Here is a 56,381-nt window from a genome sequence, read left to right on the forward strand (position 1 = left end):
TGTACAAGTGGTACATGAGCATTCTGAAGCCGGTACTCATCGTGCCATGTCTCTACCGAAGCGCAGCAGACTTTGAACAGGCTCTCAGGCGCAAACCCGCAGCCAGATTAACAATCCCAGCAAGGACCATAGATGAGCGCGCAACAAACCATCCAGCAAACCGTGACCGACAACCCGGTGGTGCTGTTCATGAAGGGCTCGGCCCAATTCCCGCAATGCGGTTTTTCCTCCCGCGCGGTGCAGATTCTCAAGGCCTGTGGCCTGGAACAGTTCGTCACCGTGGACGTGCTGCAGGACGCAGACATCCGCCAGGGCATCAAGGACTTCTCCAACTGGCCGACCATTCCGCAGCTGTATGTGAAGGGCGAATTCGTCGGCGGCTCCGACATCATGTACGAGATGTTCCAGAACGGCGAACTGCAGGAATTGCTGAAAGACCTGTGATTCAGTGTCCCGCCAAGGTCCCGGCTCCGGCCGGGACCTTTATTTTTGCCACGGCATTTCGCGTTTCGAAAACATTAAGCATGTCATACAATCAGGGTGATATCCGCGCGCCCTAGCCAACTCATGCCGACACATCAGGACCACTCCCCCGTCTCCGTACCCGCCAACGCCATGCCGATAGAGGAAATCTGGCGCGCCTTGGTCAACGATCAGCTCATCCCCTGGTTCCAACCCATAGTCGATATCGCCAGCCGCAAGGTGATCGCGGCCGAAGCGCTGGCGCGCTGGCAGCACCCGGCGCTGGGCGTGCTGTCGCCGGTCAGCTTTGTGCCGGCGATGGAAGAGCGCGGCATGATACGCGAGCTGACCGAACTGATACTGGAGAAATCGCTGTACGCCTGCAGCGACTGGCAGGAGCGCGGCCACGACATCCCGGTCAGCATCAACCTGACCTCGATGTCGCTGGAAGATGACAGCCTGTGCGATCAACTGCTGCAGAAAGTGCGCATCCTGGGACTGGAGCCGGCCAAACTGACGCTGGAATTTTCCGAATCCACGCTGCGTCAGCACTGGCTCAAGGCCGACGCCAAGCTGGCCCAACTACGCGCGGCCGGTTTCGGCACCGGCATAGACGAATTCGGCATCGGCGTCACCCTGACCGACAAGCTGCTGAGCAGCCATTTCAGCATGCTGAAGGTGGACCGCGCCTTCGTGCAGGGCGTCAACACCAACCAGCACCTACAGGCCATATTGCGCGAGGACTTCGGCCTGGCCAAGGCCGCCGGCCTCACCACCGTGGCCATAGGCGTGGAGGACAGCGCCGACCTGGCCACGCTGACCGAGCTGGGCTGCGACGCGGTACAGGGCTACATCTGCAGCGCGCCCTGCGCCGCCGCGGAATTCTTGCAGTGGATTTCGGAATGGGAAAAGGGGTAAAATACCGCCCCATACCAAATACCCCGCACTGGCAGCCCGATAGCAATGAAGGCTGCCGGTTTCATAATTAATACCAAGAGCTGCTTTCGGCGCGCCCGCGCCGAAAGCAGCTCTTTGCCAAGGTATGGGAACGTCTCATGAACATCACCGTCGTCCAGCACCCGCTGGTGCAACACAAACTCGGCCTGCTGCGCGAAGCCGATACCAGCACCATGAAATTCCGCCAACTGACCCAGGAACTGGCGCGCCTGCTCGCCTATGAAGCCACCCGCGACTTCGAACTGGAAAGCGTCACCATAGATGGCTGGTGCGGCAAGATCGACGTCCAGCAGATCAAGGGCAAGAAAGTCACCGTGGTCCCCATCCTGCGCGCCGGCATCGGCATGCTGGACGGCGTGCTCGACCTGGTGCCCTCGGCCAAGATCAGCGTGGTCGGCCTGGCCCGCAACGAAGAAACGCTGGAACCGGTGTCCTACTTCGAGAAATTCGTCGGCAATCTGGACGAGCGCATCGCCATCATCATCGACCCGATGCTGGCCACCGGCGGCTCCCTGGTCGCCACCATAGACCTGCTCAAGCGCAATGGCTGCAAGCAGATCAAGGCGGTGGTGATGGTGGCCGCGCCCGAAGGCGTGAAGATCGTCAACGACGCCCACCCGGACGTGCAGATCTACGCCGCCTCGCTCGACAGCCACCTGAACGAGCACGGCTACATCATCCCCGGCCTCGGCGACGCCGGCGACAAGATCTTCGGCACCAAGCAAGCCTGATCATGAGCCCATCCAGCGCCGCTGCTCCCATTACCGGAAGCGGCGCTTTTTTGCGCCCGCGCGCAAGCCGCCGCACCCCAAAAAAACCAATAGAAACGACCAGAGGAAATCTCGCATGTTCCAACAACTGAAACTGGCCGTGTCCGGCGCCCAGATCCTGTTCGTCGCCTTCGGCGCGCTGGTGCTGGTGCCGCTGCTGACCGGCCTCAATCCGGCGATGGCGCTGCTGGGCGCCGGCGTCGGCACCCTGCTGTTCCAGCTATGCACCCGTCGCCAGGTACCCATCTTCCTGGGCTCCTCCTTCGCCTTCATCGGCCCCATCATCTATTCGATGCACACCTGGGGCCAGGGCGCGACGCTGTTCGGCCTGTTCTGCGCCGGCTTCATGTACTTCCTGTTCGCCGCCGTGGTCCGCTGGCGCGGCATGAACTTCGTCAACCGGCTGCTGCCGCCGGTGGTGATAGGCCCGGTGATCATGATCATCGGCCTGTCGGTGGCCACCGCCGCATCCGGCATGGCGATGGGCCTGGCCGGCGGCAAGCAGGCGACGCCTTATGGCGTGTCGATGCTGCTGGCGGCGATCTCGCTGAGCACCACCATCGTGGTCTCCATCTTCGCGCGCGGCCTGTTCAAACTGGTGCCCATTCTGGCCGGCGTCATCGTCGGCTATATCGCCGCCGCGCTGTTCGGCGTGGTGGACTTCGCCAAGCTGGCCGCCGCGCCGTGGTTCGCGATGCCGGCCTTCCACAGCCCGGAAGTCAACTGGGCGGCCGCGCTGTTCATGCTGCCGGTGGCCATTGCGCCGGCCATCGAGCACATCGGCGGCGTGATGGCGATAGGCGGCGTCACCGGCAAGGACTACACCAAGTCGCCGGGCTTGCACCGCACCCTGGCCGGCGACGGCCTGGGCGTCTGCGTGGCCGGCCTGATCGGCGGCCCGCCGGTGACCACTTACGCCGAAGTGACCGGCGCGGTAATGATCACCCGCAACTTCAACCCGGTCACCATGACCTGGGCCGCGCTGTTCGCGATCGCCATGGCCTTCTTCGGCAAGTTCAACGCGCTGCTGCAATCCATCCCGCTGCCGGTGATGGGCGGCATCATGGTGCTCTTGTTCGGCACTATCGCCTCCATCGGCCTGAAAACCCTGATCGAGGCCAAGGTGGACCTGATGGAACCGCGCAATCTGGTGATCATCTCGGTGGTGCTCACCGCCGGCATCGGCGGACTCAGCCTGAAGCTGGGCGATTTCGAACTGGCCGGCGTCGGCCTGTGCTCGCTGCTGGCCATCGTGCTGAACCTGCTGCTGCCCAAGCGCGCCGCCAGCCATGACGGCATCGTCGAGGGCCAGGACGTGTAAGAGCCTGTTTACGATCTGCTGCGCTTCCGCGATACGGCGTTGGAAATGACCTCAGAATGCTCATGTACCGTATGTACATTCCGCTTCTTCGGTCATTTCCGCCTTGTCTCGCTCTTGCTCGCGAGATCGTAAACAGGCTCTAAGAACCCGCTCGCAATTGAGCCCATCCAGCCGGCGCCCTCGCGGACGCCGGCTTTTTCACGGCCTCAGCTCACCCGCCTCCACCGCCCGTTCCAGCCGTTGGATGAACCACTGCAAAGCCTTGCCCGGCTGCACCTGCTTCCAGGCGAAACACATCTGGTGGTCCGGGCTATCCTCCGCCACCTCCTTGGCCACCAGTTCGCCGCTGGCCAGATAAGGGCCCACCATGGAACGCGGCAGATAGCCGCTACCCAGGCCGGCCAGGATCACGTCCAGCTTGGCGCGGCTGCTGTGCACGGTCAGCACCTCCTGTCCATCCAGCAAACCTCCGGTGCGCGGCTGCAAGCGCCGCGAGGTGTCGCCTATCGCCACCGCGCGGTGCTGACGCAGCACATGCGGCGGCAAGGGCTTGTCCTCCGCCGTCAGCGGATGGCCGGCGGCCACCACCAGCACGAAATCATAGCTGCCTATGGTGCGGGTGAAATAATCGCCGGGCGGCGGCATATTGGGCGCGCCTATCACCAGGTCGGCGCGGTCGTCGTACAAGGCGTCCCAAGTGCCGCCGAAAATCTCGCTGCGGAAAATCAGCCGCGTCGCCGAGGCCAGTTGATCGAATTCCGAGATCAAGGGAATCACCTGGGCGAAGTCCACCAGATCGCCGATCACGATGCGCAACTGGTGCTCCCAGCCCTGAGCCTGCTTGCTGACGCGCAGTTCCAGCTGGCGCGCCGCGTCCAGCAAATGACGGCCGTCTCGCAACAGGCGCTCGCCGGCCGGCGTCAGCCGGGCGCGGTGGCCGCTGCGATCGTAGATCTGCACGCCCAGGCTCTGCTCCAGTTTCTGCACGGTATAGGTAACCGCTGACGGCACCCGGAACAAGGCGTCCGCAGCGGCGGCGAAGCTGCCGTGGTTGTCGATGGCGTCCAGCACCAGCAAAGCGTCGAGTGATAGTTTCATATTCAAATTTACTGATGGTTCAGTGCAAATCATTCCGCTATCTGCGGCGACAAAACATCCTTAAGATTCAGTCACTAAGTCGCACAGCCCGCCAAACAAGGCGATGCGACCACTTAGCGGCGAAGCGAGACGATTCTAGCATTTTGAACATCTTCTCCGCCGCCAAGCCACTCAATCACACAAGGATTTTGACCATGTTGAAGCACACCCTTATTGCCGCCCTGTCTTTGATCGTGTTGTCCGGCGCTGCCACCGCCGGCGGTGAAGGCGCCAGCAACGCCCGTGAAATGCGCGAGCGCATGCAGGCCCAGATCGCCGCCAAGCAGGCGCAAGCCCCGGCCCAGGCTCCGCAAGCCAAATAAGCGAACCTACACTTTACAAGGAATTCCCCATGCTGAAACAAACCGTAATCGCCGCCCTGTCCCTGATCGTGTTGTCCGGCGCCGCCACCGCCGGCGGCGAGGGCGCCAGCAATGCCCGTGAAATGCGCGAGCGCATGCAGGCCCAGATCGCCGCCAAGCAGGCCCCGGCGCAAACCGCCCAAGCCGGCAAATAAGCACATTGTAAACGCGATCAAAACTCATTAGCGCACCCGCACAATCGTTTACCGCACGGCGCCCAGGCCCGCCATAGAATATCGACTCAAGCCCAAGCCGCCGCAAGCCGGCCCATGCGGGCAAGATCGTCGCGAAAGGAAACCATCATGAAAAAAGTCATACTGAGCACGCTGTCCCTGCTGCTATTGTCCGGCGCCGCCATGGCCGGCGGCGAAGGCGCCAGCAATGCCCGCGAAATGCGCGCGCGCATGGATGCCCAGATCGCAGCCCAGCAGGCCGCTGTCCAGCAGGACAGCAAGCAACAAGCCAGCACCCAGCAGGACAACGCCGGCAGCAAGAGCTGATGCCGATATCGCGCCCTTCCGCCGCTATCGCGGCGAAGGGCCGCGCCGCCAAGCCTGGGCGGCACATATTCCTTAGCAAATTGCCACCTGCTTTCAGCAGACAAGCCGTCGGCATTCACTAGAATTCAAGAGCAAAACCAGCCGTCATCGCGGCGGGCTTTGCCAGGCCCGCAGCCGACCCCGTCGACGCTCAGCGCCGCACCGGTCGACCGGTCAATCTGTCATGAAAGGAAACATCATGCTGAAGAAAACCGTACTGACCACTCTGTCCCTGATCCTGCTGTCCAGCGCCGCGTTGGCGGGCGAAGGACTCTCCAATATGTGGGAAATGCGCGCGCGCATGGATGCGCAACTGCAAGGACAGCAACAACAGGCGCCACAGGCGCAAGACGCCTCCGGCAAATAAACCCAGCAATGCCAGGCCAGCGCCTGCTTACGCAGGCGCTTTGTCATTCCGGCCGGCGCAGTCGCGCCATGATCAAGGTGTCCTCATAGCGACCGGCGCGCAGTTGCTCCATCCGCCGCCGTCCTTCCAGCTCGAAACCGAACTTGCGGTACAGCGCGATCGCCGGCTCGTTGTCATGCACCACCGCCAACTCCACCCGCAGCAGCCCCAGCCAGTTGTCGGCCAGTTCCAGCAAGGCCCGCAGCAAGGCCGATCCCACGCCGCGACCATGCCAGTCCGGGTGCACCACGATGAACAGGCTGGCCGCGTGCCGGATGCGCGGACGCTCGTTACCTATCAGGCCGGCATTGCCTATCACCCGCCCTTCGGCGTTACAGGCCACCAGGGAATGCACATGTGGCGGCGTTTGCGCCAGTTTCCGCCGCCAGTCCTCGACCGATTGATAGGGCAGTTGCAATGTATTGGCCACCACCGGCTCCAATACCATCATCGCCGCCAAGGCGGACGCATCTTCTGGCTCCACTTTCCGGATACGCAGTTCCTGCACAATTCATCTCCTGTCGATTATCGCGATTCAATCCATTCCTCATCATCAGCGGAATCGGGCGAGCCCGGCAAGAGGAAATGACAAAGTGATTTCAGCGCGGCGCAAGTCCCGGCCAAAACAGGTATCCTGATACGTTGCGACAAGCCCTCTCAACACCTCTAAGGAGCGCATTTATGCTGATGCACAAGGAGCTGGCCAGCTTGCTGGTGGTGGATGTTCAGGAAAAGCTGGCGCCGGCAGTGGTGGACGCCGCCGGCATGGCGGCGCGCTGTCGCTGGCTGATAGGCGTGGCCGGCGACAACGACGTGCCAGTGGTGTTTTCCGAGCAATACCCGCGTGGCCTAGGACACACGCTGCCGGAGCTGCTGGCCCAAGCGCCGGCGCCGACCGTGGTGGAGAAAACCCATTTTTCCTGCGTCGCCGCCAACTGCCTGCCGGAAGCCGTCTTATCCCGGCCGCAGGTGATCGTCTGCGGCATGGAAGCCCATGTCTGCGTATTGCAGACCGTGCTGGAATTGCTGGAGCTGGATAAACAGGTATTCGTGGTGGCGGACGCAGTGTCCAGCCGCAAGGCTTCCGACATCGAGTTGGGCCTGCAGCGGATGCGCGACGCCGGCGCCGTCATCGTCAGCAAGGAAATGGTCTTGTTCGAGTGCCTGCGCCAGGCCGGCGGCGACCATTTCAAACGGATGAGCCAGCGTTACCTGATGGGCGAACAGCCCTGAAAACTGGTTCAAAGCCTGTTGCGCGCCGCCTCGAAATGCTCATGCACCACGCGTGCATTCCGCTTTCTCAGCCGCAACGCCTTGTCTCGATCTAACGCGCGAGACTTCGCCCTGGCGCAGAAAGCGAAACGGGGTCGCCGGCTTCGCCGATCGACCCCGATCCAAGGCGGCTGTGCCGCTCTCTTATCCCCTTTGGAGACTGGCGCGAGATGCCGGGCGCGGCCCGATCATCACCAGATCGTCTTTAATCTAGCAATTGCCGTGCCAAGTTAACAGTTCAACGCCAAGCTGTTGATTGCTTAACAAATTCGCAACACAATGCCAGGACAAGCATGCTTTAATGGGCGCTATCGCGGCAAGAACTGCACCAATACAAGGCAAGCCGCACCAAAAATGTGCATTCGCCGCGCGCCCGACGAACTTTATCCGCCCGGCGCGCGCCTAACATCAAGGCGCGCCAGAACCAGCCCGCCCCGTGCCCCAGCCCAACGGACCGCAGCCATCGGCCCGCCACGAAAAAGACAATAGGAAACCACATCATGCAAGCAAGCGCTTTCAAGGACATCCTCACCACCCTGCCCGCCGTCGACGACATCCACGCCATCGTGCTGCTGGACGCCAAGGGCGAGCCGGTCGGCCGGCTGGACAATCAGCCCGGCAGCGCCGGCTCGGTCCGCGTCTATCACGCGCTGATCAAGCGCCACGGTCACATCGACCGCAAGGCCGCGCGCGAAGGTCTGGAACTGTACGCCGAACACACGCCGGACGCGCGCGCCAATCCGGGCAAGCACCCCAATATCGACCGCCTGCTGTCCATCGCCGAGGCCGATGCGCCCGGCCTGCGCGCGCGCCTGGTGCTGAGCCAGGACGATTGACGCCGCGCGCCAAGGCGCGCACAAACAAAAAGCCCGCTCGAATGAGCGGGCTTTTTGTTAAAGCGTTCCTGAAAGCAGGAATTAAGCTTCGGCAACCACCACGATCTTGATCGGGGTCACGACGTCGTGATGCAGAGCGATCTCGATGTCGTACTCGCCGATGGCCTTGAACGGGCCGTTCGGCAGGCGAACTTCGGTGCGCTTAACCGCAACGCCGAAGGCGGTCACGGCTTCAGCCACGTCGGCGTTGGTCACGGAACCGAACAGACGGCCGTCAACGCCGGCTTTCTGAGCGATGGTGACAACGGCTTCGTTCAGCTTCTCGGCACGGACCTTGGCATCGGCCAGGATCTCGGCTTGCTTGGCTTCCAGTTCGGCGCGACGAGCTTCGAACTGTTTCAGGTTGGCTTCGGTAGCGCGCTTGGCTTTGCCTTGCGGGATCAGGAAGTTACGGCCGTAACCATCCTTGACTTTAACCACATCACCCAGTTGACCCAGGTTGGCAACTTTTTCGAGCAGAATGATTTGCATCTTTTAAGTTCCTTTTCCCGGCTTAGTGCTGGTCGGTGTACGGCAGGAAGGCCAGGAAGCGAGCACGCTTGATAGCGGTGGTCAGCTGACGCTGGTAGCGGGCCTTGGTGCCGGTGATGCGAGCCGGAATGATTTTGCCGTTTTCGGCGATGAAGTCTTTCAGGAGATCAACGGATTTGTAGTCGATTTCCTTGATGCCTTCTGCCGTGAAGCGGCAGAACTTCTTGCGCTTGAAGAGTTGACGAGCCATTTTGACTAACCTTTTACAAATTCAACATATTCGATATTGAGTACCAACCGCGGATTCCTGAGGCTGCGCTGGGACAGAAAGCCGGTGAGATTCACCGTGTTTCCCGCCAGTTTCCCGGAAAACTTCCGGGCTTCTTCGCCTATCAGCACGGCCTGTATTTCGCAGGCCACATCCCGATCAAAACCGTGAGCTGTCTGTCTGGACTGATGCTTGAGCCACATTTCCAGCACAGGCAAGCCGGCGGGGGTGTATCTCAGCGCATCCTCGCGGTCGACCGTGGCGGTCAGTACCAGACGGTTCTGCAAGACCTCGCTCCTCGCCGATTAGGCGGAAGCTTCAGCCTCGGCTGCCGGCTGCTGGGCGTCCAGCAGGTTCTTGGCCTTTTCGTCCTTCATCATCGGGGACGCTTCGGTAACCGCGCGCTCCAGCTTGATGGTCAGGTGACGCAGAACAGCGTCGTTGAACTTGAAGGCGTGTTCGATTTCGGCCAGGGTCTCGGACTGGCACTCTACGTTCATCAGAACGTAGTGAGCCTTGTGCAGCTTCTGGATCGGGTAAGCCAGTTGACGGCGGCCCCAGTCTTCCAGACGGTGGATCTTGCCCTCAGCGGCCAGAACCATGCCCTTGTAGCGCTCGATCATGGCCGGAACCTGTTCGCTCTGGTCCGGGTGGACGATGAACACGATTTCGTAATGACGCATGTTAACTCCTTGTGGCTATTGAAGCCTTTTGCCATGCAGTTGCAAAAGGCAAGGGGTTGAAACCGCAGCATTCTACGCGTTTAAACGACGACAAGCAAATAAAATCAGGATCTTCCGCGCCGCGTGGTCGTGACTCTGTGGCGCAGGCAACGACTTGGCGTCAGCCCACGTCTCGCCAAACAGGGCATCAGACCCTGTTCTAAACCTGGCGCGCAAGAGCGGGATAGGTGAAAACGGCTAAACATAGGAATGCACTCGTGTGCATATGAGCGGTTCTGAAGATGTTTTCAAGGCCGCATCGTCTACGCGCAGCGGACTCTGAACAGGTTCTCAGAGCTTTTTGTCGCGCGTGATATCCACCACCACGCCATTGCGCAACGTCACCGTGGTGGTGTACGGAATGGTGTCGTTGGCGATCCAGGACAGCGCGCGGGTATTGGACTCGGTCACCCCCGTCGCGCTCTTGGTCTTGGTGGTCGGCCCGTCGCTGCTGTAATCCGGCGCGCCGGCCTGGGACACCAGCTCGGCCTCGGGCATGCCGTTGTGCAACTTGATATACACCTCGAACGGGATGGGCGCGGCCGTGGCCAGCGCCGAAGCGGCCAGCAGCAGGCCGGCGAGCAAGCGTTTCATATTGGCATCCTTCACCGCGCGCCGATCAGCGCACTTTTTTGACCACGTCTATCAGTTCAGTGACCATGCCGGTGGCGTCGCCCTGCTGCAGCGCCCGCGTCACACAGCCCTTCATATGGTTTTCCAGCAATTGCATGGACACCGCGTCCAGCGCCGACTTCACCGCCGCCACTTGGGTCAGGATGTCCACGCAGTAGCGGTCTGCTTCCACCATGCCGCTGATGCCACGCACCTGGCCCTCGATGCGCGCCAGCCGTTTGATCAGCGCCGCCTTGCCCGGCTGCACCACGGTTTTGTCGGAAAGCTGCGCCAGCTCTTCGCAGCAGCCGTCCGGCGTTTTTTCTCGCGTCATGTCGATCCCGAATCTCCAAACCCTAATCCAAACCATCCCAAGCCTTGTTCCGCCCGCCGGCGGCGGACGGAAGCACGGCTCATTGTGACGCAGTTGCGCGCGGACGCCTAGGGCTGCACCCGCAGCATGCCCATCATCCCGGCATCCTCATGCTCCAGAATGTGGCAGTGGAACATGCGCAGGCCCGGCATGTCCTGGCGGAAACGCAGCCGCAAGGTCTCGCCGGCGGATACATTGGCCACATCGCGCCAGGCCAGGAAGGCTTCCTCGCGCCAGACACCGTTGTTGCGGCGCGCCAGCACCTGGAACTGGGTGCCGTGGATGTGGAAGGGATGATCCATATCCGCCTGGTTATCGATGTCCCACTCTTCCACCTGGCCAACCTTGCCGTGGAAATCCACCCGCTCCATGTCGAAGGTCTTGCCATTGATCAGGAACATCGCCTGCGGATTGGCCATGTCCTCGGACAACACCACCCTGCGCCGCAGCGCCGGCGCGCCCAGGGGTTGGATTTCGCGCAGCCGCGCCGGCAGCTGCGCCGTGGCTTTGGCGACGGCGCCCCGGCGCAGCTCCAGCAGCGTCAGGTTCACGTCCTGCTCGGCCGACATCATCTTGCCGCGCCGATACGGCAGGGCCAGCAGGCCGGTGCCGTGACCTGGCGCGAAGCGTCCGGTCACCACCAGTTCGGCGCGCGCTCCGGGCGGCAGCAGCACGCTGTCCACGCGGTGCGGCCGCTGCAGCAGGCCGCCGTCGCTACCCACCAGTTCCAGTTCGTGGCCGGGCAGGGCCAGCTTGAGCACGCGCGCGCTGCTGGCGTTCCAGACCCGCCAACGCTGGCGCTCGCCGACGCCCAGCGTCAGATGCGGCCGCCAGGCGCCGTTGACCAGCAGGAACTGGCCTTCGCGGCCGTCCATGCGATCGGCGTCGCTATTGGCCGCGATCTTGCCGTCGGCGTCCAGCTTCAGGTCCGACAACACCAGTCTTTGCTCCGGCAAGTGGGCCAGCGGGTCCTTGCGGCTCTTGACCACGAACACGCCGGCCAGGCCCATATACACTTGCTCGGCGGTATGGCCGTGCGGATGCGGGTGATACCAGTAACTGCCGGCACAGCCCTGCGGCAAGGTAAAACGGTATTCTCGGCTCTGCCCCGGTAGCACCGGATCTTGCGGATTGCCGTCCTGTTCCGCCGGAATCGGCAAACCGTGCCAATGAATGGTGGTGGGCTGAGACAGGCGGTTTTCGAAGTGCAAGCGCACCTCGTCGCCTTCGAACACCTCTATCGTCGGCCCCGGCACCTGGCCGTTATAACTCCAGAACACGGTGGCGGGCTTGCCCGGCAACAAGGGCAAGGCCTGCGCGCCGGCGCTGAGCGCCGCGCTGAACACACCGGGCAAGGCGCTCTGATTACGCAGCAGCGGCAGGGCCGGCAAAGCCAGGCCCGCCGGCAAGCCCAAAGCGGCCGCGGCCGGCATCGTCTCGGCGTCCATCGCGCCATGCCCCATCGCCGCATGATCCACCGCCGCGGGCGTTGCCGCCCAGGCCTGCCGCAACAACGGAACCAGAGCCAACGCCGCGCCGGCGCCGATGAATCCACGTCTATCCATCACTGCACTCCCCTCTCGCAAATAGGATACCCAGGTAAGGTATCAACAAGACTGCGGCGGCGCCAGATCAGTTCCATATTCTGTCTACTTTTTTAGGCTCGCATCTGATCACAGTCAAACCCCGCGCCCAAGAAAAAGCCCCCGAGGACGGGGGCTTGGCGGTGCGGGCGGCCAGGGATCAATCGGCCTTGGCCTGGGCCAGCGTGCGTTGGCGGCGGCTTTCCGACAGCACCATGCCGGCGGACACCGACACGTTCAGGCTTTCCACGGTGCCGAACATCGGAATGGACACCAGCACGTCGCAATGCTCGCGGGTCAGCCGACGCATGCCCTCCCCTTCCGAGCCCATCACCCAGGCCAGCGCGCCGGCGGCATCGCAGTGGTAGAGGTCGGTATCCGCTTCCATGGTGGTGCCGGCGATCCAGATGCCGGCGTCCTTCAGGTCGCGCAGCGTGCGCGCCAGATTGGTCACCGTGATATAGGGCATCACCTCGGCGGCGCCGCACGCCACCTTGGACACAGTGGCATTGAGGCCGGCGGAGCGGTCCTTGGGCGCGATCACCGCGTGCGCGCCCATCGCGTCAGCCACCCGCAGGCAGGCGCCCAGATTGTGCGGATCGGTGACGCCGTCCAGGATCAGCAGCAGGGGCGGCTCGCTCAGATTGTCCAGCACATCGTCCAGGTGCACGAAGTTGCGGCTGGCGTCTATCGTCGCCGCCACGCCCTGGTGGCGGGCGTTGCCGCTCATGCTGTCCAGGCGCTCCTTGTCGACGATGTGCAGCTTGATGCCTTCCTCGGCGGCCTTGTCCAGCACCGCCTTGGCGCGGGCGTCGTGGCGGCCGCCGGCCAACCAGATCTCCAGCAGGCTCTTGGGGTTCTGCCACAGGCGGGCATTGATGGCGTGAAAGCCGTGGATCAGGCGTTTGTTGCTCATGGCGATTCTCGAATGACAATCCCGCCATTTTAGAGCGCGCCGCCGCCGAGGGCAAAACCGGCGTGCGCTCAGCTGCCCAGCACCTCCACCCCGGACGCCAGCGCCAGTTGCCGCTGCTCGCCGGCGGCGGCGATGGCGGCGAGCAAGGCCGGCAGTTCCGCCGCCGGCACCGGGCGGCCGAAATGATAGCCCTGCAGCACCGCGCAGCCCTTGCTGGTGAGGAACTGCGCCTGACGCTCGTGCTCCACCCCCTCGGCCACCACCTGGAATTGCAGCTTGCGCGCCAGCGCCAGGATGGCCTCGGCGATGGCGGCGTTGTCGCCATCGTCCGGCAGGCCCTCGACGAAGGATTGATCGATCTTCAAGGTATCCAGCGGAAAACGCTTCAGGTGGGACAGCGAGGAATAACCGGTGCCGAAGTCGTCGATGGACAGGCCCACGCCCAATGCCTTCAACTCGCCCAGTTGGCGCACCGCCTCGCCGGGATTCAGCATGATCATGCTTTCGGTGATCTCCAGCTCCAGCCGCGCCGCGGACAGCCCCGCCGCGCGCAGCGCCTCCGCCACCTTGAACGGCAGCAACTGCTGCTCGAACTGGCGCGCCGACAGATTCACCGCCAGCCGCGGCACCGCCACGCCCTGACGGTCCCAGACCGCCAGCTGGCGGCAAGCCTCTTGCAGCACCCAGTCGCCGATGGGCTTGATCAGGCCGGTTTCCTCCGCCAACGGAATGAAACGGGCCGGCGGCACCAGGCCCAGCTGCGGATGACGCCAGCGGATCAGCGCCTCCGCCCCCAACACCCGGCGGCTGAGCGCTTCCACCTGCGGCTGGTAATGCAGCTCCAGTTCGCCGCGCTCCAGCGCCAGGCGCAGGCCATTTTCCAGCAGCAGACGCTCGAAGGTCTGGGTGTTCATTTCCGCGGCGAAGAACTGATAAGTGTTCTTGCCCGCTTCCTTGGCGCGGTACATCGCCACGTCCGCGTTCTTGAGCAGGGTCTGGGCATCGGTGCCGTCGTTGGGAAAGACGCTGATGCCTATGCTGCCGGTGACGTAGACTTCGTGGTTCTCCAGCCGCAGCGGCTGGCCCAGCGCCGCCAGCGTGTCCTCGGCGGCGGCCACCAGCGCGGCGGCGTCCTTGAAGCCGGTCATCAGCAGGGTGAATTCGTCGCCGCCCAACCGCGCCAGCAGGCCGCGCGCGCCGACGGCGCGTTGCAGGCGCAACGCGGTCTCGCGCAGCAGCTCGTCGCCGGCCTGGTGGCCGAAGGAGTCGTTGATCAGCTTGAAGCGGTCCAGATCGATGAACATCAGCGCCAGCGAGCCGTTGACGCAATCCAGGCTGATGATGGCCTCGTCCAGCCGCGCGGTCAGGCTGCTGCGGTTGGGCAGCTGCGTCAGCGGGTCGTGATTGGCCAGGAACTGCAAGCGCTCCTCGGCTTGCTTGCGCAGGGTGATGTCGGAAAACACCGCCACATAATTGCTGAGCTCGCCGCCGGCGTCGCGCACCGCCGAGATCGACAGCTCGGCCGGATACCATTCGCCGTTCTTGCGCCGGTCCAGCATCTCGCCCTGCCAATGTCCGCCGTCGGCCAACGCTTCCAGCATCGCCTGCCGGCCCAGTTGTTTCTGATCGCCGAAGATCCGCGACACCTTGCCCAGCGCCTCGGCCTCGACATAGCCGGTGATGCGGCTGAAAGCATGATTGACCGCGATGATGCGAGCCTCGGCGTCCATCAGCAGAATGCCTTCCGCCGAGTTCTCGAACACCTTGGCCGCCAGCCGCAGATTGGCGTCCGCCGCCAGGCGCTCGGAAATATCCATCACCACGCCGATGATGGCCTTCTTGCCTTCGTAGTCGAACAGCCGGCTGTGAATCTCCACATCCACCACCACGCCATCCTTGCGCACCGCGCGGGTGCCGTACTGCAGCACCGCGATGTTCTCACGGAAACGCTTGACGATCTGCTGACGGATGCGCACCGCTTCGCCCGGCACCAGCAACAGCTCCATCGCCATGCCTTCCAGCTCCTTGGGCTGATAGCCGACAATGGCCGCCAGCTTGGGATTGGCGTAGACCAGTTTCTCGTCCTGTAAAATGTAGATGCCCACCAGCGACTGCTCCACCAAGGCGCGATAGCGCTCTTCCGCCTCGCGCTTGGCCTTCTGCTCCTGGCGGGTCTGGGTGATGTCGGTATCCACGCTGCCAACCCCGGCCGGGCGGCCATTGGCGTCGAACAAGGGGAACTTGGTGACCAGCAGGTGACTGAGCACGCCGTTGAACAGAAAGCTCTCCTCGAACTGACGCGGCTCCAGGCAGGACAGCACCACCCCGTCTTGCTCGCGGATCTGGGCGGCGTCAATGCCGTCGAACAGCTCCTCCACCGTCAGCCCCTGCATGCCCTGCGGCGAGCGTCCCACCCGCCGCGCATAGGCGGCGTTGGCCAGCAGGAAACGGCCATCCAGCCCTTTCAACGACATCATATTGGGACTGTTGTTGACCAGGGACTCCACCCGCGCGCGGAACTCGCGCAAGGCGTTCTCGTTCTGGCGGTGACCGTCGGCCAGCACCGACACCAACAGGGTGGCGCAGCTCAGGGCCAGGGTCAGCGCCACTTCGCTGGCACCGTTGAGCACGCTGGCGTGCATGGTCCATTGCGGCGCCAGCACATACAGCGACAACAACGCCACCACCCAGGCGCCGACCAACGCCGCGCCGCGAAAGCCGACACGGAAGGCCGCCCACAGCATCAGCGGGAAGAACACCAGCTGGCAAGGCAGCGAATAAGCGACGCTGCTGCCCAGCAAGCTGAACCAGAGCACACAGGCCAAGGCCATGATCAGGCCGGTTTCCAGCGCCTGCCGCCGCGTGGGCGCGGCGCCGGCCGCGTACAAGGCCGGCGGCACGCACAAGGACAGCGCCAGACCGGACACGCCCCAGGCCTGGGCCGCCCACGACCACAAGCCCTCCATGCCGAACCAGCGCCAGCCATCGCCGGCGGCCAGGCCGGCCAGCAGCACCGAGGGATAGCAGGCCAGGCGCAGCAATACCCGCAGCAGGTCCGCCGGCTGGCGCACCGCCAGCCCCTTCTCGCCGCGCAGACCGGCCGCGTACAGGCCGGGCGCCAACGCGTACAGGCTGATCAACAACAAAGCCGCCCATTGCGGTGACGACCACAATGTCAGCAGGGCAGCGGCCGGCAAGGGCCACCACCAGGCTTGACGCCAGCCGCGGCTCAAAAAGCGGTAGCTCCACACGCCGTGAGCCAGAAAAGCCGCCAGCGAAAAACCCAATACCGGCTCGCGCGGCCAGAACGCCGTGCACGCCAGAAACCCCAGAAACACCGCCGCGTCCCGGCAGGCCGATCCGACTGTCACTCCACCCCGCCCCCATCCGCGCGGGCATCCCGCCGCGCGCCGAAATTATTTTCGCATCAAGGTATTATCAACATTCATGCCAAATGAAAAACAAAAGCACCCGGCTGACATACAATATATGCAATCGTCCGCGCAAACCAGACAATGGCGATGAAAAATATTCACCCCGCAAGCTCTTTTCCGCCGACCGCCGCCGCGCGCGCAAGCCCAAGCAACGGACCATCACGGACGGCTGCTATAATCGCGACACCGCCAAGCCCGTAACCGCCAAAACAGTGAAGCTGCATGTTGGATAACCTCCCGCGGATTCCCCCCGCCAGCCAGAAAACCCGTCACGGACGCCTGCCCGCCGGCCTGGACGCCAGCGTCGTCGCCCGCCTCGCCGCCGAGCGGCGCCCCCTGCTCATCCTCACCGCCGACGCGCAATCGGCGCAGCGCCTGCAAGCCGAAGCGCCGTTCTTCGCGCCGGCATTGCGCGTGGCCCTGCTGCCGGACTGGGAAACCCTGCCCTACGACCATTTCTCGCCGCACGGCGAACTGGTCAGCGAACGGCTGGCCACGCTATGGCAAATCCATCAGCGCGAATGCGATGTGATCATCGCCCCGGTCGGCACCGCGATGACGCGGCTGGCGCCGATCAGCTACCTGCTTGGACGCACCTTCTTCCTGCAAGCCAAGCAAAGGCTGGACGTGGAACAGCTGCGCGCCAATATGGTCACCGCCGGCTATCATCACGTCACTCAGGTGATGGCCCCGGGCGAGTTCTCCATCCGCGGCGGCCTGATCGATCTGTTCCCGATGGGCTCGGCGCTGCCCTACCGCATCGATCTGTTCGACGACGAGATCGACAGCCTGCGCACCTTCGATCCGGACAATCAGCGCACCCTGTACCCGGTGCCGGAAATCCGCCTGCTGCCGGCGCGGGAATACCCGGCCGACGACAGCGGCGTCACCGCCTTCCGCCAGCGCTACCGCGAGCGCATCGAAGGCGACCCCAGCAAGAGCCGAATCTATAAAGACGTGTCCCAGGGCCTGTGGCCGGCCGGCATCGAATACTTCCTGCCGCTGTTCTTCGACGACACCGCCACCCTGTTCGACTACCTGGGCGACGACGCGCTGATCGTGCAGCACCACGATGTGCAGCAAGCCGCCACCGTCTTCTGGCAAGACGTGGAAGGCCGCTACGACATGGCGCGCGGCGACACCGAGCGCCCGGTGCTGCCGCCGGCCGACATCTTCCTGCGCCCGGACGAACTGATGGCGCGGCTCAAGCCCTATGCCCGCATCGAGCTGGCCGGCGACGGCGAACTGGCCGCCGGCTGCGCGCCGCTGCCGCCGCTGGCGGTGGAGCGCCGCGCCGACAACCCGCTGCATCTGCTGGACGCCTTCATCCGCGGTGGCCAGCAGCGCATCCTGATCACGGTGGAAAGCCTGGGCCGCCGCGAAACCGTGCATCAATTCCTGCAAGAGCACTGCATCAAGCCGCGCCCGGTGGACAACTGGGCGGAATTCCTCGCCGGCGGCATGCCGCTGGCGCTGGCCGTGGCCCCGCTCTATACCGGCTTCGTGCTGTCCGACGCCGGCATCGCCGTGGTCACTGAATCCGAGCTCTACCAGCACGTGGCGCGCAGCCATACCCGCCGCAAGAGCGCGCGCGCCGGTTCCGACTCCATGCTGCGCGACCTGGCCGAAGTCAAGGCCGGCGATCCGGTGGTGCACGAACAGCACGGCATCGGCCGCTACGTCGGCCTGGTGTCCATGGACCTGGGCGAAGGCGAAACCGAGCTGATGCAGCTGGAGTACGCCGACAGCGCCACCCTCTACGTGCCGGTCAGCCAGCTGCACCTGATCTCCCGCTACGCCGGCGGCGCGGCGGACCAGATCCACCTGCACAAGCTGGGCAACCCGGCCTGGGAGAAAGCCAAGAAGCGCGCGGCGGAAAAAGCCCGTGACACCGCCGCCGAGCTGCTCAACCTCTACGCTCAGCGCGCCGCGCGCGAAGGCCACAGCTTCAGCTTGTCCCACCACGACTACGACGCCTTCGCCGCCGGCTTCGGCTTCGAGGAAACCCCGGATCAGGCCAGCGCCATCGAAGCCGTGGTGCAGGACATGTGCTCCGGCAAACCGATGGACCGGCTGGTCTGCGGCGACGTCGGCTTCGGCAAGACCGAAGTCGCGCTGCGCGCCGCCTTCGTCGCCGTCCTCGGCGGCAAGCAGGTGGCGGTGCTGGTGCCCACCACCCTGCTGGCGGAACAACACTTCCAGAACTTCTCCGACCGCTTCGCCGACTGGCCGGTGAAGATCGCCGAGCTGTCCCGCTTCCGCAGCGCCAAGGAAAGCAAGGCCGCGCTGGCCGGCCTGGCCGACGGCGGCGTCGACATCGTCATCGGCACCCATAAACTGGTACAGCCGGACATCCAGTTCAAGAACCTGGGCCTGGTCATCATCGACGAGGAACATCGTTTCGGCGTGCGCCAGAAAGAACAGCTCAAGCGGCTGCGCGCCAATGTCGACGTGCTGACGCTGACCGCGACGCCGATTCCGCGCACGCTGTCGATGGCGCTGGAAGGGCTGCGCGACTTCTCCGTCATCGCCACCGCGCCCAGCCGCCGGCTGGCGGTGAAAACCTTCGTCAGCCCGCTGGCCAATGGCGTGATCCGCGAAGCGGTGCTGCGCGAACTCAAGCGCGGCGGCCAGGTGTTCTTCCTGCACAATGAGGTGGACACCATAGAGAATATGCGGGAGAAGCTGGCGGAACTGGTGCCGGAAGCCCGCATCGGCGTGGCCCACGGCCAGTTGCGCGAGCGCGAGCTGGAACAAGTGATGCGCGACTTCCTGCAACAGCGCTTCAATGTGCTGCTGTGCTCCACCATCATAGAAACCGGTATCGACATCCCCAACGCCAACACCATCCTGATCAACCGCGCCGACAAGTTCGGCCTGGCCCAGCTGCACCAGTTGCGCGGCCGCGTCGGCCGCAGCCATCACCAGGCCTACGCCTATCTGCTGACGCCGGACGGCATGACCAAGGATGCGATGAAGCGGCTGGAGGCCATCCAGATGTCCGAGGAACTGGGCGCCGGCTTCTATCTGGCGATGCACGACCTGGAAATCCGCGGCGCCGGAGAAGTGCTGGGCGAAGGCCAGTCCGGCGAGATGCAGGAAGTCGGCTTCGCGCTGTTCACCGAAATGCTCAAACAAGCGGTGCGCGACCTCAAGAAAGGCCGCACGCCGGACCTGGACGCGCCGCTGGGCGTCACCACCGAAATCAATATGCATAGCCCGGCGCTGCTGCCGGACGGCTACTGCCCCGATGTGCACGAACGGCTGGTGCTGTACAAGCGGCTGGCCACCTGCGAGAGCGAACAGGAAATCGACGATATCTACGAAGAACTGATAGACCGCTTCGGCCTGCCGCCGCAAACCGTCAAGACCCTGATAGACAGCCACCGCCTGCGCCTGCTGGCCAAGCCGCTGGGCGTGCAAAAGCTGGACGCCAGCGAAGTGGCCATCCAGGTTCATTTCATCAAGAACCCGCCGATAGACCCGATGAAGATCATCCAGCTGCTGCAGACCAAGCGCAATTACAAGCTGGCCGGCCAGGACAAGCTGCGGGTGGAGGCGAATATCGACGATGTGGCGCTGCGCGTGGTAAGGGTGAAAGAACTGCTGAAGGAATTGAGCGCCTAAACCCTGATATGGAGCCCGCCACCAGACACGCCAAAGGCATAAACGGCTGACACGCCCAAGCCAGCGGCATTCAGCCCAGAGGAAAGAAGAAAGCGCTTACTTGAGCAAGATCAAGACAAACGAGGACAGCGTTTCTGAGGCAAAACGTCTTGATCCTTGTTTTTTATGGAAAAATTACTGTCATTGGATTGAAACCGAAAACCCTGTGGATAACTTTGTTGATAAAACTGTGCAAATATGCTCTCAAGCCAGCATCCAGGCTGCTTCGACCTGCATGCCACCCTGGATAAGAAAACAATCAAGTTATTGATTTTATTGCGTTTTTAACAGATATCAAACGCTACGCAACGCGCGCGGCAACTTGCTTTATCTGAAAATTTTTTCCGCCCTCCGCTGTGGATCACTTGACAACCATGTTTTTTACCGCACCCCAGAACGACGTCATCAGCGTCTCCTCCCTCAACCGCATGGCGCGCGACCTGCTGGAAAGCGGTCTGCCGCCGATGTGGATAGGCGGCGAGATTTCCAACCTCACGCTGGCCGCTTCCGGCCACGCCTATTTCTCGCTGAAAGACGGCGGCGCGCAGGTGCGCTGCGTGATGTTCCGCGGCAAGGTGGCGCAGCTGCCGTTCCGCCCGGCCGAAGGCATGCAAGTGGAACTCAAGGGCACCGTCACCCTGTACGAGGCGCGCGGCGACTTCCAGATCAACGTCGACCAGATGCGCTCCGCCGGCCTGGGCCGGCTGTACGAGGCCTTTGAAAAGCTCAAGGCCAAGCTGCAGGCGGAAGGCCTGTTCAACCCGGCGCGCAAACGCCCGCTGCCGGCCCACCCGGCCGCCATCGGCATCGTCACCTCGCCCGCAGCCGCCGCGCTGCGCGACGTGGTCAGCACGCTGCGCCGCCGCATGCCCGCCATCCCACTGATTCTCTACCCGGCCCAGGTCCAGGGCGAGGGCTCCGCCCAGCAAGTGGCCGACGCCATCCGCCGCGCCGGCGAACGGCGCGAAGTGGACGTGCTCATCGTCTGCCGCGGCGGTGGCAGCATAGAAGACCTGTGGTCGTTCAACGAGGAAATCGTCGCCCGCGCGGTGGCCGCCAGCCCCATCCCCACCGTCAGCGGCGTCGGCCATGAAACCGACTTCACCATCTGCGACTTCGTCGCCGACAAGCGCGCGCCCACGCCCACCGCCGCCGCGGAGCTGGTCTCGCCCAGCCGCGAGCACCTGAACGCCCAGCTCGAAACCGCCAAGCGCGGCCTGGAGCGCGCGCTCGGCCGTCTGCTCACCGACAAATCCCAGCAACTGGACTATCTGGCGCGCCGGCTGGCCCACCCCGGAGAAAAACTGCAGCGTCAGCGCGAGGCGCTGCAGCGCCAGCAAGAACGGTTGCAACGCCGGCTGGGCGGATTGTTCGAACAACGGCGCTGGGCGCTGCAACTAGCGGACAGCAAGCTGCAACGCCACCGGCCGGATCTGGCGCACACAGCTCAAACGCTGGAGCGGCTGCAAGGCCGGCTGCAACGCGCGCGCCAGGACTTGCTCAGCCGCCAGGCCCAGAAGCTTGACACCCTGGCCGCCACCCTGCTGGCGCTCAATCCGGAAGCGGTGCTCGCCCGCGGCTACGCCATCGTGCAGAAACAGGATGGCACCGCGGTCAAATCCCCGGCCGAGCTGCGCAACCACGAGCGGGTTTCCCTGCGTCTGGCGGAAGGCAGCACCGAGGCCGTGATCGACCATCCGCAAGGCGCGCAACCCAGCTTGTTCTGAGAACCTGTTTACGATCTCGCGAGCTAAGACGAGACAAGGCGTTGTGGCTGAGGAAGCGGAATGCGCACACGATCCATGAGCATTCCGCGGCCATAGTCACCGCGTCACGCCTCACCACGCGCAGCAGGCTTTGAACAGACGCAGAGCGCCAGCGCCCACTCAGAAATAGCCAAGAGGCCGTTCAGCCAACGCTCGCATGCTTGGCTCCCACAGTTCGGGCGCGCATAGCGCCATTCCCACGGCATCGGCGCGCGGCTGCAACGCCGCCGGCAAGGGCAAGAAGCCCAGCCGCTGGTAAAACCGCAAGTCGATATCCGCGAACAACAAGAACACCTCCGCCCGGCAGTGCCGTCGATAAGCTTGCAGCAGGCCGTTCAACACCAGGCTGGCATGACCCCGGCCACGCGCTTCAGGCGCGGTGGCCAGCGAGCCCAGGCCCAGCGTCAGCCTCCCCGCCAGCGACGGCAGGCGATAGGCAATCGCAGCGCACAACAAGCCACCGTCTGCTGCCGTCAGCACATGCCAGCGACCGCGCCGGTACTTGCGCGAATCCCGGCATAGCCGCAGGTACTCAGCCACGCCGCAGCCGTCCCCCCAGGCATCCCTGCCCATCAGGTAAACCGCATCCATCTCCGCCGCCGCCGCCTCCCTCAAGCTCAAGCCATCGCGGCACCAGGCCGGCAATGCCGGCGCCGGACACAGCCAGTCAAGCGCCATCTCCTCCCCCAACTCAAAGAAGCCATGCAATGACGTCACGCTGGCACAAGCATAAGGTTTACGCAAATGAACTGATGCTGTGCTAGCATCCCGGCGCGGCAAAATCCTCATCCATCAGCCATGCCGCGGCCAGGGAAGCCTCATGTCGCCAGTACACAAGTGGGAAATCACCGTCGCCGCCGGCGGCTACTACCCCGATCTCGCCCACAACTTCTTCGGCAACGACATCGACCTGGGCTATGAAAACGACCACATCGGCATGCAGTTCTACGCCTATTCCCGCCATATCGACGAACTGGACGATCCCGAGCACGTTTCCCAACGTCTCTACAGCCTGCAACTGCTGCTCAACGGCGCCTTGCGCGCCGCCACCGGCAATATAAACAGCATGCCGATCCAGTTTCTGGGCTTCAGCGCCCACGAGGACGGCGGCTTTCACTCCATCAGCGCCCAACAGATAGAAGAACACCCGTTCAGCCGCAACCCGAGGATAGACCAGATCCACACCCGCTACGAAAACCCGCGCCAGCGCTACCCGTCCCACCTGCTCTACCTGTGCAAGCACGATCCCGATCTGCGCGACCTGCTCTTCCTGCTGGGCCTGATTTCCACCTGCACCACGCTGGAAAAAGTGCTGACCTGGAGCACCTTGTACAAGATACTGGACAGCGTCAAACACCATGCCAAGGCCATGGGCGCCGCCATCGACGCCTTCGCCGACCCGGAGCAGCTCAGCCTGTTCACCGCCGCCTGCAACAACACCAGCATTCTCGGCATCTATGCGCGCCACGGCGCGTCGGAAAACCCGCCGCCCAAGCGCGTGATGACCGACATCGCCGAAGCCAGCGCGCTGATCGCCGGCATGACCGCGCGCTTTTGCCGCAGCTATATCGCGGCGAAACACCCTTGAACCGGTTCACCATCGTTCAGCAGTGCCTTGCAGCGTTGCACGGAACACCTCGGCTCCGACACGCCCAAGGGCCAGATATTGGCTAGCCAGACACTTCGCTAGAGAGCCTTGTCCATCTCCCGGCAGTCCATTTCCACGCCATCGGCCAGCGGCTGCCGCGCCGCCCCTCCCAGCCTATACCCCATGGCCTGGTAAAAACCCAATGCGTTCAGCGATGCCTTGAGCGTGACGCGGGCACAGCCGGCCTGCCGCATCGCCTCTTCCGCCGCGCCCAACAGGCGCTGGCCCAAACTCAGGCCGGTGCAGGCCGGATCCACGTACAGCGCCTGCATCAGGCCCTGTTCCGGCGCGCAGATGGCGAAACCGCCTAAGCGGCCCTCGGCCGCAGCCAGCAGCACCCGCCGTTCCGGAGCGGCAATCGTCTGCCGCATCCACGCGGCGCGCGCGGGACTGGGCGGCGGCGACCAGGCTGCGCGCACTGGCGATGGGTAGAATGATGGCGCTATCGCCTGCACCGCGCGGAAATGCAGCTGGATCAAACCTTCGGCATCCTGCGCCAGCGCGGGACGGATTTGAAACAGTGACGGAGATTCGGAGAGAAGCAAGGACATGGCGATGCCGGCAGTGAATGAGCAATGAAGCCACCCTAAGCCAAGCCGCCACATCCGGCAACGCCATTCGCATTGTTCCGCCCTTGCCGCCGGATGCTTGGACATGCACTAAGCACACAATGCTTTCGAACAACTGCTGACGGCACCGGGTCAGCCTGAACCCTAAGAGCCTGTTCAAGGTCTCGCGGGCAAGAACGAGACAAGGCCTTGCGGCTGAGAAAGCGGAATGTACACGTGGCACATCAGCATTTCGAAAATGTTTTCACCGCCTGCCTCAACCGGGTTTTGCATTGAAGCGCGAAGCGCTCACTTGGCTTGCAACAGGTCCGCCAGGTGCACGTCCACTCCGGCGGCCACGCCCACCGCGTTGACGTGATCGAAATAATCGTACCAGCCGCTGGCGCGGATGCCGGCCAGCATCGCCCCACAGGCCTCTTGGTCAGGCAGGCTCCAAACGCCGAGGAAGCGATAGGGCGCCGCCTGATCGGCGTCGGCGGCGATCTGGCTCAAGGTCAGCAGTTGAATGCCCAGGCCGGGCAGCGCCTCGATATTGCTTTTGACCTGATCCAGGAAGTCGGTGCGGTGCAAAAAACTCAGGGCCAGCCAGGCCGGCTTTGGGTTGTACAGTTCCACCAGGTAGTGCGCCATTAGAGAATCTCCGTGAGTGTGAACGGCCTAAGAACCTGTTTACGATCTGCTGCGCGTCGGCGATACGGCGTTGAAAACAAGCTCAAAATGCTCATGTACCACCTGTACATTCCGCTTTCTCCGCTGTTTTCGCCTTAGCTCGCGAGATCGTAAACACGTTCTAAGCCGCGGCCCACTGATTAAGCCGCGCGCCGCTTCGCCTGTCATTGCATCTTATTGCCAGCTGAAAAACTTTGATGTTATAAAAAGCATTCGCCCGCTCCCATTGAAATTTACAGGAGCGGCGTTCAGCCACCGCGGCCACGGCCGCGCCAGCTAATTCCCCCAACAAGAGCATTCCGCGCGCCCCTCCCTGCCTGGCAGCAGCCGGGCGCCAGCGGCATTGCCACCGCAGGACAAAGATCCATCATGCAGTGTAGACACGCCCTATTGCTGTCGCTGGCCGCCTTGAGCGCAAGCCTGGCGGCGGCGCCCCTGCCTTCTTACGACTTCGCCGTCAAAGACCCGTGGGAAACGCGCTCCAAGCCGTCGATGAAGGCGAAGGACAAAACCGATAAAGCGCTCAAGTACAAGGGCGCGGTGCAATTGAAGAACCTGGACGCCGGGCCCGACTTTTCGGTCAAGGCCGAGATACGCTCCCCCAGCCTGCTGGAACGGACGCAAAAAGAGCGGATGCAGCACTGCATCGGCGCGAACCCGCCGCCGGGCTGCCCGGGTTTCAAGCCGCTGCCGCACTGCTTCGGCCAAAACAACTGCGCCCAGCATGCGCCGCCGCCAGCCTATCCGCTCAGCGGCCCCACGCGGCAGCAAGCCGGCGATTACTCACTGCACGGCAGTTGGCTGCCGCGTTAAGAACCTGTTTACGATCTGCTGCGCGTCGTGAAACGCGACACGATGAGCACGGCTTCAGAATGCTCATGTACCGTATGTACACTCCACTTCTTCAGCCGCAACGCCTTGTCTCGCCTTAGATCGCAAGATCGTAAACACGTTCTAGGACCCAAAAAAAAGCCCGCTCCTTGAGAGCGGGTTTTTCATCACAGCCTGCGTCCATCAAACTCAGCGAGCGTTCTGCGCCAGCCGCGCCACTTCCTCGGCGCTGCGCTTGTTGTAGCCCAACAGATAATAAGCCACCACCAGGAAGGCCAGCCAACCCGGGCCGATGATCAAGGCGATGCGGGTATCCGGGAAGTAAGCCATCAAGCCCACCACCAACACCAGGAAACCCATGGCGATATAGGAGCCATACGGCCAGAACGGCATCTTGTAGGCCAGCGTCGCCAGTTGTTCGCGGCTCAGGGTGCGGCGGAAGCGCAGTTGGGCCAGCAGGATGATGACCCAGGTCCAGATCGCGCCGAAGGTGGAAATGGCGGTCAACCAGGTGAAGACTTCCTTGGGCGCCAGGTAGTTGAGCAGCACGCCCATCAGCAACGCGAACACCGACATCAGCAGCGCGAACACCGGCACGCCCTGGCGCGACACCTTGGCGAAAATGGGCAGCGCCTGCTGTTGCTGGGCCAGGTTGTACAACATGCGGCCGGTGCTGAAGATGCCGCTATTGCAGGAAGACAGCGCGGCGGTGAGCACCACGAAGTTGATGATGCCGGCGGCGGCGGGAATGCCCAGCTGCTCGAAGGTGAGCACGAAGGGGCTGCCGCGGGTGCCCAGCTCATTCCACGGGTAAATCGCCAGGATCACGAACAGCGCGCCGATGTAGAAGATCAGGATGCGCCAGAACACCGAATCCACCGCGCGGGCCAGCGCTTTCTTCGGGTTCTTGGCTTCGCCGGCGGTCAGGCCCAGCATTTCCACGCCCAGATAGGCGAACATCACCATTTGCAGCGACATCAGCACGCCGCTGAAGCCGTTGGGCATGAAGCCGCCGTGGCTCCACAAATTGGAAATGCCGGTGGCCACGCCGCCGTGGCCCAGGCCGAACACGATCATGCCCAGGCCGCCGATGATCATCAGCACGATGGTGACGATCTTGATCAGCGCGAACCAGAACTCGAATTCTCCATAGGCCTTGACCGCGATGAAGTTGACGCCGCCCATGGCCACCAGCGCGGCCAGCGCCCAGTACCAGGCCGGCACGTCCGGGAACCAGATGCCCATGTAGACGCCGACGGCGGTGATTTCCGCCATGCAGGTGACCAGCCACAGGAACCAGTAATTCCAGCCGGTCAGGTAGCCGGCCAAGGGGCCTAGGTAATCCAGCGCGTAGCGGCTGAAGGAACCGGCCACCGGGTTGTGAATCGCCATTTCGCCCAGCGCGCGCATGATCAGGAAGATGGCGAAACCGCCCAGCGCATAGGCCAGCATGATGGCGGGACCAGCCATCTTGATGGCGGTGGCCGATCCCAGAAACAGGCCGACGCCGATGGTGGCGCCCAGGGCCATGAGGTTGATATGCCGCTCTTCCAAGCCCCGATGCAGGGTGTCTTGAGCAGGTTGCATAGTTGCTCCTTTAACTGTCTTTGTATTGCGTAAGGGTGATGGCAGGAGCGCCGCGTGGCCGCGCCGCTGCCGATGCTATGGCTTGAGATTGTCGTTATGGCCCATAACACAGGGGCTCGAGATTACCTCAAGACCTTTGTCATGTCATGTTTCAGAATAAGCATGCGCACAAAAAGCATAAATGCGGCGTTTGATGGCGCATCGCGGCGCGCAAGCCGGCGTCAGCCGTCCTTGTCGCCCGCGCGGCGGTCCCAACTGCTATCAATAAAGCATTGAATCCATTGCCAGAACCTGGAGCGCGAAGCCATGCGGTACAACAGCATAGGCATGAAACTCAAACTGGTTTTCATGCTCATCATGTCGGTCTTGCTGGCGATATTCGGCGCGCTGGATTACTGGCGCACCCAGCAGGAATTGCGTCACGCGCTGGACGGCGAGGTGGCCGCGGTCGGCAAGCGGCTGGCCGCCAATCTGGCCGGACCGATGTGGAACTTCGACAATACCCAGGGCCGGCGGGTGGTGGAGGCGGAAATGAGCATGGCCGCGCTCAGCGGGGTGTTCGTGCGCGACGCCAACGGCGCGGCATTCGCCGGCTACCGCCGCGATGCCGGGGGCGCATTGCTGAGCGGCGGCGCGCCGCCGCCGGAGGCCGACCTGACGCAGGGCTTTCCAATCGTCTTCCACGACGGCGCCGGCACGCGCCAGGTCGGCAAACTGACCCTGCAGGTTTCCACCGACGGCATCCGCCAGCAGCTGCGCGCGGTGCTGTGGCGGGTAGCGGCGGAAATCCTGCTGCTGGACCTGGCCACGCTGCTGCTCTTGTCGCTGCTGCTGCGGCGCTTGCTGCAGCAGCCGATACGCGAAGTGAGCCAGGCGCTGCACGCGATCGCCGACGGCGACCTGACCGCGCCGCCGCGCCACCACAGCCGGGACGAGCTGGGCGACCTGGCGGAATCGACGCGGCGGTTGGTGAGCAAGCTGGCCGGCATTCTCGCCCATATCGACGCCTTTTCCGCCGACCTGGCCAATGCCGCGCGTCAGATCAGCCAGGCGGTGGACACGCTGAGCCAGCAGGCATCGGAGCAGGCCAACAATATCGACAAGAGCAGCGCCAGCCTGGAGCAGATTTCTTCCTTTGTGTGGAAGAATCGGGATTACGCCAAAAACACGGACCAGATGGCCAGCGACAGCAGCAAGCACGCGGCGGCCGGCGGCCAGGCGGTGGACGAAACCATCAGCGCGATGTGGGATATCGCCAACAAGGTTTTGATCATCGACGATATCGCTTATCAAACCAATCTGTTAGCGTTGAACGCCGCGATCGAGGCGGCGCGCGCCGGCGAGCACGGCCGCGGCTTCGCGGTGGTGGCCGGCGAGGTGCGCAAGCTGGCCGCGCGCAGCCAGCAGGCGGCCAAGGAGATCAGCCAGCTGACGCAGAGCAGCGTGCAGCGCGCCGAGCATGCCGGCGAACTGTTCCAGCAGATGTTGCCAGCGATCCAGAACACCGCCAGCTTGGTGCAGGAAATCAATAAATCGTCCAACCAGCAGGCATTGCAGGTGGAGCAGATCAACCAGGGCGTCAGCCAGATCAGCCGTTCGATGCAGGCCAATGCCTCGGCGTCGGAACAGCTGACCGCCACCGCGCGCGGCATGAGCGAGCAGGCGGCGGAGCTGGCGCAAACCATAGGCTATTTCAGGTATTGATGCGGTTTAGCGTTTTGATCCGTTTATGTCCGGTACTGGTGGCCGCCTTGTGCGGCCAGGCGCGCGCGCAGCCGGTTGTCACGCTGGCCTCGCTGGAGTGGCCGCCTTACGCCGGCGCCCAACTACCGGAGCGGGGCTTGAGCACGGCGACGCTGGCGCGGATTTTCCAGGCCGCCGGCTTTACGCTGGAAGTGAAGTTCTACCCCTGGGCGCGCGCGGTGGCGGCCGCGCGGCACAAGCCCGCGGTGATGGGGTATTTCCCGGAATACGACGCGGCGGAAGTGCGCCGCCACTTCATCTGCTCCGACCCCATAGGCCATGGCCCGCTGGGCCTGGCGCAACGCAAGGCCCAGCGCCTGCGCTGGCGCGAAGTGTCGGACCTGGCCGCCTACCGCGTCGGCGTGGTGCAGGATTACGTCAACAACTACCAACTGGACCGCAATATCGCCGAGGACAGACAGCGCTTCGACCCGGCACCGGACGACGGCAGGAATCTGCTGAAGCTGGCCAGCGGCAGCATAGACCTGGCGGTGATAGACCAGAACGTTTTCCACTATCTGCTGCGCCACGACTCGCTGGTGCGACACATCGGCCAAAGGCTGGAGATGAATCCGCGGCTGCTGGAAACCAAGACGCTGCATGTCTGCTTCAAACCGGGGCGGGACGGCGAACGCCTGGCCGCCATCGTCAACCGCGGCCTGAAAATCCTGCGCCAAGACGCCCGTTGAGCCAAGCGCCGCGCGAGCGCGCCGCTTGGCCGGGCACCAGGCTCACACCGCCTTGAGCTTGCCCTTGGCCGGACGCGTTTCCGGCTTGGCTTCCGCCTCTGCCTCGCGCTCCCAGCTTTCCTTGTAAGCGCGACCGTAATAGCTGTCCAGCAGCAGTTGCTTCAGTTCGCTGATCAGCGGATAGCGCGGGTTGGCGCCGGTGCACTGATCGTCGAAGGCGGCTTCCGCCAGCAGGTCCACCTTGGCCAGGAAATCGGCCTCGGCCACGCCGGCTGCCTGGATCGAGGCCGGAATGCCCAGCGTGCGCTTGAGTTCGTCCACCCATTCGATCAGCTTCTCCACCCGCTCATGATCGCGGCTGGCCTCCAGGCCCAGGTAGCGGGCGATCTCGGCATAGCGCGCCACGCTCTTGGGGCGGTCGTACTGGCTGAAGGCGGTCTGCTTGGTGGGCACGTCGGCGGCGTTGTAGCGGATCACATTGCTGATCAGCAACGCATTGGCCAGGCCGTGGGCCAGGTCGAATTCCGCGCCTATCTTGTGCGCCATCGAGTGGCAGACGCCGAGGAAGGCGTTGGCGAAGGCGATGCCGGCGATGGTGGCGGCGTTGTGCACCTGTTCGCGCGCCTTCGGATCGCCGGCGCCGTTGCGGTAAGCGGACGGCAGGTAGTCCTTGAGCAGCTTCAAGGCCTGCAAGGCTTGCGGATCCGAATACTCGTTGGCCATCACCGAAACATAGGCCTCCAGCGCGTGGGTCACCGCGTCGATGCCGCCGAAGGCGGTCAGCGACTTGGGCATATTCATCACCAGATTGGCGTCGACGATGGCCATGTTCGGCGTCAGCTCGTAGTCGGCGATCGGGTACTTGACCCCGGTGTTCTCGTCGGTGACCACGGCGAACGGCGTCACTTCCGAGCCGGTGCCGGAGGTGGTGGGCACCGCCACCATCAACGCCTTCTGCCCCAGTTTCGGGAACTGGTAGATGCGTTTGCGGATATCCATGAAGCGCAACGCCAAGTCTTCGAAATGCACTTCCGGGTGTTCATACATCACCCAGATGATCTTGGCCGCGTCCATAGGCGAACCGCCGCCCAGGGCCATGATCACGTCCGGCTTGAAGGCGTGCGCCAGGTCCGCGCCCTTGCGCACCACCGCCAGCGTCGGATCGGCCGGCACCTCGAAGAACACCTCTACTTCCAGACCCATTTTCTTCAGCAGGCGGATGGGCTCGTCGACAAAGCCGTTGTCGAACAGATACTGGCCGGTGACGATCAGGCAGCGGCGTTTGCCGGCCAGGTCTTCCAGCGCCACCGGCAGGCAGCCGCGGCGGAAATAAATCGACTTGGGCAGCTTATGCCACAGCATGTTCTCGGCCCTCTTGGCCACGGTCTTCTTGTTGATCAGGTGCTTGGGCCCGACGTTCTCCGAGATCGAGTTGCCGCCCCAGGAGCCGCAGCCCAGGGTCAGCGACGGCGCCAGGCTGAAGTTGTAAAGGTCGCCGATGCCGCCTTGCGACGACGGCGTGTTGATCAGGATGCGCGCGGTCTTCATCTTGTCGCCGAAGTAGCGGATGCGCTCGCCTTGCAAGTCCTGGTCGGTATACAGCGCCGAGGTGTGGCCGATGCCGCCCATCGCCACCAGCGCCGCGGCCTTGTCGCAGGCGTCGACGAAATCGCCGGCGCGGTACATCGCCAGCGTCGGCGACAGTTTTTCATGGGCGAAGGCCTCGGCGGCGGACACATCGCTTACCTCGCCGATCAGCACCTTGGTCGCCGGAGGCACCTCGATGCCGGCCATCGCGGCAATCCTGGCCGCGCTCTGGCCGACGATGGCGGCGTTGAGACTGCCGTCCTGCAGAATCACCTTGCGCACCGCCTCGGCTTCGCGCTTGGACAGGATGTAGCCGCCGTGCTTGGCGAAGCGCTGCCGCACCGCGTCGTAGATGGCGTCGACGATGATGACGGACTGCTCCGACGCGCACACCACGCCATTGTCGAAAGTCTTGGACATCAGGATGGAGGCGACCGCGCGCTTGATGTCGGCGGTTTCGTCTATCACCGCCGGGGTGTTGCCGGCGCCGACGCCGATGGCGGGCTTGCCGGAGGAATAAGCGGCGCGCACCATGCCCGGGCCGCCGGTGGCCAGGATCAGATTGAGGTCGGGGTGATGCATCAGCTGATTGGACAAGGCCACCGAGGGCTCGTCTATCCAGCCGATGATGTCCGGCGGCGCGCCGGCGGCCACCGCCGCCTGCAATACCAGCCGCGCCGCTTCGCAAGTGGAGCGCTTGGCGCGCGGGTGCGGCGAGAAAATGATGCCGTTGCGCGTTTTCAAGGAGATCAGCGCCTTGAAGATGGCGGTGGAGGTGGGATTGGTGGTCGGCACGATGCCGCAGATCAGGCCCACCGGCTCGGCGATGGTGATGATGCCGAAGGTGTCGTCCTCGGCCAGCACGCCGCAGGTCTTGTCATCCTTGTACTTGTTGTAGATATACTCGGAAGCGAAGTGGTTCTTGATCACCTTGTCTTCCAGCACGCCCATGCCGGTCTCCGCCACCGCCATCTTGGCCAGCGGAATCCGCGCGTCCGCGGCGGCCAGCGCCGCCGAGCGGAAGATGTGATCCACCTGCTCCTGGCTGAAGCCGGCAAACGCGGCCTGCGCCTTTTTCACCCGCGCCACCAGCGCGTCCAGTTCCAGTTCATTGCTAACGGTCATTTCAAGTCTCCCAAACAGTTAAACCTGTCGCGGCGAGAGAATGACTAATTGGCGACAATTCATTTTCATTTATGAAAATAAAATCGTGACAATACCATTGTCCATTTACCACGCATTCTCATCGCGCTAAAACTTATTTGTAGCAAGCGCGTTACAACAAGGCGCTTTCAATGCAGAAAACCTTGTCGCCGGCAAAGACGAAACCATAGCGGCGGCATCAATAAACCCATGCTAAGCGAAAAAACAATATTCGGTTTTGCGCATTGCCAAACAAATACGGATTAAGCGGAGAAAAAATGTCGTAGTCGGAATAATGACGGGAAATAAGCCGCCGCCGGCTGTAACGGCGGCGCTACCGCGCAAGCAAAATGGCCGCCTTGCGGCGGCCATCGGCGTGAGCGGCGGCGAAGCCGCTACTTCATGAAGCTGTATTTGAAGTACTGCCCGGCGCGGCTCATGCCGCGAATCTTGGCCGGATCGGTTTCCCCGTTCAAATTGGTGATCACCAGCTTGCCGCGTCCCTGCTTCAGATCGTTGCCCACGTCGTAGAAGGCGCCCACCACGGCGAGCCGCCCGGCCTCCACTTCGCCGGAAAAGGTCATGATCGCCGCTTCCACCTGATTATTGATATTGAGCAGCGCGCCATTGGTCGCGTCGATGTCCTTGGGAATATTGATCGCGGCCAGCGCCTGCTGCTGGGCTTCGGACTGCTGGCTGTAATCCGAGGCGGCCAGCTTGACCGCTTCGCAATCGGCCTGGCTGACAAACACCAACAGCGGGGTATGCAGCTGACGCACGCCGTATTCGACGGCGCCGCCGGCGCCGGCCAGTTGGCTGCCATAGCTGGGCACCAGCAGCACCTGCTTGCCCTCGCCCACTCGTTCGGCCTTGGCCGGCGTTCTGGACGCGGAGCAGGACACCAGGGTGGCGCGCGCGTCCTGCCCGCCCGGCAGGCCATGGCCCGCCTTGGCCACCGAGGCCAGCAAGGGCTGCAACTGGCGCAAGGTGGCCGCCTGCATATCGCCCGCGGCTGCGGCCGCCGGTTTAGGCTTGCGTTTGACCAGCCGCTTGCGCGGCGCATGGCGCAGGGAGTCCGGCCCGTGAACTTCCGGGCTGGGCTGGCTCAAGTCCTTGTGGACCGGCGGCGGCGACATCTTGACGGCCGGCTCCAGCTTTTCCGGCGCCTTGGCCTCGGCCGGCTTGCTCGCCATCGGCTTGGCGACTGCTTTGGCCTCGGCTTTGACTTCAGGCTTGGCGGCGGCCTTGACCTCCGGCTTGGCCCCTGGCTTGGCTTCCGGCTTGGCGGTTTTGGCCTCGGGCGGATGCTCCGCCGCCTTGGCCGCCTTGACCTCGGGCTGATGCTCCGCCTTGGCGGCGGGTTTCGCTTCCGGCTTGGCCACCGGCGCCGCGGGCTTGGCCGGCTCGTCCTTGTGCGCGTCGGCGGCGGCTTGCGGCTTCAGCTTCAAGGGCAGTTTGATCACGGTCTTGGGCTGCGAGCCATCGGCCGACGGCGCTTCCTCGGCCCAGGCCTGGGCCATCAACATCGCCAGGCAGAGCGCTAACCGGCCCTTGCGTCCAAGCATCCCCATGCACAACTCCTTATTGTCATCTTGACCAACATTATATTTATGCAATATCGGCCAAGTTTGACAAAACTGAAAGCCGGCGTCGATTTCTGCATGAATAACGGCTCAAACCCGACATGGGTCGCGTGGCCGGCGCCGCCGTCAACTACTCTGTATCCAGTATTCGACGATGCGGCCGTCCGCCACCCGATAGCAGGCGCTGCCGATTTGCCGCACCGTCTCGCCGCTACCCGCCAGGTCGCGCCCGGTCTGGGTCCAGCGCGCATACGCCTTGTCGCCGTCCACCAGCAATTCATCCACCCGCAATTCGAACGCGCCGTAGTCGCGCAGGAACTCGCGTATATGCGCGGCGTAGTCGGCCGGGCTGCGCTCCAGCGCATATGGCGCCTCCGCCACTAATTGATGCGCTAGCACCCGCGACGCGAAATAGCGCTCCGCCGCGTCCGGATCGCGCCCGGAGCGCACTTCGTTCAAAAATCCCGTTACCACTGCTCTCGTATCCTGCATCGTCATTCCTCCTCTATTGGCCATTGCCATCAATGAAAAACGCGGCGGCCCCGCGCGCCGTCCACCGAATTGACGCACGGCCGCCCCCCTCGCGCCGCCGTGCACTTCACCCGCTCCAGCGCCTCGACCTCATCGCGGAGCGCATGCCGCGCATGCGCGCACATTCCTTCCCACCACAAGCGACCCAGCCGCCCCCAGAACCGACTCCATGCCTGCTTGGCTCCCGACACCATGATGCGCTCCAATTGTTCTGCTATTGATTACGCAGCCATGCTAATCTACATGCACAAACAATAAAATCCGCCAAAAACCCACACACTGTTCTGAAATGAAAACAAATCATCCTCCCTCGCCAGACGCTTTGCTGGCCTTCGACGCGCTGGCCCGTCATGGCGGCTTCACCGCGGCGGCCGATGCGCTCGGCTGCGCCAAAAGCCGCATCAGCCAGTTGGTGAAGCAATTGGAACAGGAGCTGGGCACGGTGCTGGTCTTGCGCAATACCCGGCGCGTGGCATTGACCGAGGCCGGCCAGCGCCTGGCCGTGCATGCGCGCCAGCTGCGCGAAATGCTGGACCGGGTGCGCGGCGATGTCGGCAATGTGCAGGACTGCGTGGAAGGGCCGCTGGTGATCAGCTCGGCCTCCGCCTTCGCCCAATTCCTGCTGGTGCCCATTCTGTCCGAGCTCTCCAATCAGTACCCGGGGCTGGAAATGCAGTTGCAAGTGGAAAACCGCCTGCAGGACCCGGTGGCCGAGGGCCTGGATTTCTGCGTGCGCACGCGCAATGTCTACGATGAGGGCTTGGTGGCCAAGCCATTGGGCTTCATGCGCGAAACCGTCTACGCCTCCCCCGGCTACCTGGCGCAGGCGCCGCGGCTGGAGCACCCGGAGGACCTGTGCCTGCACCGCGTGCTGTATGACTCCAGCAAGGCGCCCAGCGAGGCGGTGGAATGGTCGCTGGAGAAAGACGGCGTTTACCTGCGCATGCCGGTGCGGCCGGTGCTCAGTTGCAATCAGTACGCGCCGCTGCTGTCCGGCGCGGTGGCCGGCTGCGGGCTGGCGCTGCTGCCGCATTATGTGGCCAGCCATTTTCTCGCCAGCGGCCAGTTGGTGCCGGTGCTGCCGGGCTGGAGCCACGACTGTTGGCCGGCCTTCCTGGTCTACCCCTATCGCCACCCGCTGCCGCGCAAGAACGAGGTGTTCATCCAGCACGTGGTGCCGCGGCTGCGCGCGCTGCTGGCAGCGGAACCGCAAACAGCTTGATCCAAGCCAAGACGCGCGGCGCCTCCCCTGGGCTATGCTGGCGCGCGACCCGGCGCTCGGCGAAAAGCGCGGGCAAACGATTGGAAAGGGATTTATGCAATACAGCGATATTCTCATCGTCGGCGGCGGCATGGTGGGCTCGGCGCTGGCCGCCGCCTTGTCCGGCCATGGCCTGAGCATCGCGGTGCTGGAACAAGCGCCGCCCGCCCCGTTCGACGCGGCCCAACCGCCGGATCTGCGCGTATCGGCGATCAGCCCGGCCTCGGCGCGCTTTCTGCAGCGCATCGGCGCCTGGCCCCGGGTACTGGAGATGCGCGCGGCGCCCTATCTGCGCATGCAGGTATGGGAGGACGAGGAGGCCGCCGGCACCCTGTTCAGCGCCGCCGAGGCCGGCGAGGCGGCGCTGGGCCACATCGTGGAAAACCGCATCGTGCAGCTGGCCGCCACCGAAGCGCTGCGCCAATGCGCCGACGTCGACTATCTGGCGCCTGCGCGCATAGCCGAACTGGCTTATCAGCCATTTGCATCGCGGGTGACGCTGGAGGATGGACGCCAATTGAGCGCCCGGCTGCTGATCGCCGCCGACGGCGCGCGTTCCGCGGTGCGCGACGCCGCCGGCATCGGGGTCACTAGTTGGGACTACCCGATGCACGCGCTGGTGGCCAGCTGCGAACTGGATCAGGAGCAGCAGGACATCACCTGGCAACGCTTCACCCCGAACGGCCCGCAGGCCTTCCTGCCGCTGACCGGGTCCTACGGTTCCCTGGTCTGGTATCACCGCCCGCCGGAAGTGCAGCGCTTGCTGGCACTGGACGAGGCCGAGCTGGCCGCCGCCTTTCACGCCGCCTTCCCGCGCAAGCTGGGCAATATCCGCCGCATCCTGGCCAAGGGCAGCTTCGCGCTGACCCGCCGCCACGCGCAGCGTTACATCAAGGACGGCGTGGTCCTGGTCGGCGACGCCGCCCATACCATACACCCGCTGGCCGGCCAGGGCGTCAACCTGGGCTTCCAGGACGCCGCCAAGCTGGCCGAGGTGATACTGGAGGCAGCCGCCCATGGCCGCGACTTCGCCAGCGCCGATGCGCTGCAACGCTACCAGCGCGCGCGCAAGCCGGCCAATCTGGCGATGCAAACCGCGATGGACGCGTTCTGCTACGGCTTCGCCAACGATATCGCGCCGCTGCGGCTGGCGCGCCGCCTGGGCATGCGCCTGGCCGACCGCGCCGGGCCGTTGAAACGCGAGGCGATACGCTATGCGCTGGGCTTGAAAGGCGGCTGACGCCTGACCATTTTTCCTTGACCGGCCGCGGCGCCATGGCGCTTGGACGGCTATGCTGAAGCAGCCGCGCCCTCATGGGCACGCTCTCATCTGTGCTGATACCGCCTTCACGGCGAGCCGGCCACCGCTCAAGGAGCCTCTCCGATGAAACGCCTGACATTGCTGGCAACCCTGGTTTGCACGCTCGGCGCCGTTACCATGCCGGCCTGGTGCGCCGCTCCGACGCACGGCCCGCTATTCAGCCAAGGCGGTGGCGGTGGCGGACATGATGGCGGCGGCGGTGGCGGACATGATGGCGGCGGCGGCGGTTCCGGAGGCGGTTCCGGAGGCGGTGGTAGCGGCCATGATGGAGGAGGTGGAGGCCACGGCGGTGGCGGATCAGCAGGCGGTCCCGGCGGGGCCGGCAGTCATGACGGCGGCCCCCAAGGCGGCAGCGGCCCAGGCAAGACCAACGACGGCCCGCAACACGGCGCGGCGCCGGGCAATGCGCCATCCGGCCAGCCCAGCGGCGCGCCCCCGGGAGACCGTCACGCGCCGCCCGGCGCCGACGATGCGGCCACGCGGGGACAGGCTCCAGCCCAGGCCGGCAACAGCCAATAGGCAAAGCAAACAGGCCGCATCCAAGGATGCGGCCTGTTTGCTGTCAACGCGCTGGCGAACAGATGCTCACACCGCTTCCACATTGTTGTGGACCTCGCCGTCGCGCAACACCACCTGCGCCCATACCGCCGCGTCCATATAGTACTGGTTCACCAGTTCCACCTCGAAATCCAGTACCTTGGCCAGTGCCTCGATCTGCTCGGTGTCGCCCTGCTCACAGGCCAAGGCCATCGCCAGGAAGGGGGCGAACATGCCGCGGCGCTCCACCACCGCCTCGCGCACCGGCGAGGCCAGTTCCAGCGGGTCCAGCACATCGGGAAACGGCACGCCCAGCAACACATCCAGCATGGAGAACATGCCGGTAAGAAACAGATGCTCGGCTTCCACCTTATTACCGCGATAACTGCCCATGCGCTCCAGTAGGCGCGCGCGGATCAAGGACTTTTCCAGCAGCGACACCGCGGTGCCATCGTCCTTGCGCGAGGTGAACAACAGCATGGACAGCCACTTGAACAAGGTCTCGCGCCCCAGCAGCATCAGGGTTTCCTCGATGGTCTGCACCTTACGCGACAAACCATGCACCGGGGAATTCATGAAGCGCAGCAGCTTGAACAGCAATACCGAATCCAGCTTGAACTGGATTTCAATCTCGGCGGCCTCGGCATTGGCGCGCAGCATGCGCATGATCTGCAGCACCCTGGTCTGGCTGGCGTCCACCTTGCCGCCTTCCAGCGCGCGCACGGTGGCGATGAAAGGACCGTGGAACAAGGCGAAACGGTGATGGCCGGGGCCACGCAGGCAGACGTCCAGATCCTCGGCGGTGCCGACATTGCGCGCCATCCAGCGCACCGTGGGGTAGCGCTTGGGCAATTGATCCAGAATCGGCGCCAGCACCTTGGACGAGGGCGCGGCGAAGTCCAGCACCATGAAGTCCATGCGGCTGAACAAATCGTTCTGCAGATGCGCCGGCAGGCTGCCAGGATCGTAAGCCGCCGGCTCCAACGCGAAGCGCATGCCTCTTTGCTTGAGCGTGTCCAGCTGCTGGAGCATCTCGTCGGAGACCGATCCAGTCTGCGACGGCTCCAACACGAAGATCACACTGCTGGCCGGCATATTGGACAGCATGGGATCGTCCAGCGTGTCGATGGAGATATGGACGAAGGCGCGGCGGAAAGCCAGCAGGCGGAATATGTCCATATTCTGCAAAGTGCTCAGCATCAGCCGGTCGAATTCCTGCTGCTTGCCGGCGGCGATGTTGCGCTTGCCCTGGCGCACGAAGAAATCGTAAGCCACCACCCGCTGCAACCGGTCCATCACCGGCTGGTGCGACACAAAGCCCAGGGTGGCGGGCAGGTCCAGCGGCGGCGAGTTTTCCAGCTGCCGGCTGGCCGCGCTATTGGGCGCCAGCTCGGTGAATGGCGTCGGAACCACCGCCTCGTCGTCGGCGGCGTCCGCGGGCTTCTTCAAACGGCCGGTCAGGCCACTGATCAGATTTTTCAGCATGTTCCGTCCCACCGGATATGCCGGCGTCGTCCCGGCTTACGGTTTAAAGTCTAGCTGATTCGGCCGGCAATTCTGGGAGTATCTACCGAAACATCGCCGCATTGCGCGCGATGGCGCAAGGCGTGGTCGATCAGCACCAGCGCCAGCATCGCCTCGGCGATGGGCGTGGCGCGGATGCCAACGCAGGGATCGTGGCGGCCATGGGTTTCCATGGTCAGCGGCTGGCCCTGCTTGTCTATGGAACGGCGCGGCTGGGCGATGGAGGATGTCGGCTTGATGGCGATGGACACCTCGATGTCCTGGCCGGTGGAAATACCGCCGAGCACGCCGCCGGCGTGATTGCTGGCGAAGCCCTGCGGCGTCAGTTCGTCGCCGTGCTCGCTGCCACGCTGGGTGACGCAGCCGAAGCCGGCGCCGATTTCCACACCCTTGACCGCGTTGATGCTCATCATCGCGTGGGCGATGTCGGCGTCCAGCCGATCGAACACCGGCTCGCCCCAGCCCACCGGCACGTTCTCGGCCACCACCCGCAGCCGCGCGCCTATCGAATCCAGGCTCTTGCGCACGCTGTCCATATAGCTTTCCAGCTGCGGCACCACCTCGGGATCGGCGGCGAAGAAGGGGTTGGTGGACACATGCTCCCAAGCCTTGAACGGAATGGCGACTTCGCCGATCTGGCTCATGTGGCCGCGAATGACGATGCCGTAGCGTTCGCTCAACCATTTCTTGGCGATGGCGCCGGCGGCCACCCGCACCGCGGTTTCGCGGGCGGAGGAACGGCCGCCGCCGCGCGGATCGCGGATGCCGTATTTGTGCCAATAGCAGTAATCGGCGTGGCCGGGACGGAAGGTGTCGGCGATATTGCCATAGTCCTTGCTGCGCTGATCGGTGTTGCGGATCAGCAGCGCGATTGGCGTGCCGGTGGTCTTGCCCTCATACACGCCGGACAGGATTTCAACGCTGTCCGGCTCGCGGCGCTGGGTCACATGGCGGCTGGTGCCGGGCTTGCGCCGGTCCAGTTCCAGCTGGATGTCGGCTTCGCTGATCTCCAGTCCCGGCGGGCAGCCGTCCACCACGCAGCCTATGGCCGGGCCGTGGCTTTCGCCGAAGGAAGTCACCGTGAACAACAATCCCATGGTATTGCCTGACATCTTCACTGTCCTTTGTGTGCTGAATGCTTGGCGAAGATTCTAGCACGACCGTTCCGGCTACCAGCCGACCGCCGTTGCCAGCCGGCGGCGGAACCAGCCGGTGATGGACAGCCGCTGCTGGCCGGCCGGCAATACCTCGTGCCAGAAACGGTCGGACAGAAACAGCGCCAGGGTGCCGGCTTCCGGCCGGACATCGACATGGCGCTCGCCGTCCTCGTCCAGATAGAGGCGCATCTCGCCGCCCGCGTCGGCCGGCCAGTCGTCGTTCAGATACAGCACCGCGGTCAGCGCGCGCGCGTCGTCGTCACGGAAGCGGTCCAGGTGTTTTTTATAGAATGCGCCCTGCGGATACACGGCGAAGTGGGACTCCAGGTCCTCCAGCCCCATGTAGAAGGCCTGGTTCACCGCCTGACGGACGGCATCCAGCTTGGAGAAATACAAGGACGCGGCGGAATCCGCCTTGTCCGGCTCCAGCCACAGCACCGAATCGGAACGGATTTCGCTGCGGCGGTTTTGCTGCGCGGCACGCCCGACGGCGGCCTCGTGGAATTTGCCCTGCTGCCAGTTGGCGAGGCACTCCTCGCGCAGCAGGCGGATCTCTTCTGCGCTAAACAGGCTGCGGTCCACGACCCAGCCCTGTTCGGCAAGGTTGTCGATAACAGGCCCCAGTAAATAGGGCGTAACTTCAAAGTGTTGTGTCATGATTCATTCTCCCAGCCGCGATTTCTACCACAGCCGCGCGTCCAGGAGAATGTGATTTATCAGTAATTTTCGCTGACCCTATCATACTGCCCATGCAGCCATGCCAATACCAGCGGGAAATGGTCCCGGATGGCATCAGGATGGGTCAATAATGACACATGATTGTAGTCGTGCAGGTGGCCGGCGCGCCGCGACAACAGATGCAGCCGCGACAGATGCGGGCCGGATTCGTCGCGAAAACGGCGCACATCCTCCGGATGGCCGCGACAGGGATCGTTGCCGGCGGCGAAATACAGCGCCGGCGGCAAACGCGCGCTTTGGGCGGCTGCGCCATAGTCGAAGCCGTCGTCGCTGTCCACCCAGGGCTTGGGCTGCGCCCACAGCTTGCTTTGCAGATGGCTCTTGTCGCTCTCGTCGTCCGCGCCCAGGCGGATGCGCCGCGCCGGCAGATAGCCGAAGCAGCGGATCAACACCCGCGAGGCGATATTCCACATGAAGTCCACTTCCACCAGCTTGTTCAGATTGCGCACCCGCACGCTGCGCTTGCTGCCGAAGTAGACCAGGCTGGCCACTTGCTCAGCCAGCTCGGGAAAACGCATCAGACAGCTGGACATATGCACGCCGCCCCAGGAATGGGCCATCCAGTGCAGCGGCGCGCCGTGCTTGAGTTCGCGGATGTGACGATGCAGCGCCGGCAGGTCCTCGCAGATGGTCTCGGTCTGACCGTGACGCGAGGCGCGGCTGATCTTGGGAAGGCTACGTCCACGGCCGCGCAGGTCGGCGGCGAACACATCGTAGCCGGCCTCGGCCAGGTAATGCGCCAGCCCCTTGCCGGAGTCGCTGTAAAAAGTGCGGCCATTCGCCATCACACCGTGCAGCAGCAGTACCGGCGGGCCTTCCTCGCGACAGTAAATGCGCTTGAGATACAGCTGCTCTTCCCCTACCACGACAAATAAATCCTGTTCGCGCTTATCCATGGCCTTCTCCTCGTATCGGGCTTGTTTCGTCGTCTGCGCGACAATTCAAACAAGCGCTTGATCATGACAAAAAAACCGCCAAAGAGATAGCCCGCGTCAGATCACGCCTTCAAGGCCGAAGCCTGCCAGCGACTGCCGCGCCGGGTCCGCCGCAAGGTCTCGCCGCGCAAGGCCAGCAACCAGGCCAGCGCGCAGAACGCCGCCATTCCGGCGAACAGCAGCCCGGCGGACGCGCGGGCCAGCACCCAACCAGCCAGCATCGGTCCCAGCGCGCCCCCCAGGCTGGCCAGGTTTTGCGCGCCGTAATAAATGCCCTTGCAGTCCTCCGGCGCGATCGCGTCTATATACAGATACTCGGCCGGCACCAGCACAATCTCGCCCAAGGAGAACACCAGCATCGCCGCGCACATGCCCCACAGGCCGCCCGGCATCCAGCCGAAACCCAGCGTGCCTAGCCCCAGCAAGATGAAGCCCGCGCCTATCGCCGGCATCAAGCGGTCCGGCCGCAAGCCGCGCCCCAGCGGATATTGCAGCAGAACCACGCACACCGCGTTGCAGCTGATCAGCGCCGACATCCAGCGCAGCACCTCCGCCTCGGGCAAGGTTTGCATCAGATACAAGGGCAGATAGCTGGAAAAACGCGCATACACCAGATTGGCCAAGGCGCAACTCAAGGTGAACAACACCAACACCCGGTCCTGGCGCAGCCTGGCCAGCGTGTCGATGAATCCCGCGCCCGGGGCGTCGGCTGCGACGCGCGGCGCGGCCGCGCCGCCACGCGGCGTCGCCAAGCCGCCTGCCAGCGCCAGCGCGATCGCGCACCAGAACGGCCAATTTCCGTTCCAGCCCAGCAGCAGGCTGCATAGCAGCGGTCCCACCGCCCAGCCGACATTGGCCAGGGTGTAGCGCAGGGAAAAGGCCTTGCCGCGCCGCTCCGGCGGCAGCAGATCGCTGATCAGCGCCTTGACCGCGATGCCGTGCACCGCCTGGCCGATCTCGCTGAGCGCCAGCGCCAACGCGGTCCACCACAGCTGCTGACTCAGCGGCAGCACCAGGTAATTGCCGGCGATCAGCAGCGCCGCGCCCCACAACACCGGCCGCCGCGGCCAGCGGTCCACCAGGTGACCGCCATACAGGCCCATCACCGCGGACAGCAGCAGCACCGCGCCCAGCAACAGGCCAATCTGCTCGCTGTCCAGCCGCAATTGCCGCCCCAGGGTCAGCACCAGCAAGGGCGCGACCACCGCCCGGCTCATCGTCAACAGCCATGAGCAGACCAGTAAGTACCGGATTTGCTCCTCATTTCTTACATCCGCCATCGCCACCACGCCTATGCAAACAGGAAACCCGGACAGTATCCTGTCAAAAGCGGAATCAAAAAATGGATGCATGCCGGGAAAATAACTTCCGCTTTTGGCGTGCGAACCGGAAAGCGAAGCAGCGGATGAAGCTGGAACAACAATATCAGGCCCTGTATCAGGCCTACGCCGAACAGCGCCCCGCCCAGCCGGGGCTAGCCGAGCTGTGCGCCTTGTGGAACTGCAGCGAGCGCAATGCCCGGCTGCAGCTGGCCAAGATGCGCGAGCGCGGCTGGCTGGCCTGGGAGCCCGGCCGCGGGCGCGGCCGCAAGTCGCGGCTCAGCCTGCTCTGCGCGCCGGAGCAGCTGGAATGGCAGCGGCAGCAGCAACTGCTGCGCGACGGCAAGCTGGAGCAGGCGTTCGCACGGCTGTCCACTCAGCGCCGCGCGCAATTGCTGGCGGCGCTGCCGCAATATCTGGGCAGCGCCGCCCAGGGCCGCTGCCTGCGCATCCCGATTCCGCATCCGCCGCTGAGCCTGGACCCGCTGCACGTCAGCGGCCGGCTGGAGTCTCATCTGGTGCGACAGATCTTCGACCGCCTGTGCCGTTTCGACCGCGGCTTGCAAAGCCTGCAAGGCGGGCTGGCCCATCACTGGGAAAGCGACGCCGCCGCGCGCCGCTGGCGTTTCTGGCTGCGCCCGGGCCTGCAATTCCACGATGGATCGCCGCTGCAGTCCGACGCCGCCGCCGCCAGCCTGTTGCGGCTGCGCGAAGCCGGCAATCCCTACCAAGTGCAATACCGCCATCTGCGCGCGGTCGACATCCATGACCCGCTATCCTTCAGCTGCCAGCTGGACGACGGCGACTTCCTATGGCCGCAGCGGCTGGCCACCGCCAACAGCTCCATCGCCCCCTTGCGACGGGGCGCCGACTTTGAACGCCTGCCGGTGGGCAGCGGCCCGTTCCGGGTCTCCCGCCACAGCGAGCAAAGGCTGGGCCTGAGCGCCTTCGCCCACCATTACCGCGAGCGGGCGCTGCTGGACGAGATCGAGCTGTGGTTCATTCCCAACTGCGACGGCGGCCAGGACTTCCATCTGCGCCTGGACTATGCCAACGACGGCAGCGACGGCACGCTGCAATCCGCCTGCACCTATCTATTGCTGAATCCGGACTGGGCCGGCAGCGAGCGCGCCCCGCTGATGCGCTGGCTGGCGGAACCGGCGCTGGTGCAGCCCAACGATCCGCTGCAGACACCGGCGCTGGGCCTATTGCCCGGCTGGCGCCATCCCTTGCCGCAAGCCCAGCGCCGCCCCAGGCTTGAGCGCACCCGCCTACGGCTGTTCCATTACGACCTGCCCAGCTTCCCGCCTCTGGCCGCCGCCATCCGCCAACGCCTGGCCGGCTTGTCCATAGATCTGGAAATCCACGCCCTCAGCCGGCGCGCCTTCTTTCACGATCAGGACTGGTGGCCGCAGGCTGACCTGATGCTGTGCAGCGAAGTGCTGCACGACGACCGCGACTACAGCTGTCACGAATGGCTGGGCACCCGCCAGCCGCTGCAACGCGGCCTCGACGCCGCCACCCAGGCGCGCTTGAACGCACAGCTGCGGGACATTCAGCGCCAGCCTGACACCAGCCTGCGCATGGCCGGCTACGCCGCCATCGGCGACTGGCTGTGCGCCGAGGGCTGGGTGCTGCCGCTGTCGCATGAGCGCCAAGGGCATCAGGCCAGCCCGCGGCTAGCCGGGCTGCAAATGAGCGAGAACGGCTGGACTGACTTCGCCAGCCTGTGGTTGCGCCCCGAGCAGTCGGGCTGAACAAAGCGCCTCCACTCCAGCCAACAACGCAGGGGCTTGATAATCCCGGCTTAGCCCCTATATCGACAACAGGGCCCGTTTCTCAGCTAAACCATTGATCAAAAAGGAGAGTACGATGAACATCCTGCCTTCCCGCGGCAATGTGAGCCTGTTTGACGAATTGTTCCGCGATTTCACCCCCGGCTTTTTCATCAAGCCGCTGCATGGCGACCCGCTGCCCAGCCAAATCAAGATAGACGTGAAGGAAAGCGCGACGCATTTCACCGTGAGCGCGGACATCCCCGGCGTCAACAAACAGGATATCCATGTGGAAGTGGACGGTCCGCTGGTCACCATCAAGGCCGAGGTACACCAGACGGACAGCGACAGCAAGGATGAACGCAATCTGCGCATGGAGCGCTATTACGGCGCGGTATCACGCAGCTTCCAGCTGCCGGCGGAGATAGATCGCGACGCCGCCAGCGCCAAGTATGAAAACGGCGTGCTCAGCCTGACGCTGCCGAAAAAGCAAGGTGGGCAGGGCGGACAGCGGCTACATATAGAATAAGCCGCGCGGGGAAACCCAAGCTGTCATGAAAAAAGCCCCGGTTTTAAACCGGGGCTTTGTTGTGAATGGCTAGCGAGCGTCAGGCTTCCAAGATCTTGGACACGATCTCGTACACATCCTTGGACAGTTGCTGCGCGGCCAGGCGCTGCAATTGCTCGCGCATCAGCGCCTGACGCGCCGGCTCCAGCTTTTTCAGCCGGCGGAAGGCATTGACGATGCGGCTGGCTACTTGCGGGTTGATCGCGTCCAGCGCCAGCACCTGGTCGGCGAGGAAGCGGTAGCCGCTGCCATCCGCCGCATGGAACAGCGCCATATTGGCGCCGAAGCTGCCGATCAGCGCGCGCGCCTTGTTCGGGTTCTTCAAGGTGAAGGCCGGGTGCTGCATCGCCGCTTGTACATGCTCCAGCGTGCCAGGCAGCTGGCTGCTGGCCACCAGCATGAAGAACTTGTCCATCACCAGCGCGTCCTGCTGCCAGCGGGCGGCGAAGGCGGTGAAGCATTCATCGCGCTCAGCGCCGTCGCGGTCGCGCAAGGCCATCAGCGCGCCCATCTGGTCAGTCATATTGTCCGCGCCCAGGCACTGCTTGGCGGCGGCCTCGGCCGGCCAGGCATCATCCAGCCGGTTCAGCATGGCCAGCGCGCGGTTTTTCAGATCGCGCCGGCCGGCGTCCTGCGGCTTGTAGTCGCGGGTCAGGTTCAGCTCGTAAGCCTCGCGCCATTCGCCGCGCAGCGCCTGCGCCAGCTCGTCCAGCACAAAGTCCCGCACCTGGTGGATCAGCGCCGGGTCGGCCGCTTCCACCATTTCCAGGATCTCGCCCTCGGACGGCAGGGTCAGCATCAGCGCCTTGAACGCAGGATCGGCCGCATGGTCTTTCAGCACCGCGCGGAAGGCGGCGACGAAGGTTTCCGGCAGCTTCAACTCGCCGCCGGCGGCGACCGTCGCCAGCAATTGCTTGAACAGCCGTTCCGCCAGCGTCTGGCCGGCTTCCCAGCGGCTGAAGCTGTCGCCGTCGTTGGCCATCAGGAAGGCCAACTGATCATCGCGCCAATCGAACTCCAGCTTCACCGGCGCGGAGAAACCACGCAGTAGCGAGGGCACCGGTTCGGCCGCAATGCCAACGAAGGTGAAGCTTTGTTCCGCCGCCTTGACGTCCAGCACCCGGGTGCCGCCTTGCGCTTCGGCTTCACCATCCAGCCGCAGCGGCAAATCGGCGCCGTCGGCGCCCACCAAGCCCAAGGCCAACGGGATGTGGAAGGGCTGCTTCCGCTCCTGTCCCGGCGTGGCCGGGCAGCTTTGGCTCACCTTGAAGGTGTAGCTTTGCGCCGCGCCGTCGTAACGGCCGCTGACGCTGAGGCGCGGCGTGCCGGCCTGGCTGTACCACAGGCCGAACTGCTCCAGATCGACGCCGTTGGCGTCGGCCATCGCCGCACGGAAATCGTCGCAAGTCACCGCCTGGCCGTCGTGGCGCTTGAAATACAGGTCCATGCCCTTGCGGAAGCCAGCCTCGCCCAGCAGGGTGTGATACATGCGCACCACTTCCGCGCCTTTTTCATACACCGTCATGGTGTAGAAATTGTTCATCTCGATATAGCTGTCCGGGCGGATCGGATGCGAGGTCGGACCGGCGTCTTCCGGGAACTGGTGCACGCGCAGGCCCTTGACGTCCTCGATGCGCTTGACCGCGCGGCTGCTCATGTCGGCGCCGAACTCTTGGTCGCGGAACACGGTCAGGCCTTCCTTCAACGACAGCTGGAACCAGTCGCGGCAGGTGACGCGGTTGCCGGTCCAGTTGTGGAAGTACTCATGGCCGATCACCCGCTCCACGCCCTGGAAGTCGGCGTCGGTGGCGGTATCCTTGCGCGCCAGCACGTACTTGGTGTTGAAGATATTGAGGCCCTTGTTCTCCATCGCGCCCATATTGAAGTCGCCGACGGCGACGATCATATAGATGTCGAGGTCGTACTCCAGCCCGAAGCGCTGCTCGTCCCACTTCATCGAGTGCTTCAGCGCTTCCATCGCGTGCTGAGTCTTGTCCTGGTCCGCCGGCTCGGTCCAGATCTCCAGCGCCACTTCGCGGCCGCGCATGGTGACGAATTTGTCTTTCAGCGCGGACAGCTTGCCGGCCACCAGCGCGAACAGATAGGACGGTTTCTTGTACGGATCCACCCACTTAACCCAGTGGCGCTTCTTGTCCACCATGCCCTCGCCCACCTTGTTGCCATTGGACAGCAGCACCGGGAACTTGTGCTTGTCGGCGACGATGGTGGTGGTGAACTTGGCCATCACGTCGGGACGGTCCAGGTAATAGGTGATCTTGCGGAAGCCTTCCGGCTCGCACTGGGTGAACAGATTGCCGTTGGACGCGTACAAGCCCATCAGGCTGGTATTGGCCACCGGGTCGATCTCGGTTTCCAGTTCCAGGATGAAGCTGTCCGGCACGCCGCGCACGGTCAGCTTGTCGTCGAGCAGCGCATAGCCGTCGTCGCCCAGGCGTTCGCCGTCCAGCGTCACCGCCGCCAGCGTCGCGCTGCCGTCCAGCACCAGGTCATCCTGGCGCGTGGCCTTGTCGTTGCGGGTCACCACCAGCCGCGCATGCACGCGGGTGGCGTCGTCTTCGATATCGAAGCTCAGATCGACGCGGTCGATCAGAAAGGGGGGCGCTGCGTAATCTTCGCGGTACTTGACTTGCGGCTGTTGAACCATGCCTAGGTCTCCTTCGATGCCGGCTGCGCCGGTCTTGGCTGGAGGAGGACGCCGCCGGGCAGCGGCGACGCCCCGATGAATGTCAGTGGCGCAGCCACTTGGCGCCGCCGTCCTGCACCAGCAGGCGGCAGGCGTCCGCCGGCGCGGCTTGCAGTTCAAGCTGCAGGCTGAGCAGTTCGTCGCGGCGGAACAGGTGCAACTTGAGCTTGTCGCCGGGCTGATAGCGCGCCAGCGCCTTGTCCAGATCCACCGCCTTGAGCTTGTCTATGGCCACGATCACATCGCCGCCGGACACGCCGGCGCGTTGCGCCGCACCGCCGTCGTAGACATTGAGCACGCGCACGCCCTGGGCCTCGGCCACCGCCTTGACGCCCAGGCTGGCCGGCGCCGGCTTGCCGCTCAGCGCCAGGCCGCCGCGGTCGCCGGCATTGGCCGCCGGCTCGAAGCGCAGCTCCACGCCCTGGGTTGCCAGCAGCTCGGCCAGCGGCAGCGGCTTGACGCTGCGCAGCGCATGGTCGAAGAAGGCCTTGAGATCCAGTCCGGTGGCGGCTTGCGCCTGGCTTTCCCACTCGTCCTCGGCTAGGCCCTTGCCGTCGTCCAGCCATTTGCGCCACAGCGCGCGCATCACATCGTCCAGCGACTGGCGGCCCTGGCTGTCGCGACGGATGGTCAGGTCCAGCGCCAGCGCGGCCAGCGCGCCCTTGGTGTAATAGCTGACGATGCTGTTGGGACTGTTTTCGTCCTGCCGGTAGTACTTGGTCCAGGCTTCGAAGCTGGACTGCTCCAGTGTCTGCTTCAGACGGCCCGCGCCGCGCTCGACGCCGCTGACGGTTTCCGCCAGCAGGCCCAGGTAGCGCTTCTCGTCGATCAGACCACAACGCACCAGGCTCAAGTCGTCGTAATAGGAGGTAATGCCCTCGAAGGCCCACAACAAGCGGGTATAGCCTTCCTGGTTCAGATCATAGGGGGTGAACGCCGCCGGCTTCATTCGCTTGACGTTCCAGCTGTGGAAGTATTCGTGGCTGATCAGGCCCAGTAGTTTCAGATAACCGTCGCCGATGTCCTCGACGCCCTGTTGCGGCAGATCGTCGCGGTTGGCCACCAGCGCGGTGGACGCGCGGTGCTCCAGCCCGCCGTAGATGTCCTTGCCGACAAAGAGCATGAACACGTAGCGCTCGAACGGCGCCGGTTCGCCGAACAGCTTGATCTGGTATTCGCAGATTTTCTTGGCGTCGCGCGCCAGGCGCTTGAGATCGGCGCGGAAGCGGCCGGAGACGACGAACTCATGCGGCACGCCGCAGGCTTTGAAGCTGACGCTTTCGAACTCTCCCAGTTCCACCGGGTGGTCGATCAACTCGTCGTAACAGGCGGCCTGGTAGCCGCCAAAGCCGGTTTTCTTGTCGGCGCCGCGCGCAGGCAGGCTGGTCGCCACCTTCCAGCCGGCATAGGCCTTGCCTTCCGGCGGCAGTATCTGCACAGAGCAGGGGTCGCTCTCATAGCCTTCCACCGCCAGGAACACGCTGGTGCCGTTATAGAAGCCGCGTTGTTCGTCCAGATAGGCGCCGCGAACCGACAGATCAAATGCATAAACCTTGTAGCGCAAAGTCAGCGCGCCCTTGACCGGCGCGGCTTGCCAGCTGTTTTTTGTCAGCTGGACCAGTTCCACCGTTTTCCCGCCGGATTCCGCGCGGATTTCAACAATATGCTTGGAGAACTCCCGAATCATGTAACTGCCGGGAATCCACGCCGGCAGCACGAACTGCTGGCCCTTCTTGGCGGGTCGGGACACGATGACGGCGACCTCGAAAAGATGCGCCGCCGGGTCGCAAGGGAGTATTGTGTAGCGAACGGGAACGGTCATGAGCAGATTTGCCTGTAATCGTTGCAAAACCTTCTGATTTTAGCACTTCCTGCGCGGATACGCCGCGTTTTATGACATTTTGATCCAGGTCAAGAAGGCAAGCCCGATAGACAATACAATCTCGCCAGTAGCAACAGTATTTGCAAGAACTGTTGCGCTCGCTTGAGACATAAAAAAGACAAATAGGGAAAGCGACCTCCCCAGGCTTCCAAACTGGCCCGATATGGGTAATTGATTTAGAATGCCGGGTTAACTAAATGGGGAAATTGCGCTATCGCAATGCGGGATGAACTGCTAATACAGACATCGGAACCGCTGCGATACGGGTCAAGCGCTTGATTTTAAAAAAGTCGTTTTCCCTGCGGCTTCGCCTGGACACAGTCACATCAGTACAGATTGGGACAGTCGCCCGGACTTTCAAGCCGTCGATGGATAGATATGTCACGTTCTGAGTTAGCAACCTTGGAGAAAACCCTAAATGGAAACGCAATCCACTTATAACTATAAGGTGGTGCGCCAATTTGCCATCATGACCGTCGTGTGGGGCATTGTCGGCATGTTGGTGGGCGTCATCATTGCGGCCCAACTGGTATGGCCCGAATTGAACTTCGGGCCCTGGTTCCACTTCGGCCGCCTGCGTCCGCTGCACACCAACGCGGTCATCTTCGCCTTTGGCGGTTGCGGCCTGTTCGCCACCTCCTATTATGTGGTGCAACGCACCTGTAATGTCCGGCTGATCTCCGACAAGCTCGCCGCCTTCACCTTCTGGGCCTGGCAGCTGGTGATCGTGCTGGCGGCCATCACCCTGCCGCTGGGCCTGACCACCAGCAAGGAATACGCCGAGCTGGAATGGCCGATAAAAGTGCTGATCGCAGTGGTCTGGGTTGTTTACGCCATCGTTTTCTTCGGCACCATCGCCATCCGCAAGGTCAAGCACATCTACGTGGCCAACTGGTTCTACGGCGCCTTCATCCTGGCCGTGGCCCTGCTGCACATCGTCAACTCCGCCTTCGTGCCGGTATCGCTGTGGAAATCCTACTCCGCCTACTCCGGCGCCGTGGATGCCATGGTGCAATGGTGGTACGGCCATAACGCCGTGGGCTTCTTCCTGACCGCCGCCTTCCTGGGCATGATGTACTACTTCATCCCGAAACAGGCCGGCCGTCCGGTTTACTCCTATCGCCTGTCCGTGGTGCACTTCTGGGCGCTGATCTTCACCTATATGTGGGCGGGTCCTCACCACCTGCACTACACCAGCCTGCCGGACTGGACTCAATCTGTCGGCATGGTGTTCTCCCTGGTGCTGCTGGCTCCGAGCTGGGGCGGCATGATCAACGGCATCATGACCCTGTCCGGCGCCTGGCATAAGCTGCGCACCGACCCGGTGCTGAAGTTCCTGGTGGTATCGCTGTCCTTCTACGGCATGTCCACCTTCGAAGGCCCGATGATGTCGATCAAGACCGTCAACGCCTTGTCCCACTACACCGACTGGACCATCGGCCACGTGCACTCCGGCGCGCTGGGCTGGGTTGGCTTCATCACCATCGGTTCCCTGTACTACCTGATCCCGCGCCTGTTCGGCCGCGAATCCATGTTCAGCCTGAAACTGGTTGAAGCCCACTTCTGGCTCGCCACCGTCGGCGTGGTGCTGTACATCGCCGCGCTGTGGATCTCCGGCGTGACCCAGGGCCTGATGTGGCGCGCGCTGAACCCGGACGGCACCCTGACCTACGCCTTCGTTGAAGCGGTCAAGGCAACCTATCCGTACCACTTCGTGCGTCTGATCGGCGGCTTCCTGTACCTGCTCGGCATGTTCCTGATGGCCTACAACACCTTCCGCACCGTAACCGCGGGCCGTGCCGTAGACGCCAAGATCCCGGCCATCACCGCCCACGCTCACTGAGGCGCAAGGAATCATCATGGATAAGATTCAAAAACTGATCGAAGAGCACGTTGGTTATCTGATCGTGTTCACCCTGCTGGTCGTCAGCGTCGCCGGCCTGGTGGAAATCCTGCCGCTGGCCTTCCAGAAATCGACCACGCAGCCGGTGGCCGGCGTCAAGCCCTACACCGCCGTGCAGCTGGCCGGCCGCGACATCTACATCCGCGAAGGCTGCCACACCTGCCATACCCAGATGATCCGTCCGTTCCGCGCCGAGACCGAACGCTATGGCCACTACTCGGTGGCCGGCGAATCGGTGTACGACCACCCCTTCCTGTGGGGCTCCAAGCGCACCGGTCCCGACCTCGCCCGCGTGGGCGGCCGCTATTCCGACGAATGGCACCGCGTGCACCTGGTCAACCCGCGCGACGTGGTTCCCGAGTCGAATATGCCGGCCTTCCCGTGGCTGGCCAAGAATCTGGCCGACGCCGACAGCGTACCGACCAAGATGAAGGCTCTGCGTTTGGTTGGCGTCCCCTACACCGACAAAGACATCACCGAAGCCAAGGCCCAGGTGGAAGGCAAGTCGGAAATGGACGTGCTGGTCGCTTACCTGCAAGGCCTGGGCCTTGCCTTGAAAAACGTTCGTTAAGCCATGGACTGGGTAACCATCGGGCGCTCGCTGTTCACGGTAGTGTGCTTTGCATTCTTCATCGTGGTGCTGGGCATCGCCTACAGCAAGCGCTCCAAGAACCGGTATGAGGACGCGGCCAACCTGCCCTTCCTCGACGACGACAAGGTGCAGGAAGCAGAACAAGATCAAGCTTCCAACGGAGCAAGAAAATGAGTGATTTCGTGAGCGAATTCTGGAATATCTGGATTACCGTGATCGTGCTGGGCGGCCTGATCTGGCTGACCTATCTGGTCTTCTCGCAATCCAAGATCAAGGTGCAAAAGGGCGAACAGGTTGAGATCACCGGCCACGTGTGGGACGGCGACCTCTCCGAGTACAACCATCCGCTGCCGCGCTGGTGGATGCTGATGTTCTACGTGACCCTGGCTTTCGCCGTGGTCTACCTGATCCTGTACCCGGGCCTCGGCACCTGGAAAGGCGTGTTCAACTGGACCTCGGTGGACCAGTACAAGAAGGAACGCGCGCAGGCGGAGGCCAAGTATCAGCCGCTGTACGACCAGTTCCTGAAACAGGACGTCAAGGCCGTGGCCGCCGACCCCAAGGCTCAGGAAATGGGCAAGCGCCTGTTCCAGACCTACTGCGTGCAGTGCCACGGCTCTGACGCCCGCGGCGCCAAGGGCTTCCCCAACCTGACCGATAGCAAGTGGCTGTGGGGCGGCGAGGTGAAGGATATCCACACCACCATCTCCGAAGGCCGTCACGGCCAGATGCCGGCCTGGGGCGCCGCCTTCGGCGAGGAAAAGGTCAAGGATGTGGCCAACTACGTGCTGTCGCTGTCCAAGCGCAAGCATGACGCCGAGCGCGCCGCCCGCGGCAAGGAAACCTTCGCCACGGTCTGCGTCGCCTGTCACGGTCCGGACGGCAAGGGCAACCAGCAGCTTGGCGCGCCCAATCTGACCGACAACAACTGGCTGTACGGCGGTAGCGAGAAGACCATCATCGAGACCATCACCAACGGCCGCAACAACCAAATGCCGGCCTGGAAGGACTTCCTGGGCGAAGGCAAGGTGCATCTGCTGACCGCTTACGTCTGGGGCTTGTCCAACAACCCCAAGGCGCCGCAATAAGCCTGAACCGACATACTGCCCGCTCACGCGGGCAGTATTCTTTCACCCGGATGTTATATAATTTCATATAACATCTCGCCCACTGTCGCAGCCGCGCATTTCGCCAAGTCCATGCCATCCATGGCCTTGGTCAAATCCGCAGAGAAGGAAACGCCCATGTCCGATTCGCTCAAGGAAATCCCGATCAAGGTGGAACCGCCGCGTCCTAAAGGCCAGCAGCCCGACGATAGCGAGACCGTTTCTCTGTACGAATCGCATACCAAGATTTACCCGCGCGCGGCCAAAGGCCTGTTCAACAATCTGCGCGTGCTGTTCGTCATCGGCACCCAACTGGTCTTCCTCGGCCTGCCCTGGCTGAGCTGGAACGGGCGCCAGGCGCTGCACTTCGATCTGATCGAGCGCAAATTCCACCTGTTCGGCCTCACCATCTGGCCGCAGGACTTCGTCTACCTGGCCGCGCTGCTGATGTGCTGCGCTTTCGGCCTGTTCACCTGGACCACCATCGCCGGCCGGCTGTGGTGCGGCTACTCCTGTCCGCAGACGGTCTACACCGAAATCATGCTGTGGATAGAACAATGGGTGGAAGGCGACCGCAACAAGCGCATCAAGCTGGACAAGTCGCCGATGAGCTTGCGCAAATTCCGCATCAAGTTCACCAAGCACGCGCTGATGATCGTGTTCTCGCTGTGGACCGGCTTCACCCTGGTCGGCTACTTCACCCCGATCCGCGATCTGGTCGCCGCCGCGCCGCGCTTCGACTATGGACCGTGGGAAGCGTTCTGGATGTTCTTCTACGCCGGCTTCACCTATCTGCTGGCCAACTTCATGCGCGAACAGGTCTGCAAATACATGTGCCCGTACGCGCGCTTCCAGAGCGTGATGTTCGACGCCGACACCCTAATCATCTCCTACGATGAAAAGCGCGGCGAACCGCGCGGCGCGCGCAAGAAAGGCAGCGACCCGAAGGAACAGGGCCTGGGCTCCTGCATCAACTGCAGCATCTGCGTGCAAGTCTGCCCGGTGGGCATAGACATCCGCAACGGCCTGCAATACGAGTGCATAGGCTGCGCCGCCTGTATCGACGCCTGCGACGAAGTGATGGACAAGATGGCTTATCCGCGCGGCCTGATCCGCTACACCACGGAAAACGCGCTGGAAGGCAAATACCCGGAGAAAGCCATTGTTTCCCGGCTCAAGCGCCCGCGCGTGATACTGTACACTCTGGTGCTGGCCATCGTGATCGCCACCGCCATCGGCTCCATGCTGATGCGCAAGCCATTCAAGGTGGATGTGCTGCGCGACCGCGCCTCGCTGGTGCGTGAAACCGACGCCGGCTGGCTGGAAAACACTTATATCATTAAAATTATCAATACAACGGAACAGAAGCAGCATTTCAGGATCACAGCAACGGGTCTGCCCGGCCTGAAAGTGCAGGCGGATCGCGGCGATATCGCGGTGGCCGCCACCGGCAACACCGATGTCACCGTCCATGTGCAGGCCGATCCGCAATACGCGACCAAGGGCAGCCACGAGATCCGCTTCCTGATCGAGTCCATCAACAACCCTTCCCTGCAAGTGGAAGAGAAGTCCAGCTTCATCGGAGAGTAATGCATGCAGCACACCCACCCCGCTCCGCGTCCCTGGTACCGCGAACCCTGGCCCTGGATTCTGTTCGGCCTGCCGCTGATTTCCGTCATCGTCGGCGTGATGTTCCTCGCCACCGCGATCCGCACCGATGACGGCCTGGTCACAGACGACTACTACAAGAAGGGCAAGGCCATCAATATGGAGCTGCGCCGCGACAAGCAGGCCTTCAATATGGGCCTGAGCGCGCAGCTGATGGTGGGCTCGGACCAGCGCACGCTGCGCTTGATCACCACCAGCAAGGTGCCGCTGCCGGCGGTGATCAGCATGCGCATGGTGCACCCGGCCCAGGATGATTTCGATCAGCAAGTGGAAATGCGCCAGGCCGGCCCCAATCTCTACCAGGCCACGCTGCCGGCGGTGCCGGTCCAAGCCAACCACTGGTATATCCTGCTGGAAGACCAAGCCAAGCAATGGCGGCTGCAGGGTGAATGGAAGCCGGCCGAAGGCCAGACCGTGTCGCTTGGCCATCCCAATCTGGAGCCGGCGGACTGATGAAGCGACTCCTGAACCACGCCTTCGCCACGCTGGCGCTGGGCCTCGCACTGAGCGCCGCACAGGCCGGCGGTTTCGTGCCGGCCTATTTGAACGGCACCATCGCGCCGCAGCAGGAGGCCGCGCTGTCCCAGGCCAAGGACGTGCTGGTCAAAGTGCGCCTGCTGGACCAGAGCCGCCAGGACGCGCCGCCACAGCTGCTGGCCGAGCAGATCCTGGAAAAGCCGCGCCGCATCCCTGCGGATTTTTCGCTGTGTTATGACAAGCAGGCGATCAAGAACGACGGCCGCTATGTGATAGAGGGCCAGATCTTCGTCAACGGCGAACTGCGCTACAACAGCCGGAGCCAGACCCAAGTACTGGGCGCCGGCGCAGCCGAGCACCCACAACTACGCCTGGAAACCGTTGGCGCGAACTGAGCCGCT

The 56,381-nt window shown here is 63.6% G+C and carries 55 protein-coding genes; 29 read left to right on the forward strand and 26 right to left on the reverse strand.

The genetic code is table 11. From position 1 onward, the window contains the following. Window positions 1–132 precede the first annotated feature (132 nt). The 4 genes from grxD to VI26_RS16855 all read left to right on the forward strand — a co-directional run bounded on the left by grxD (window position 133) and on the right by VI26_RS16855 (window position 3,510). On the forward strand, window positions 133–444 hold the full coding sequence (grxD, locus tag VI26_RS16840) for a Grx4 family monothiol glutaredoxin (RefSeq protein WP_019100724.1): 312 nt from the start codon (window positions 133–135) through the stop codon (window positions 442–444). A gap of 123 nt (window positions 445–567) precedes the next feature. After that, window positions 568–1,380 carry an EAL domain-containing protein gene (locus VI26_RS16845; protein ID WP_048410921.1) on the forward strand — a complete coding sequence of 271 codons (813 nt, stop codon included), beginning with the start codon at window positions 568–570 and terminating at the stop codon, window positions 1,378–1,380. A gap of 137 nt (window positions 1,381–1,517) precedes the next feature. Next, a complete protein-coding gene (gene upp / locus VI26_RS16850; protein ID WP_019100726.1) occupies window positions 1,518–2,150 on the forward strand; it encodes a uracil phosphoribosyltransferase in 633 nt (210 codons plus the stop codon). 115 nt (window positions 2,151–2,265) lie between these two features. Further along, on the forward strand, window positions 2,266–3,510 hold the full coding sequence (locus VI26_RS16855) for a uracil-xanthine permease family protein (protein ID WP_048410922.1): 1,245 nt from the start codon (window positions 2,266–2,268) through the stop codon (window positions 3,508–3,510). Window positions 3,511–3,708: 198 nt separating this feature from the next. Here VI26_RS16855 and VI26_RS16860 read toward each other — a convergent pair whose 3' ends face one another. Then, window positions 3,709–4,608 carry a LysR family transcriptional regulator gene (locus tag VI26_RS16860; protein ID WP_048410923.1) on the reverse strand — a complete coding sequence of 300 codons (900 nt, stop codon included), beginning with the start codon at window positions 4,606–4,608 and terminating at the stop codon, window positions 3,709–3,711. 194 nt (window positions 4,609–4,802) lie between these two features. Here VI26_RS16860 and VI26_RS24840 point away from each other — a divergent pair, with 194 nt between their 5' ends. The 4 genes from VI26_RS24840 (at window position 4,803) to VI26_RS24850 (ending at window position 5,915) form a co-directional block, all read left to right on the forward strand. Then, entirely contained in the window at window positions 4,803–4,970 is a 168-nt protein-coding gene (locus VI26_RS24840; RefSeq protein WP_197081512.1) for a hypothetical protein, read from the forward strand. A gap of 29 nt (window positions 4,971–4,999) precedes the next feature. After that, on the forward strand, window positions 5,000–5,164 hold the full coding sequence (locus tag VI26_RS24845; RefSeq protein ID WP_197081513.1) for a hypothetical protein: 165 nt from the start codon (window positions 5,000–5,002) through the stop codon (window positions 5,162–5,164). Window positions 5,165–5,311: 147 nt separating this feature from the next. Beyond that, window positions 5,312–5,509: a hypothetical protein gene (locus VI26_RS16865; RefSeq protein WP_048410924.1), complete on the forward strand. Its 198-nt coding sequence runs from the start codon at window positions 5,312–5,314 to the stop codon at window positions 5,507–5,509. Between the two features lie 238 nt (window positions 5,510–5,747). Next, window positions 5,748–5,915 (forward strand): hypothetical protein, encoded by a 168-nt coding sequence (locus tag VI26_RS24850; RefSeq protein ID WP_197081514.1) that lies wholly within the window; start codon window positions 5,748–5,750, stop codon window positions 5,913–5,915. A 43-nt stretch (window positions 5,916–5,958) separates the two neighbouring features. Here the strand turns inward: VI26_RS24850 and VI26_RS16870 are convergent, their stop codons facing one another. Continuing rightward, window positions 5,959–6,462: a GNAT family N-acetyltransferase gene (locus VI26_RS16870; protein ID WP_048410925.1), complete on the reverse strand. Its 504-nt coding sequence runs from the start codon at window positions 6,460–6,462 to the stop codon at window positions 5,959–5,961. Between the two features lie 173 nt (window positions 6,463–6,635). On the opposite strand from VI26_RS16870, the gene VI26_RS16875 reads away from it, so the two are divergent. Both VI26_RS16875 and VI26_RS16880 read left to right on the forward strand, forming a co-directional pair. Further along, on the forward strand, window positions 6,636–7,187 hold the full coding sequence (locus VI26_RS16875; protein WP_048410926.1) for a hydrolase: 552 nt from the start codon (window positions 6,636–6,638) through the stop codon (window positions 7,185–7,187). A 539-nt stretch (window positions 7,188–7,726) separates the two neighbouring features. Further along, a complete protein-coding gene (locus VI26_RS16880) occupies window positions 7,727–8,062 on the forward strand; it encodes a DUF2322 family protein (protein WP_048410927.1) in 336 nt (111 codons plus the stop codon). A gap of 81 nt (window positions 8,063–8,143) precedes the next feature. On the opposite strand, the gene rplI is transcribed toward VI26_RS16880, so the two are convergent. The 9 genes from rplI to VI26_RS16925 form a co-directional block, all read right to left on the reverse strand. Continuing rightward, the gene (gene rplI / locus VI26_RS16885) at window positions 8,144–8,593 is read right to left on the reverse strand and encodes a 50S ribosomal protein L9 (protein WP_048410928.1); all 450 of its coding nucleotides are present in this window, start codon (window positions 8,591–8,593) and stop codon (window positions 8,144–8,146) included. 22 nt (window positions 8,594–8,615) lie between these two features. Continuing rightward, window positions 8,616–8,843, reverse strand: a complete 228-nt coding sequence (gene rpsR, locus VI26_RS16890) for a 30S ribosomal protein S18 (RefSeq protein WP_011137185.1) — start codon at window positions 8,841–8,843, stop codon at window positions 8,616–8,618. Between the two features lie 5 nt (window positions 8,844–8,848). Then, a complete protein-coding gene (gene priB, locus VI26_RS16895) occupies window positions 8,849–9,148 on the reverse strand; it encodes a primosomal replication protein N (RefSeq protein WP_048410929.1) in 300 nt (99 codons plus the stop codon). A gap of 18 nt (window positions 9,149–9,166) precedes the next feature. Continuing rightward, window positions 9,167–9,544 (reverse strand): 30S ribosomal protein S6, encoded by a 378-nt coding sequence (gene rpsF, locus VI26_RS16900; RefSeq protein WP_048410930.1) that lies wholly within the window; start codon window positions 9,542–9,544, stop codon window positions 9,167–9,169. A gap of 330 nt (window positions 9,545–9,874) precedes the next feature. Beyond that, a complete protein-coding gene (locus VI26_RS16905; protein WP_048410931.1) occupies window positions 9,875–10,177 on the reverse strand; it encodes a hypothetical protein in 303 nt (100 codons plus the stop codon). Window positions 10,178–10,202: 25 nt separating this feature from the next. Then, the gene (locus tag VI26_RS16910) at window positions 10,203–10,529 is read right to left on the reverse strand and encodes a metal-sensitive transcriptional regulator (RefSeq protein ID WP_048410932.1); all 327 of its coding nucleotides are present in this window, start codon (window positions 10,527–10,529) and stop codon (window positions 10,203–10,205) included. 107 nt (window positions 10,530–10,636) lie between these two features. Next, on the reverse strand, window positions 10,637–12,133 hold the full coding sequence (locus tag VI26_RS16915; protein ID WP_048410933.1) for a multicopper oxidase family protein: 1,497 nt from the start codon (window positions 12,131–12,133) through the stop codon (window positions 10,637–10,639). A 178-nt stretch (window positions 12,134–12,311) separates the two neighbouring features. Continuing rightward, entirely contained in the window at window positions 12,312–13,067 is a 756-nt protein-coding gene (gene rlmB, locus VI26_RS16920; protein ID WP_048410934.1) for a 23S rRNA (guanosine(2251)-2'-O)-methyltransferase RlmB, read from the reverse strand. Between the two features lie 68 nt (window positions 13,068–13,135). Then, window positions 13,136–16,438, reverse strand: a complete 3,303-nt coding sequence (locus VI26_RS16925) for an EAL domain-containing protein (protein ID WP_231581038.1) — start codon at window positions 16,436–16,438, stop codon at window positions 13,136–13,138. Between the two features lie 83 nt (window positions 16,439–16,521). On the opposite strand from VI26_RS16925, the gene VI26_RS16930 reads away from it, so the two are divergent. The 4 genes from VI26_RS16930 (at window position 16,522) to xseA (ending at window position 21,894) form a co-directional block, all read left to right on the forward strand. Next, window positions 16,522–16,734, forward strand: a complete 213-nt coding sequence (locus tag VI26_RS16930) for a hypothetical protein (protein ID WP_048410935.1) — start codon at window positions 16,522–16,524, stop codon at window positions 16,732–16,734. Further along, window positions 16,724–20,128: a transcription-repair coupling factor gene (gene mfd / locus VI26_RS16935; protein ID WP_048410936.1), complete on the forward strand. Its 3,405-nt coding sequence runs from the start codon at window positions 16,724–16,726 to the stop codon at window positions 20,126–20,128. The genes VI26_RS16930 and mfd overlap by 11 nt, the downstream gene beginning before the upstream one ends. Before the next feature lie 100 nt (window positions 20,129–20,228). Beyond that, window positions 20,229–20,438 (forward strand): hypothetical protein, encoded by a 210-nt coding sequence (locus tag VI26_RS24650; RefSeq protein ID WP_156183922.1) that lies wholly within the window; start codon window positions 20,229–20,231, stop codon window positions 20,436–20,438. A 103-nt stretch (window positions 20,439–20,541) separates the two neighbouring features. Beyond that, window positions 20,542–21,894 carry an exodeoxyribonuclease VII large subunit gene (xseA, locus tag VI26_RS16940; protein WP_048410937.1) on the forward strand — a complete coding sequence of 451 codons (1,353 nt, stop codon included), beginning with the start codon at window positions 20,542–20,544 and terminating at the stop codon, window positions 21,892–21,894. A 159-nt stretch (window positions 21,895–22,053) separates the two neighbouring features. On the opposite strand, the gene VI26_RS16945 is transcribed toward xseA, so the two are convergent. Beyond that, on the reverse strand, window positions 22,054–22,611 hold the full coding sequence (locus tag VI26_RS16945; protein WP_197081515.1) for a GNAT family N-acetyltransferase: 558 nt from the start codon (window positions 22,609–22,611) through the stop codon (window positions 22,054–22,056). A gap of 142 nt (window positions 22,612–22,753) precedes the next feature. Here VI26_RS16945 and VI26_RS16950 point away from each other — a divergent pair, with 142 nt between their 5' ends. Then, complete coding sequence (locus tag VI26_RS16950) at window positions 22,754–23,521, forward strand: hypothetical protein (protein WP_048410938.1); 768 nt, start codon at window positions 22,754–22,756, stop codon at window positions 23,519–23,521. A 98-nt stretch (window positions 23,522–23,619) separates the two neighbouring features. Here VI26_RS16950 and VI26_RS16955 read toward each other — a convergent pair whose 3' ends face one another. After that, window positions 23,620–24,132, reverse strand: a complete 513-nt coding sequence (locus VI26_RS16955) for a GNAT family N-acetyltransferase (RefSeq protein WP_048410939.1) — start codon at window positions 24,130–24,132, stop codon at window positions 23,620–23,622. A gap of 306 nt (window positions 24,133–24,438) precedes the next feature. Then, window positions 24,439–24,780 carry a DUF6616 family protein gene (locus VI26_RS16960; RefSeq protein WP_048410940.1) on the reverse strand — a complete coding sequence of 114 codons (342 nt, stop codon included), beginning with the start codon at window positions 24,778–24,780 and terminating at the stop codon, window positions 24,439–24,441. Window positions 24,781–25,188: 408 nt separating this feature from the next. Between VI26_RS16960 and VI26_RS16965 the strand changes: the two genes are divergently transcribed. Beyond that, on the forward strand, window positions 25,189–25,632 hold the full coding sequence (locus tag VI26_RS16965; RefSeq protein WP_156183923.1) for a hypothetical protein: 444 nt from the start codon (window positions 25,189–25,191) through the stop codon (window positions 25,630–25,632). Window positions 25,633–25,839: 207 nt separating this feature from the next. Here VI26_RS16965 and VI26_RS16970 read toward each other — a convergent pair whose 3' ends face one another. Then, window positions 25,840–27,237: an amino acid permease gene (locus tag VI26_RS16970; RefSeq protein ID WP_048410942.1), complete on the reverse strand. Its 1,398-nt coding sequence runs from the start codon at window positions 27,235–27,237 to the stop codon at window positions 25,840–25,842. 306 nt (window positions 27,238–27,543) lie between these two features. Here VI26_RS16970 and VI26_RS16975 point away from each other — a divergent pair, with 306 nt between their 5' ends. Both VI26_RS16975 and VI26_RS16980 read left to right on the forward strand, forming a co-directional pair. Continuing rightward, window positions 27,544–28,941, forward strand: coding sequence for a methyl-accepting chemotaxis protein (locus VI26_RS16975; protein WP_082151125.1), 1,398 nt, complete (start codon window positions 27,544–27,546; stop codon window positions 28,939–28,941). Continuing rightward, window positions 28,941–29,669, forward strand: a complete 729-nt coding sequence (locus VI26_RS16980) for an ABC transporter substrate-binding protein (protein WP_048410943.1) — start codon at window positions 28,941–28,943, stop codon at window positions 29,667–29,669. The genes VI26_RS16975 and VI26_RS16980 overlap by 1 nt, the downstream gene beginning before the upstream one ends. A 42-nt stretch (window positions 29,670–29,711) precedes the next feature. On the opposite strand, the gene adhE is transcribed toward VI26_RS16980, so the two are convergent. The 3 genes from adhE to VI26_RS17000 all read right to left on the reverse strand — a co-directional run bounded on the left by adhE (window position 29,712) and on the right by VI26_RS17000 (window position 34,474). Next, window positions 29,712–32,381 carry a bifunctional acetaldehyde-CoA/alcohol dehydrogenase gene (adhE, locus tag VI26_RS16985; protein WP_048410944.1) on the reverse strand — a complete coding sequence of 890 codons (2,670 nt, stop codon included), beginning with the start codon at window positions 32,379–32,381 and terminating at the stop codon, window positions 29,712–29,714. Window positions 32,382–32,794: 413 nt separating this feature from the next. After that, a complete protein-coding gene (locus VI26_RS25050; protein WP_231581039.1) occupies window positions 32,795–33,970 on the reverse strand; it encodes a carbonic anhydrase in 1,176 nt (391 codons plus the stop codon). Between the two features lie 138 nt (window positions 33,971–34,108). After that, complete coding sequence (locus VI26_RS17000) at window positions 34,109–34,474, reverse strand: ester cyclase (RefSeq protein ID WP_231581040.1); 366 nt, start codon at window positions 34,472–34,474, stop codon at window positions 34,109–34,111. 328 nt (window positions 34,475–34,802) lie between these two features. Between VI26_RS17000 and VI26_RS17005 the strand changes: the two genes are divergently transcribed. After that, window positions 34,803–35,735: a LysR family transcriptional regulator gene (locus VI26_RS17005; RefSeq protein WP_048410946.1), complete on the forward strand. Its 933-nt coding sequence runs from the start codon at window positions 34,803–34,805 to the stop codon at window positions 35,733–35,735. Window positions 35,736–35,829: 94 nt separating this feature from the next. Further along, window positions 35,830–37,014: an FAD-dependent monooxygenase gene (locus VI26_RS17010; RefSeq protein WP_048410947.1), complete on the forward strand. Its 1,185-nt coding sequence runs from the start codon at window positions 35,830–35,832 to the stop codon at window positions 37,012–37,014. A gap of 234 nt (window positions 37,015–37,248) precedes the next feature. On the opposite strand, the gene VI26_RS25175 is transcribed toward VI26_RS17010, so the two are convergent. The 6 genes from VI26_RS25175 to VI26_RS17040 form a co-directional block, all read right to left on the reverse strand. Continuing rightward, complete coding sequence (locus VI26_RS25175) at window positions 37,249–37,380, reverse strand: hypothetical protein (RefSeq protein ID WP_255360817.1); 132 nt, start codon at window positions 37,378–37,380, stop codon at window positions 37,249–37,251. Between the two features lie 300 nt (window positions 37,381–37,680). Next, entirely contained in the window at window positions 37,681–39,117 is a 1,437-nt protein-coding gene (locus VI26_RS17020; protein ID WP_048410949.1) for an EAL and HDOD domain-containing protein, read from the reverse strand. Between the two features lie 50 nt (window positions 39,118–39,167). Continuing rightward, on the reverse strand, window positions 39,168–40,268 hold the full coding sequence (gene aroC, locus VI26_RS17025) for a chorismate synthase (RefSeq protein WP_048410950.1): 1,101 nt from the start codon (window positions 40,266–40,268) through the stop codon (window positions 39,168–39,170). A gap of 57 nt (window positions 40,269–40,325) precedes the next feature. Continuing rightward, complete coding sequence (locus VI26_RS17030) at window positions 40,326–40,970, reverse strand: 2OG-Fe(II) oxygenase (RefSeq protein ID WP_048410951.1); 645 nt, start codon at window positions 40,968–40,970, stop codon at window positions 40,326–40,328. A gap of 59 nt (window positions 40,971–41,029) precedes the next feature. Next, window positions 41,030–41,947: an alpha/beta hydrolase gene (locus tag VI26_RS17035; RefSeq protein WP_048410952.1), complete on the reverse strand. Its 918-nt coding sequence runs from the start codon at window positions 41,945–41,947 to the stop codon at window positions 41,030–41,032. Window positions 41,948–42,048: 101 nt separating this feature from the next. Next, the gene (locus VI26_RS17040) at window positions 42,049–43,338 is read right to left on the reverse strand and encodes an MFS transporter (RefSeq protein WP_082151126.1); all 1,290 of its coding nucleotides are present in this window, start codon (window positions 43,336–43,338) and stop codon (window positions 42,049–42,051) included. 53 nt (window positions 43,339–43,391) lie between these two features. On the opposite strand from VI26_RS17040, the gene VI26_RS17045 reads away from it, so the two are divergent. Together VI26_RS17045 and VI26_RS17050 are read left to right on the forward strand one after the other, a co-directional pair. Then, on the forward strand, window positions 43,392–45,062 hold the full coding sequence (locus VI26_RS17045) for an SgrR family transcriptional regulator (protein ID WP_048410953.1): 1,671 nt from the start codon (window positions 43,392–43,394) through the stop codon (window positions 45,060–45,062). A gap of 115 nt (window positions 45,063–45,177) precedes the next feature. Then, entirely contained in the window at window positions 45,178–45,609 is a 432-nt protein-coding gene (locus VI26_RS17050; RefSeq protein WP_048410954.1) for an Hsp20/alpha crystallin family protein, read from the forward strand. A gap of 79 nt (window positions 45,610–45,688) precedes the next feature. Here the strand turns inward: VI26_RS17050 and pepN are convergent, their stop codons facing one another. Both pepN and VI26_RS17060 read right to left on the reverse strand, forming a co-directional pair. Next, a complete protein-coding gene (gene pepN / locus VI26_RS17055) occupies window positions 45,689–48,313 on the reverse strand; it encodes an aminopeptidase N (protein WP_048410955.1) in 2,625 nt (874 codons plus the stop codon). 82 nt (window positions 48,314–48,395) lie between these two features. Further along, a complete protein-coding gene (locus tag VI26_RS17060; RefSeq protein ID WP_048410956.1) occupies window positions 48,396–50,174 on the reverse strand; it encodes a M61 family metallopeptidase in 1,779 nt (592 codons plus the stop codon). Between the two features lie 478 nt (window positions 50,175–50,652). Here VI26_RS17060 and ccoN point away from each other — a divergent pair, with 478 nt between their 5' ends. The 7 genes from ccoN to VI26_RS17095 all read left to right on the forward strand — a co-directional run bounded on the left by ccoN (window position 50,653) and on the right by VI26_RS17095 (window position 56,375). Beyond that, window positions 50,653–52,077, forward strand: a complete 1,425-nt coding sequence (gene ccoN, locus VI26_RS17065; protein WP_048410957.1) for a cytochrome-c oxidase, cbb3-type subunit I — start codon at window positions 50,653–50,655, stop codon at window positions 52,075–52,077. A 16-nt stretch (window positions 52,078–52,093) separates the two neighbouring features. Beyond that, window positions 52,094–52,708 carry a cytochrome-c oxidase, cbb3-type subunit II gene (ccoO, locus tag VI26_RS17070; RefSeq protein ID WP_043632373.1) on the forward strand — a complete coding sequence of 205 codons (615 nt, stop codon included), beginning with the start codon at window positions 52,094–52,096 and terminating at the stop codon, window positions 52,706–52,708. Window positions 52,709–52,711: 3 nt separating this feature from the next. Continuing rightward, complete coding sequence (locus VI26_RS17075; protein WP_048410958.1) at window positions 52,712–52,903, forward strand: cbb3-type cytochrome c oxidase subunit 3; 192 nt, start codon at window positions 52,712–52,714, stop codon at window positions 52,901–52,903. After that, the gene (ccoP, locus tag VI26_RS17080) at window positions 52,900–53,817 is read left to right on the forward strand and encodes a cytochrome-c oxidase, cbb3-type subunit III (RefSeq protein WP_048410959.1); all 918 of its coding nucleotides are present in this window, start codon (window positions 52,900–52,902) and stop codon (window positions 53,815–53,817) included. Before VI26_RS17075 ends, ccoP begins: the two co-directional genes overlap by 4 nt. Before the next feature lie 156 nt (window positions 53,818–53,973). Beyond that, the gene (gene ccoG, locus VI26_RS17085; RefSeq protein ID WP_048410960.1) at window positions 53,974–55,425 is read left to right on the forward strand and encodes a cytochrome c oxidase accessory protein CcoG; all 1,452 of its coding nucleotides are present in this window, start codon (window positions 53,974–53,976) and stop codon (window positions 55,423–55,425) included. A 3-nt stretch (window positions 55,426–55,428) separates the two neighbouring features. Further along, window positions 55,429–55,956 (forward strand): FixH family protein, encoded by a 528-nt coding sequence (locus tag VI26_RS17090; RefSeq protein WP_048410961.1) that lies wholly within the window; start codon window positions 55,429–55,431, stop codon window positions 55,954–55,956. After that, window positions 55,956–56,375, forward strand: a complete 420-nt coding sequence (locus tag VI26_RS17095) for a YbaY family lipoprotein (RefSeq protein WP_048410962.1) — start codon at window positions 55,956–55,958, stop codon at window positions 56,373–56,375. The genes VI26_RS17090 and VI26_RS17095 overlap by 1 nt, the downstream gene beginning before the upstream one ends. The last annotated feature ends 6 nt before the right edge of the window (window positions 56,376–56,381 follow it).

Source organism: Chromobacterium sp. LK1 (assembly GCF_001043555.1).
Lineage (GTDB): Bacteria > Pseudomonadota > Gammaproteobacteria > Burkholderiales > Chromobacteriaceae > Chromobacterium > Chromobacterium aquaticum.

Coding starts and splice junctions, on each gene's coding strand:
- VI26_RS16915 (WP_048410933.1), bottom strand. CDS start 12,133: ATGGATAGACGTGGATTCATCGGCGCCGGCGCGGCGTTGGCTCTGGTT.
- ccoP (WP_048410959.1), top strand. CDS start 52,900: ATGAGTGATTTCGTGAGCGAATTCTGGAATATCTGGATTACCGTGATC.
- pepN (WP_048410955.1), bottom strand. CDS start 48,313: ATGGTTCAACAGCCGCAAGTCAAGTACCGCGAAGATTACGCAGCGCCC.
- VI26_RS16975 (WP_082151125.1), top strand. CDS start 27,544: ATGCGGTACAACAGCATAGGCATGAAACTCAAACTGGTTTTCATGCTC.
- VI26_RS16910 (WP_048410932.1), bottom strand. CDS start 10,529: ATGACGCGAGAAAAAACGCCGGACGGCTGCTGCGAAGAGCTGGCGCAG.
- VI26_RS17000 (WP_231581040.1), bottom strand. CDS start 34,474: ATGCAGGATACGAGAGCAGTGGTAACGGGATTTTTGAACGAAGTGCGC.
- VI26_RS17005 (WP_048410946.1), top strand. CDS start 34,803: ATGAAAACAAATCATCCTCCCTCGCCAGACGCTTTGCTGGCCTTCGAC.
- VI26_RS24845 (WP_197081513.1), top strand. CDS start 5,000: ATGCTGAAACAAACCGTAATCGCCGCCCTGTCCCTGATCGTGTTGTCC.
- VI26_RS17060 (WP_048410956.1), bottom strand. CDS start 50,174: ATGACCGTTCCCGTTCGCTACACAATACTCCCTTGCGACCCGGCGGCG.
- VI26_RS17010 (WP_048410947.1), top strand. CDS start 35,830: ATGCAATACAGCGATATTCTCATCGTCGGCGGCGGCATGGTGGGCTCG.
- VI26_RS16965 (WP_156183923.1), top strand. CDS start 25,189: ATGCAGTGTAGACACGCCCTATTGCTGTCGCTGGCCGCCTTGAGCGCA.
- aroC (WP_048410950.1), bottom strand. CDS start 40,268: ATGTCAGGCAATACCATGGGATTGTTGTTCACGGTGACTTCCTTCGGC.
- VI26_RS24850 (WP_197081514.1), top strand. CDS start 5,748: ATGCTGAAGAAAACCGTACTGACCACTCTGTCCCTGATCCTGCTGTCC.
- rplI (WP_048410928.1), bottom strand. CDS start 8,593: ATGCAAATCATTCTGCTCGAAAAAGTTGCCAACCTGGGTCAACTGGGT.
- VI26_RS16980 (WP_048410943.1), top strand. CDS start 28,941: ATGCGGTTTAGCGTTTTGATCCGTTTATGTCCGGTACTGGTGGCCGCC.
- VI26_RS17035 (WP_048410952.1), bottom strand. CDS start 41,947: ATGGATAAGCGCGAACAGGATTTATTTGTCGTGGTAGGGGAAGAGCAG.
- VI26_RS16905 (WP_048410931.1), bottom strand. CDS start 10,177: ATGAAACGCTTGCTCGCCGGCCTGCTGCTGGCCGCTTCGGCGCTGGCC.
- rlmB (WP_048410934.1), bottom strand. CDS start 13,067: ATGAGCAACAAACGCCTGATCCACGGCTTTCACGCCATCAATGCCCGC.
- VI26_RS16875 (WP_048410926.1), top strand. CDS start 6,636: ATGCTGATGCACAAGGAGCTGGCCAGCTTGCTGGTGGTGGATGTTCAG.
- VI26_RS16970 (WP_048410942.1), bottom strand. CDS start 27,237: ATGCAACCTGCTCAAGACACCCTGCATCGGGGCTTGGAAGAGCGGCAT.
- VI26_RS16865 (WP_048410924.1), top strand. CDS start 5,312: ATGAAAAAAGTCATACTGAGCACGCTGTCCCTGCTGCTATTGTCCGGC.
- mfd (WP_048410936.1), top strand. CDS start 16,724: ATGTTGGATAACCTCCCGCGGATTCCCCCCGCCAGCCAGAAAACCCGT.
- VI26_RS16930 (WP_048410935.1), top strand. CDS start 16,522: ATGAAAAACAAAAGCACCCGGCTGACATACAATATATGCAATCGTCCG.
- VI26_RS16945 (WP_197081515.1), bottom strand. CDS start 22,611: ATGGCGCTTGACTGGCTGTGTCCGGCGCCGGCATTGCCGGCCTGGTGC.
- rpsF (WP_048410930.1), bottom strand. CDS start 9,544: ATGCGTCATTACGAAATCGTGTTCATCGTCCACCCGGACCAGAGCGAA.
- VI26_RS17090 (WP_048410961.1), top strand. CDS start 55,429: ATGCAGCACACCCACCCCGCTCCGCGTCCCTGGTACCGCGAACCCTGG.
- adhE (WP_048410944.1), bottom strand. CDS start 32,381: ATGACCGTTAGCAATGAACTGGAACTGGACGCGCTGGTGGCGCGGGTG.
- VI26_RS16860 (WP_048410923.1), bottom strand. CDS start 4,608: ATGAAACTATCACTCGACGCTTTGCTGGTGCTGGACGCCATCGACAAC.
- VI26_RS17095 (WP_048410962.1), top strand. CDS start 55,956: ATGAAGCGACTCCTGAACCACGCCTTCGCCACGCTGGCGCTGGGCCTC.
- upp (WP_019100726.1), top strand. CDS start 1,518: ATGAACATCACCGTCGTCCAGCACCCGCTGGTGCAACACAAACTCGGC.
- rpsR (WP_011137185.1), bottom strand. CDS start 8,843: ATGGCTCGTCAACTCTTCAAGCGCAAGAAGTTCTGCCGCTTCACGGCA.
- VI26_RS17020 (WP_048410949.1), bottom strand. CDS start 39,117: ATGCTGAAAAATCTGATCAGTGGCCTGACCGGCCGTTTGAAGAAGCCC.
- VI26_RS17030 (WP_048410951.1), bottom strand. CDS start 40,970: ATGACACAACACTTTGAAGTTACGCCCTATTTACTGGGGCCTGTTATC.
- VI26_RS17045 (WP_048410953.1), top strand. CDS start 43,392: ATGAAGCTGGAACAACAATATCAGGCCCTGTATCAGGCCTACGCCGAA.
- VI26_RS24840 (WP_197081512.1), top strand. CDS start 4,803: ATGTTGAAGCACACCCTTATTGCCGCCCTGTCTTTGATCGTGTTGTCC.
- grxD (WP_019100724.1), top strand. CDS start 133: ATGAGCGCGCAACAAACCATCCAGCAAACCGTGACCGACAACCCGGTG.
- VI26_RS16950 (WP_048410938.1), top strand. CDS start 22,754: ATGTCGCCAGTACACAAGTGGGAAATCACCGTCGCCGCCGGCGGCTAC.
- VI26_RS25050 (WP_231581039.1), bottom strand. CDS start 33,970: ATGGGGATGCTTGGACGCAAGGGCCGGTTAGCGCTCTGCCTGGCGATG.
- ccoN (WP_048410957.1), top strand. CDS start 50,653: ATGGAAACGCAATCCACTTATAACTATAAGGTGGTGCGCCAATTTGCC.
- VI26_RS17050 (WP_048410954.1), top strand. CDS start 45,178: ATGAACATCCTGCCTTCCCGCGGCAATGTGAGCCTGTTTGACGAATTG.
- VI26_RS16880 (WP_048410927.1), top strand. CDS start 7,727: ATGCAAGCAAGCGCTTTCAAGGACATCCTCACCACCCTGCCCGCCGTC.
- VI26_RS17040 (WP_082151126.1), bottom strand. CDS start 43,338: ATGCATCCATTTTTTGATTCCGCTTTTGACAGGATACTGTCCGGGTTT.
- VI26_RS16855 (WP_048410922.1), top strand. CDS start 2,266: ATGTTCCAACAACTGAAACTGGCCGTGTCCGGCGCCCAGATCCTGTTC.
- xseA (WP_048410937.1), top strand. CDS start 20,542: ATGTTTTTTACCGCACCCCAGAACGACGTCATCAGCGTCTCCTCCCTC.
- VI26_RS16955 (WP_048410939.1), bottom strand. CDS start 24,132: ATGTCCTTGCTTCTCTCCGAATCTCCGTCACTGTTTCAAATCCGTCCC.
- ccoG (WP_048410960.1), top strand. CDS start 53,974: ATGTCCGATTCGCTCAAGGAAATCCCGATCAAGGTGGAACCGCCGCGT.
- VI26_RS16845 (WP_048410921.1), top strand. CDS start 568: ATGCCGACACATCAGGACCACTCCCCCGTCTCCGTACCCGCCAACGCC.
- ccoO (WP_043632373.1), top strand. CDS start 52,094: ATGGATAAGATTCAAAAACTGATCGAAGAGCACGTTGGTTATCTGATC.
- VI26_RS17075 (WP_048410958.1), top strand. CDS start 52,712: ATGGACTGGGTAACCATCGGGCGCTCGCTGTTCACGGTAGTGTGCTTT.
- VI26_RS16960 (WP_048410940.1), bottom strand. CDS start 24,780: ATGGCGCACTACCTGGTGGAACTGTACAACCCAAAGCCGGCCTGGCTG.